The 55843-nt window shown below is 63.1% G+C and carries 58 protein-coding genes and 1 tRNA gene (1 of these 59 cut by a window edge); 32 read left to right on the forward strand and 27 right to left on the reverse strand.

All coding sequences use genetic code 11. The features are described 5' to 3' along the window. A partial coding sequence (secA, locus tag Q0025_RS06370) for a preprotein translocase subunit SecA (RefSeq protein ID WP_297297159.1) occupies window positions 1-2545 on the reverse strand: 2545 nt, incomplete at its 3' end. Window positions 2546-2929: 384 nt separating this feature from the next. Between secA and Q0025_RS06375 the strand changes: the two genes are divergently transcribed. Both Q0025_RS06375 and argJ read left to right on the forward strand, forming a co-directional pair. Next, entirely contained in the window at window positions 2930-3787 is an 858-nt protein-coding gene (locus Q0025_RS06375; RefSeq protein WP_297297161.1) for a peptidylprolyl isomerase, read from the forward strand. 80 nt (window positions 3788-3867) lie between these two features. Then, on the forward strand, window positions 3868-5112 hold the full coding sequence (gene argJ / locus Q0025_RS06380) for a bifunctional glutamate N-acetyltransferase/amino-acid acetyltransferase ArgJ (RefSeq protein WP_297297162.1): 1245 nt from the start codon (window positions 3868-3870) through the stop codon (window positions 5110-5112). On the opposite strand, the gene Q0025_RS06385 is transcribed toward argJ, so the two are convergent. Beyond that, on the reverse strand, window positions 5113-5985 hold the full coding sequence (locus tag Q0025_RS06385) for a GNAT family N-acyltransferase (protein WP_297297164.1): 873 nt from the start codon (window positions 5983-5985) through the stop codon (window positions 5113-5115). 90 nt (window positions 5986-6075) lie between these two features. On the opposite strand from Q0025_RS06385, the gene Q0025_RS06390 reads away from it, so the two are divergent. Then, complete coding sequence (locus tag Q0025_RS06390) at window positions 6076-6948, forward strand: 1-acyl-sn-glycerol-3-phosphate acyltransferase (RefSeq protein ID WP_297297166.1); 873 nt, start codon at window positions 6076-6078, stop codon at window positions 6946-6948. On the opposite strand, the gene Q0025_RS06395 is transcribed toward Q0025_RS06390, so the two are convergent. After that, window positions 6876-8927, reverse strand: a complete 2052-nt coding sequence (locus Q0025_RS06395; protein ID WP_297297168.1) for a M3 family metallopeptidase — start codon at window positions 8925-8927, stop codon at window positions 6876-6878. The two genes, Q0025_RS06390 and Q0025_RS06395, sit on opposite strands and share 73 nt — an antisense overlap. A gap of 46 nt (window positions 8928-8973) precedes the next feature. Beyond that, window positions 8974-9903, reverse strand: coding sequence for a penicillin-insensitive murein endopeptidase (gene mepA / locus Q0025_RS06400; protein WP_297297170.1), 930 nt, complete (start codon window positions 9901-9903; stop codon window positions 8974-8976). A 232-nt stretch (window positions 9904-10135) separates the two neighbouring features. Here mepA and Q0025_RS06405 point away from each other — a divergent pair, with 232 nt between their 5' ends. Then, a complete protein-coding gene (locus Q0025_RS06405; RefSeq protein WP_297297172.1) occupies window positions 10136-10714 on the forward strand; it encodes a L,D-transpeptidase in 579 nt (192 codons plus the stop codon). Here Q0025_RS06405 and Q0025_RS06410 read toward each other — a convergent pair. The 7 genes from Q0025_RS06410 to Q0025_RS06440 form a co-directional block, all read right to left on the reverse strand. Next, window positions 10690-11118: a hypothetical protein gene (locus Q0025_RS06410; RefSeq protein ID WP_297297174.1), complete on the reverse strand. Its 429-nt coding sequence runs from the start codon at window positions 11116-11118 to the stop codon at window positions 10690-10692. The genes Q0025_RS06405 and Q0025_RS06410 overlap by 25 nt on opposite strands. Then, the gene (locus Q0025_RS06415; RefSeq protein WP_297297176.1) at window positions 11106-11564 is read right to left on the reverse strand and encodes a pyridoxamine 5'-phosphate oxidase family protein; all 459 of its coding nucleotides are present in this window, start codon (window positions 11562-11564) and stop codon (window positions 11106-11108) included. Before Q0025_RS06415 ends, Q0025_RS06410 begins: the two co-directional genes overlap by 13 nt. A gap of 103 nt (window positions 11565-11667) precedes the next feature. After that, on the reverse strand, window positions 11668-12069 hold the full coding sequence (mutT, locus tag Q0025_RS06420; protein ID WP_297297178.1) for an 8-oxo-dGTP diphosphatase MutT: 402 nt from the start codon (window positions 12067-12069) through the stop codon (window positions 11668-11670). Beyond that, a complete protein-coding gene (locus tag Q0025_RS06425) occupies window positions 12066-12740 on the reverse strand; it encodes an HAD family hydrolase (protein ID WP_297297180.1) in 675 nt (224 codons plus the stop codon). The genes mutT and Q0025_RS06425 overlap by 4 nt, the downstream gene beginning before the upstream one ends. Next, entirely contained in the window at window positions 12737-13471 is a 735-nt protein-coding gene (locus Q0025_RS06430; RefSeq protein WP_297297182.1) for an ABC transporter ATP-binding protein, read from the reverse strand. The genes Q0025_RS06425 and Q0025_RS06430 overlap by 4 nt, the downstream gene beginning before the upstream one ends. After that, a complete protein-coding gene (locus Q0025_RS06435; RefSeq protein ID WP_297297270.1) occupies window positions 13440-14177 on the reverse strand; it encodes an ABC transporter permease in 738 nt (245 codons plus the stop codon). Before Q0025_RS06435 ends, Q0025_RS06430 begins: the two co-directional genes overlap by 32 nt. A 4-nt stretch (window positions 14178-14181) precedes the next feature. Then, entirely contained in the window at window positions 14182-15198 is a 1017-nt protein-coding gene (locus Q0025_RS06440; RefSeq protein ID WP_297297184.1) for an ABC transporter substrate-binding protein, read from the reverse strand. 131 nt (window positions 15199-15329) lie between these two features. Here Q0025_RS06440 and Q0025_RS06445 point away from each other — a divergent pair, with 131 nt between their 5' ends. Then, window positions 15330-15731, forward strand: coding sequence for a c-type cytochrome (locus Q0025_RS06445; protein WP_297297186.1), 402 nt, complete (start codon window positions 15330-15332; stop codon window positions 15729-15731). A gap of 71 nt (window positions 15732-15802) precedes the next feature. Here the strand turns inward: Q0025_RS06445 and Q0025_RS06450 are convergent, their stop codons facing one another. From Q0025_RS06450 to hemC, 4 genes are all read right to left on the reverse strand, one after another. After that, window positions 15803-16588, reverse strand: a complete 786-nt coding sequence (locus tag Q0025_RS06450) for an ABC transporter permease (RefSeq protein WP_297297272.1) — start codon at window positions 16586-16588, stop codon at window positions 15803-15805. A gap of 65 nt (window positions 16589-16653) precedes the next feature. Then, complete coding sequence (locus Q0025_RS06455) at window positions 16654-17460, reverse strand: ABC transporter ATP-binding protein (protein ID WP_297297188.1); 807 nt, start codon at window positions 17458-17460, stop codon at window positions 16654-16656. Between the two features lie 131 nt (window positions 17461-17591). Continuing rightward, on the reverse strand, window positions 17592-18302 hold the full coding sequence (locus tag Q0025_RS06460) for a uroporphyrinogen-III synthase (protein ID WP_297297191.1): 711 nt from the start codon (window positions 18300-18302) through the stop codon (window positions 17592-17594). A 2-nt stretch (window positions 18303-18304) separates the two neighbouring features. After that, on the reverse strand, window positions 18305-19246 hold the full coding sequence (gene hemC, locus Q0025_RS06465) for a hydroxymethylbilane synthase (RefSeq protein ID WP_297297274.1): 942 nt from the start codon (window positions 19244-19246) through the stop codon (window positions 18305-18307). Between the two features lie 179 nt (window positions 19247-19425). On the opposite strand from hemC, the gene tsaD reads away from it, so the two are divergent. The 3 genes from tsaD to Q0025_RS06480 are packed head-to-tail and all read left to right on the forward strand — an operon-like array spanning window position 19426 to window position 21918. Continuing rightward, window positions 19426-20484, forward strand: coding sequence for a tRNA (adenosine(37)-N6)-threonylcarbamoyltransferase complex transferase subunit TsaD (gene tsaD, locus Q0025_RS06470; RefSeq protein WP_297297193.1), 1059 nt, complete (start codon window positions 19426-19428; stop codon window positions 20482-20484). Further along, complete coding sequence (locus tag Q0025_RS06475; protein ID WP_297297194.1) at window positions 20485-21504, forward strand: NAD(P)H-dependent glycerol-3-phosphate dehydrogenase; 1020 nt, start codon at window positions 20485-20487, stop codon at window positions 21502-21504. 3 nt (window positions 21505-21507) lie between these two features. Beyond that, window positions 21508-21918, forward strand: a complete 411-nt coding sequence (locus tag Q0025_RS06480; protein WP_297297196.1) for an EVE domain-containing protein — start codon at window positions 21508-21510, stop codon at window positions 21916-21918. Window positions 21919-22157: 239 nt separating this feature from the next. Here Q0025_RS06480 and Q0025_RS06485 read toward each other — a convergent pair whose 3' ends face one another. From Q0025_RS06485 to Q0025_RS06495, 3 genes are all read right to left on the reverse strand, one after another. After that, window positions 22158-23582: a PQQ-dependent sugar dehydrogenase gene (locus Q0025_RS06485; RefSeq protein WP_297297198.1), complete on the reverse strand. Its 1425-nt coding sequence runs from the start codon at window positions 23580-23582 to the stop codon at window positions 22158-22160. A 367-nt stretch (window positions 23583-23949) separates the two neighbouring features. Further along, window positions 23950-25167: a hypothetical protein gene (locus Q0025_RS06490; protein WP_297297200.1), complete on the reverse strand. Its 1218-nt coding sequence runs from the start codon at window positions 25165-25167 to the stop codon at window positions 23950-23952. Beyond that, window positions 25164-26129, reverse strand: a complete 966-nt coding sequence (locus Q0025_RS06495) for a glycosyltransferase (RefSeq protein ID WP_297297202.1) — start codon at window positions 26127-26129, stop codon at window positions 25164-25166. The genes Q0025_RS06490 and Q0025_RS06495 overlap by 4 nt, the downstream gene beginning before the upstream one ends. A gap of 297 nt (window positions 26130-26426) precedes the next feature. Between Q0025_RS06495 and Q0025_RS06500 the strand changes: the two genes are divergently transcribed. The 16 genes from Q0025_RS06500 to trmB all read left to right on the forward strand — a co-directional run bounded on the left by Q0025_RS06500 (window position 26427) and on the right by trmB (window position 40264). After that, the gene (locus Q0025_RS06500; protein WP_297297204.1) at window positions 26427-26606 is read left to right on the forward strand and encodes a hypothetical protein; all 180 of its coding nucleotides are present in this window, start codon (window positions 26427-26429) and stop codon (window positions 26604-26606) included. A gap of 80 nt (window positions 26607-26686) precedes the next feature. Next, window positions 26687-27478: an inositol monophosphatase family protein gene (locus tag Q0025_RS06505; protein WP_297297206.1), complete on the forward strand. Its 792-nt coding sequence runs from the start codon at window positions 26687-26689 to the stop codon at window positions 27476-27478. A 61-nt stretch (window positions 27479-27539) separates the two neighbouring features. Then, the gene (locus Q0025_RS06510; protein WP_297297208.1) at window positions 27540-28520 is read left to right on the forward strand and encodes a flagellar motor protein MotA; all 981 of its coding nucleotides are present in this window, start codon (window positions 27540-27542) and stop codon (window positions 28518-28520) included. Continuing rightward, on the forward strand, window positions 28520-29548 hold the full coding sequence (locus Q0025_RS06515) for a peptidoglycan -binding protein (protein WP_297297209.1): 1029 nt from the start codon (window positions 28520-28522) through the stop codon (window positions 29546-29548). The genes Q0025_RS06510 and Q0025_RS06515 overlap by 1 nt, the downstream gene beginning before the upstream one ends. A gap of 80 nt (window positions 29549-29628) precedes the next feature. Further along, window positions 29629-29705 (forward strand) — tRNA-Ile (locus Q0025_RS06520). Between the two features lie 115 nt (window positions 29706-29820). Next, window positions 29821-30384: a NifU family protein gene (locus tag Q0025_RS06525; RefSeq protein ID WP_297297211.1), complete on the forward strand. Its 564-nt coding sequence runs from the start codon at window positions 29821-29823 to the stop codon at window positions 30382-30384. A gap of 22 nt (window positions 30385-30406) precedes the next feature. Continuing rightward, window positions 30407-31096, forward strand: a complete 690-nt coding sequence (gene tsaB, locus Q0025_RS06530; protein WP_297297213.1) for a tRNA (adenosine(37)-N6)-threonylcarbamoyltransferase complex dimerization subunit type 1 TsaB — start codon at window positions 30407-30409, stop codon at window positions 31094-31096. Then, entirely contained in the window at window positions 31096-31629 is a 534-nt protein-coding gene (rimI, locus tag Q0025_RS06535; RefSeq protein WP_297297215.1) for a ribosomal protein S18-alanine N-acetyltransferase, read from the forward strand. Before tsaB ends, rimI begins: the two co-directional genes overlap by 1 nt. A gap of 72 nt (window positions 31630-31701) precedes the next feature. Next, complete coding sequence (gene miaB / locus Q0025_RS06540) at window positions 31702-33117, forward strand: tRNA (N6-isopentenyl adenosine(37)-C2)-methylthiotransferase MiaB (RefSeq protein WP_297297217.1); 1416 nt, start codon at window positions 31702-31704, stop codon at window positions 33115-33117. A gap of 17 nt (window positions 33118-33134) precedes the next feature. Then, window positions 33135-34172 (forward strand): PhoH family protein, encoded by a 1038-nt coding sequence (locus Q0025_RS06545; protein WP_297297219.1) that lies wholly within the window; start codon window positions 33135-33137, stop codon window positions 34170-34172. After that, the gene (gene ybeY, locus Q0025_RS06550; RefSeq protein ID WP_297297220.1) at window positions 34169-34660 is read left to right on the forward strand and encodes an rRNA maturation RNase YbeY; all 492 of its coding nucleotides are present in this window, start codon (window positions 34169-34171) and stop codon (window positions 34658-34660) included. The genes Q0025_RS06545 and ybeY overlap by 4 nt, the downstream gene beginning before the upstream one ends. Beyond that, entirely contained in the window at window positions 34657-35679 is a 1023-nt protein-coding gene (locus tag Q0025_RS06555; RefSeq protein ID WP_297297222.1) for a hemolysin family protein, read from the forward strand. Before ybeY ends, Q0025_RS06555 begins: the two co-directional genes overlap by 4 nt. A gap of 136 nt (window positions 35680-35815) precedes the next feature. Then, window positions 35816-37447, forward strand: a complete 1632-nt coding sequence (lnt, locus tag Q0025_RS06560; RefSeq protein WP_297297224.1) for an apolipoprotein N-acyltransferase — start codon at window positions 35816-35818, stop codon at window positions 37445-37447. Between the two features lie 253 nt (window positions 37448-37700). Further along, window positions 37701-38165, forward strand: coding sequence for a helix-turn-helix transcriptional regulator (locus tag Q0025_RS06565; RefSeq protein ID WP_297297226.1), 465 nt, complete (start codon window positions 37701-37703; stop codon window positions 38163-38165). Window positions 38166-38321: 156 nt separating this feature from the next. Beyond that, window positions 38322-39518: a methionine adenosyltransferase gene (gene metK, locus Q0025_RS06570; protein WP_297297228.1), complete on the forward strand. Its 1197-nt coding sequence runs from the start codon at window positions 38322-38324 to the stop codon at window positions 39516-39518. A gap of 56 nt (window positions 39519-39574) precedes the next feature. Next, entirely contained in the window at window positions 39575-40264 is a 690-nt protein-coding gene (gene trmB / locus Q0025_RS06575) for a tRNA (guanosine(46)-N7)-methyltransferase TrmB (protein ID WP_297297230.1), read from the forward strand. A 15-nt stretch (window positions 40265-40279) separates the two neighbouring features. Here trmB and Q0025_RS06580 read toward each other — a convergent pair whose 3' ends face one another. Together Q0025_RS06580 and phaZ are read right to left on the reverse strand one after the other, a co-directional pair. Next, the gene (locus Q0025_RS06580) at window positions 40280-41053 is read right to left on the reverse strand and encodes a SprT family zinc-dependent metalloprotease (protein WP_297297232.1); all 774 of its coding nucleotides are present in this window, start codon (window positions 41051-41053) and stop codon (window positions 40280-40282) included. Window positions 41054-41186: 133 nt separating this feature from the next. Next, window positions 41187-42446, reverse strand: a complete 1260-nt coding sequence (gene phaZ, locus Q0025_RS06585) for a polyhydroxyalkanoate depolymerase (protein ID WP_297297234.1) — start codon at window positions 42444-42446, stop codon at window positions 41187-41189. Window positions 42447-42782: 336 nt separating this feature from the next. Between phaZ and Q0025_RS06590 the strand changes: the two genes are divergently transcribed. Together Q0025_RS06590 and Q0025_RS06595 are read left to right on the forward strand one after the other, a co-directional pair. Next, complete coding sequence (locus tag Q0025_RS06590) at window positions 42783-44168, forward strand: ActS/PrrB/RegB family redox-sensitive histidine kinase (RefSeq protein ID WP_297297236.1); 1386 nt, start codon at window positions 42783-42785, stop codon at window positions 44166-44168. A 162-nt stretch (window positions 44169-44330) separates the two neighbouring features. Further along, the gene (locus Q0025_RS06595) at window positions 44331-44930 is read left to right on the forward strand and encodes an ActR/PrrA/RegA family redox response regulator transcription factor (protein ID WP_297297238.1); all 600 of its coding nucleotides are present in this window, start codon (window positions 44331-44333) and stop codon (window positions 44928-44930) included. Here Q0025_RS06595 and Q0025_RS06600 read toward each other — a convergent pair whose 3' ends face one another. Both Q0025_RS06600 and Q0025_RS06605 read right to left on the reverse strand, forming a co-directional pair. Then, window positions 44931-45392: an MmcB family DNA repair protein gene (locus tag Q0025_RS06600; protein ID WP_297297240.1), complete on the reverse strand. Its 462-nt coding sequence runs from the start codon at window positions 45390-45392 to the stop codon at window positions 44931-44933. A 22-nt stretch (window positions 45393-45414) separates the two neighbouring features. Continuing rightward, window positions 45415-45678 (reverse strand): accessory factor UbiK family protein, encoded by a 264-nt coding sequence (locus tag Q0025_RS06605; protein WP_297297242.1) that lies wholly within the window; start codon window positions 45676-45678, stop codon window positions 45415-45417. Window positions 45679-45825: 147 nt separating this feature from the next. On the opposite strand from Q0025_RS06605, the gene lgt reads away from it, so the two are divergent. From lgt to Q0025_RS06620, 3 genes are read left to right on the forward strand one after another with little or no spacing between them, the layout of a single operon-like run. Beyond that, window positions 45826-46638 (forward strand): prolipoprotein diacylglyceryl transferase, encoded by an 813-nt coding sequence (lgt, locus tag Q0025_RS06610; protein ID WP_297297243.1) that lies wholly within the window; start codon window positions 45826-45828, stop codon window positions 46636-46638. Next, window positions 46635-47735, forward strand: coding sequence for an SAM-dependent methyltransferase (locus Q0025_RS06615; RefSeq protein ID WP_297297245.1), 1101 nt, complete (start codon window positions 46635-46637; stop codon window positions 47733-47735). The genes lgt and Q0025_RS06615 overlap by 4 nt, the downstream gene beginning before the upstream one ends. Then, complete coding sequence (locus Q0025_RS06620) at window positions 47732-48505, forward strand: polyphenol oxidase family protein (RefSeq protein WP_297297247.1); 774 nt, start codon at window positions 47732-47734, stop codon at window positions 48503-48505. Before Q0025_RS06615 ends, Q0025_RS06620 begins: the two co-directional genes overlap by 4 nt. Before the next feature lie 146 nt (window positions 48506-48651). On the opposite strand, the gene Q0025_RS06625 is transcribed toward Q0025_RS06620, so the two are convergent. Beyond that, window positions 48652-49149, reverse strand: coding sequence for a hypothetical protein (locus Q0025_RS06625; RefSeq protein WP_297297248.1), 498 nt, complete (start codon window positions 49147-49149; stop codon window positions 48652-48654). Here Q0025_RS06625 and Q0025_RS06630 point away from each other — a divergent pair. After that, window positions 49129-50199 carry a Spy/CpxP family protein refolding chaperone gene (locus Q0025_RS06630; protein ID WP_297297250.1) on the forward strand — a complete coding sequence of 357 codons (1071 nt, stop codon included), beginning with the start codon at window positions 49129-49131 and terminating at the stop codon, window positions 50197-50199. The two genes, Q0025_RS06625 and Q0025_RS06630, sit on opposite strands and share 21 nt — an antisense overlap. Here the strand turns inward: Q0025_RS06630 and Q0025_RS06635 are convergent. The 4 genes from Q0025_RS06635 to Q0025_RS06650 form a co-directional block, all read right to left on the reverse strand. After that, window positions 50196-50474, reverse strand: a complete 279-nt coding sequence (locus Q0025_RS06635) for a hypothetical protein (RefSeq protein WP_297297253.1) — start codon at window positions 50472-50474, stop codon at window positions 50196-50198. The genes Q0025_RS06630 and Q0025_RS06635 overlap by 4 nt on opposite strands. A gap of 92 nt (window positions 50475-50566) precedes the next feature. After that, the gene (locus Q0025_RS06640; protein WP_297297254.1) at window positions 50567-51907 is read right to left on the reverse strand and encodes an NRAMP family divalent metal transporter; all 1341 of its coding nucleotides are present in this window, start codon (window positions 51905-51907) and stop codon (window positions 50567-50569) included. Between the two features lie 19 nt (window positions 51908-51926). Next, complete coding sequence (locus Q0025_RS06645) at window positions 51927-52748, reverse strand: carbon-nitrogen hydrolase family protein (protein ID WP_297297256.1); 822 nt, start codon at window positions 52746-52748, stop codon at window positions 51927-51929. 62 nt (window positions 52749-52810) lie between these two features. Next, window positions 52811-54136: a methyl-accepting chemotaxis protein gene (locus tag Q0025_RS06650; RefSeq protein WP_297297258.1), complete on the reverse strand. Its 1326-nt coding sequence runs from the start codon at window positions 54134-54136 to the stop codon at window positions 52811-52813. Window positions 54137-54267: 131 nt separating this feature from the next. Between Q0025_RS06650 and gshB the strand changes: the two genes are divergently transcribed. Both gshB and Q0025_RS06660 read left to right on the forward strand, forming a co-directional pair. Beyond that, the gene (gene gshB / locus Q0025_RS06655; protein ID WP_297297260.1) at window positions 54268-55233 is read left to right on the forward strand and encodes a glutathione synthase; all 966 of its coding nucleotides are present in this window, start codon (window positions 54268-54270) and stop codon (window positions 55231-55233) included. Beyond that, window positions 55230-55843, forward strand: partial view of a [protein-PII] uridylyltransferase gene (locus Q0025_RS06660; protein WP_297297262.1) — the beginning only. 2218 nt of this gene lie beyond the right edge of the window; only the first 614 of its 2832 coding nucleotides appear in the window; it begins with the start codon at window positions 55230-55232; its stop codon lies off the right edge, out of view. Before gshB ends, Q0025_RS06660 begins: the two co-directional genes overlap by 4 nt.

Below are 55843 nucleotides of genomic sequence, written 5' to 3' on the forward strand. Positions count from 1 at the left end.
CGACGTGGTTCAATTGCGCTGTCGTCGTCTCGCGCAATTGGGTGATCAGCTCGCCGAAAAGCTCGAACGCCTCGGACTTATATTCGTTGAGCGGGTCGCGCTGCGCCATGCCGCGCCAGCCGATGACCTGACGCAAGTGATCGAGCGTGACGAGATGGTCGCGCCAGAGATGATCGAGCGATTGCAGCAGAATCTGCTTCTCGACATAGCGCATGAGGCCGGCGCCGTTCTTTTCAACGCGTGCGGCATAGGCTTCGTCGGCGGCCTGCTCCAGGCGCTCGCGCAGAATCTCGTCGGTGATGCCCTCTTCCTTCGCCCAATCGGCCAGCGGCGGCGTGATGTTGAGTTCACGCTCGACGCTCTTTGCCATTTCCTCGATGTCCCAGGTCTCGGGATAGGCATCCGGCGGCGCGAATTTGGCGACGATGTCCTCGACGACGCCGTGGCGCATGTCGGCGATCATGTCTTCGAGCGTCTCCTGCCCCATCATTTCGCGGCGCTGCTCGAAGACCACCTTGCGCTGGTCGTTCATGACGTTGTCGTATTTCAGGATGTTCTTGCGGATGTCGAAATTGCGGCCTTCGACCTTCTGCTGCGCCTTTTCCAGCGCCTTGTTGATCCAAGGATGGACGATCGCCTCGTCTTCCTTGAGGCCGAGCCGCACCAGCATCGAATCCATCCGGTCGGAGCCGAAGATGCGCATCAGATCGTCGGTCAGCGCCAGGAAGAATTTCGACCGGCCCGGATCGCCTTGGCGGCCGGAGCGGCCGCGGAGCTGGTTGTCGATGCGGCGGCTCTCGTGCCGCTCGGTGCCGATGATGTAGAGGCCGCCGGCTTCGAGCGCCTTTTCCTTGAAGCTCGCGACTTCGGCGCGGATCTCGGCTTCCTTGGCTTCGCGCTCCGGCCCTTCCGGCAGGCCGGCGCATTCCTGCGCGACGCGCATCTCGACATTGCCGCCGAGCTGAATGTCGGTGCCGCGGCCGGCCATGTTGGTCGCAACGGTGATCGCGCCGGGCACGCCGGCCTCGGCGACGATATAAGCTTCCTGCTCGTGGAAGCGGGCGTTCAGCACCGCGAAAAGCTTCGACGGCTTACCGGCGCGGGCCGCGGCATAAAGCGGCTGCAGAGCGCCCGGCGCGGTGAAGTCGATCTGCTTATAGCCCTTCTTCTTCAGATAGTCGGCGAGCTGCTCCGACTTTTCAATCGATGTCGTGCCGACGAGCATCGGCTGCATTTTCTGACTGGCGGCGTCGATCTCGGCGACGATGGCGCGCAGCTTCTCATCGGCCGAGCGATAGACTTCGTCGTCCTCGTCGAAACGGCGCACCGCTTTGTTGGTCGGAATTTCGACGACGTCGAGATTGTAGATTTCGGCGAATTCGTCGGCCTCGGTCGCCGCGGTGCCGGTCATGCCGGCGAGCTTCTTATAAAGCCGGAAATAATTCTGGAACGTGATCGAAGCGAGCGTCGCATTCTCCGGCTGGACCTGCACCCGCTCTTTGGCCTCGAGCGCCTGATGCAGACCTTCCGAATAGCGCCGGCCCGGCATCATGCGGCCGGTGAACTCGTCGATGATCACCACTTCGCCGTTGCGGACGATATAGTCCTTGTCGCGCTGAAAGAGCTTGTGCGCGCGCAGAGCCTGGTTGACGTGGTGGACGATCGTCACATTGCCGGCATCATAGAGCGAACCGTCCTCCTCGCTCAGCGCGCCGCTCTCGTGCAGCAACTGCTCCATATGCTCGTTGCCCGCCTCGGTGAGGCTGACGGTGCGCTGCTTCTCGTCGAGGTCGTAATCTTCCGCGGTCAGGCGCGGCAGCAGCTTGTCGATCGAATTATAGAGATCCGACTTGTCGTCAGAAGGGCCGGAAATGATGAGCGGCGTGCGCGCCTCGTCGACCAGAATGGAATCGACCTCGTCGACGATCGCGAAGGCATGGCCGCGCTGAACCATTTGGTTCAGCTCATATTTCATATTGTCGCGCAGATAGTCGAAGCCGAATTCGTTGTTGGTGCCGTAGGTGATGTCGGCGGCATAGGATTCGCGGCGCTCGTTATCGTCCTTGCCGTGGACGATCGTGCCGACGGTGAGGCCGAGGAATTTATAGACGCGGCCCATCCACTCCGCGTCGCGGGTGGCGAGGTAATCATTGACGGTGACGACATGGACGCCGGTGCCCGGCAGCGCATTGAGATAGGCGGCAAGCGTCGCGACAAGGGTTTTGCCTTCGCCGGTGCGCATTTCAGCGATCGAGCCTTCGTGCAGAACCATGCCGCCGATGAGCTGGACGTCGAAATGGCGCTGGCCGAGCACGCGGCGCGCCGCCTCGCGAACGGTGGCGAAGGCCGGAACCAGCAGGTCGTCGAGTTTTTTGCCGGCGGCGAGTTCGGCGCGGAATTTTTCCGTCTGCGCCTGCAATTCCTGATCGGTTAGCTTTTGAATCTCCGGCTCAAGCGCATTGATCGCAGCGACCTTGGGTCGATAGGCCTTCAATCGCCGGTCGTTCGCCGAGCCGAAGATTTTCTTAGCAACCGAGCTGAACATCAAAGACCCTTTCGCGGTCCACCCGTCTTTTCCAGACCGCTGAAAGCGGATGCAGGGCGCCACCGCGGCGCAGTCTCGTGCAACCGAGCCGACGCCGGCCTGCGGGCCTCATCTGCGTCTGTCTCAACGCGGTGAAATCGAACACGCGGCGCAGCTTGACCCCGAATGCAGTGCAGCAACCCGCCCTGCCGGGAGTGCCCGAGAGATAAGAGGGGGGTCCCGGCTTGTCAATCGAACCGCCCTCTGCGGGCGGCTTTTCGCGGTTCAGGTTTCGCGCTTTTTTTATGTTTCGCTCTTGGCGGACAGGCGCGACCCATTTAAGCCGGAATTGCCCCGCTCTATCCCCGCCCCGGGCCTTGACCATCGCATATCGAGGAGTTCCGCATGATTTCCGCCAAACGATTGCACGCGGGCGCCCTCGGCGTCGGCCTGATCCTGGCGACCTTTGCCCCGATGGCACCGGCCGCCGCCGCGGTGCTGGCGACAGTCAATGGTGTCAACATCACCGACGATGATCTGCGGATCGCCGCCCAAGACCTCGGCGACAGCATTCCGCGCCAGCTCGATGCCAAGGGCCGGCAGCAATATCTCCTCGATTATCTCATCGACGGGACGCTGGTGGCGCAGAAGGCGCTGCAGGACAAGCTCGACCAAGGACCGGACTTCGCCAAGGAACTCGCCTATTACCGCTCGAAGGTCCTGATGGAGGCTTTGCTGACCAAAGTCGCGCGTGAGGCAGTCACGCCCGAAAACCTGCAAAAGACCTATGAGGAAGCGGCCAAGGCGCAGAAGCCGGAAGAGGAAATCCATGCCCGCCATATTCTCGTCGCGACCGAAGCCGAGGCCGAGGCGGTCGAGAAACGGCTGAAGGCGGGCGAGGATTTCGCCAAGGTCGCCAAGGAATTGTCGAAGGACACCGGCTCCGATGGCGGCGACCTCGGCTGGTTCACCAAAGAGAAGGTCGTGCCGGAATTCGCCAACGCGGCTTTCAAACTCAAGGTCGGCGACATTTCGGCGCCGGTGAAGAGCGAATTCGGCTGGCACATCATCCAGGTGCTCGCCGTCCGCCAGACCCAGTTCCCGCCTTTCGACCAGGTGAAGAACCAGGTGACGGCTTATGTGATCCAGAAGGCGCAGACGGAACTCGTCGAAAGCTTGCGCAAGGACGCCAAGATCGTGCGCACCGAGCCGGCCCCCGTCCCGCCCGCCTCCGTGCCAGCCCCGGCGCCGAACAAGAAATAGACGGCGCGACCGGCGGGGAAATTCATCGACCTGTTACAGAGGATCGGCTATGGACGGGCACGTCCAACGCCGGTCCGCGTATGTCCGATCCAGCCAAAATCTCGCCGCTCGCCCCGAAGACCTTCCCCGACGTTCCGCCGGTCGACGGCGTGCGCTTCGCAACCGGCGCCGTCGGCATCCGTTACAAGGGCCGCACCGATGTGATGCTGGCGCTCTTCGACAAGGGCACGCAAGTCGCGGGCGTCTTCACCAAATCGAAATGCGCCTCCGCCCCGGTCGATTGGTGCCGGGCGCGGCTCGGCCGCGGCAAGGCGCGGGCCCTCGTCGTCAATTCCGGCAACGCCAATGCCTTCACCGGCAAGACCGGCGCCGAGGCCGTCAAGCGCACCGCCGATCTCGCCGCGGCGGCCATAGGCATACGGCCGGCCGACATTTTCATCGCTTCAACCGGCGTCATCGGCGAACCGCTCGATGCGGCGAAATTCGACGGCGTCTTCGAGACGCTCGCCGGCGAGGCTTCGCCTACGGGCCTCCTCGGCGCCGCCAAAGCGATCATGACGACGGATACATTTCCGAAGGTCGCGATGGTCAAAGCGCAGATCGACGGGATCGAGGTGACGATCGCCGGCATGGCGAAAGGCGCCGGCATGATCGCGCCGGACATGGCGACCATGCTCTCCTTCATCTTCACCGACGCGCCGATCGCTGCGCCGGTGTTACAGAAGCTGCTCGACAAGGGCGTCGAGCCGTCGTTCAACGCCATTACCGTCGACGGCGACACATCGACTTCGGACACGCTGCTTCTCTTTGCCACCGGCGCTGCGGCCGAGCGGGGCGCGCCGCAAATCGACGCCTATGACCGGCGCCTCAAAGATTTCCGCCACGCTCTCGATGCCCTGTTGCGCGATCTCGCCTTCCAGGTCGTGCGCGACGGCGAAGGCGCGCGCAAATTCGTCTCGATCACGGTCGAAGGCGCGACGAGCCGTAAATCGGCGAAGACCATCGCCAAGGCGATCGCCAATTCGCCGCTGGTGAAGACGGCTGTCGCCGGCGAGGATGCCAATTGGGGCCGCGTGGTCATGGCGGTCGGCAAGGCGGGCGAGCCGGCCGAGCGCGATCGGCTGGCGATCTGGTTCGGCGACATCCGCGTCGCTCACAAGGGTCTGCGCGACCCCGCCTACGATGAGAAGAAAGTCGCGGCGCTGATGCGCCTGCCGGAGATCGCCATCCGCGTCGATCTCGGCCTCGGCAAGGGTGCGGCGACGGTCTATACCTGCGATTTGACGAAGGAATACGTCGCCATCAACGGCGACTACCGGTCGTAATTACGCCGCAGCGCTCTCGCTCGCATCGCCGCCATAATAGGCGATATAGCGCTGTTCGATTTCGGCGATGGGCATGACCGTGAACACGTCGATCGTGCCGAATTGCGGATCGATCACCGCGCCTTCGCCGAATTTCGCGCCGACCCGCAGATAAGCCTTGATGAGCGGCGGCAGTGCAGCCAAGCCTTTGCGCTTGTCGATGCTGCCCTTGTCGAGCGCATCCATCGCCACGCCGCGGCCTTGGCGCGGCCGCACCTGCCATTCGGCCTCGGCCGAGGCATGATGATGCAGAAAGCTCAAGGGCAGCGCCAAAGCGAGCGGATTGGTGCCCGGCAGGCTGGCGCAGCCGAACAGCACGTCGATGTGGTAGTGCTGGGCATAGGTCCAGAGCCCGCGCCAGAGCAGCTCGATCACCCGCTTCGAGCGATATTTGGCGTGGACGCAGGAGCGGCCAAGCTCGAGAAATCTTTTGCCGGCATGGCGCGCAAGCAGCGGCGCGATATCGAATTCGCTTTCGCTGTAGAAGCCGCCGTGGTCCGCCGCGACCTCGCCGCGGAGCAGCCGGTAGGTCCCGACGATCTTCGGCTTGACCCGGCCGAAGGCATTGCGCGCGGCGAGATCGACAATCAGCAGATGATCGCAGAATTTGTCGAAGGGGCAGATATCGCGCCGCACCAGCGCCGAATGGCCAGAGGCGGTGGCGCCGCCTTCCTCATAGAAGACTTTATAGCGCAGCCGCTGCGCCTTGCGGATTTCCTTGCCGCGGGCAATGCGGATCTCGAAATCGCCGAAGCGGCCGAGCACGCGCGGCAGGTCGCCGCGGGCCGCGCGCTTGGCGCGCAGCAGGCGCCGGCCGGGAGAAAACGGGATCACGGCGCCAAAGGGCTCTATCGGCCACATGTTTTTTCGAATCGTCTGCTCAGATAAGGTTTGCTGAGGCTAATGAGCCCGAACGAAACTTTGATGACGCGAGCCGGCCGCACCATGGCCCTGTCCTACCCGATTTCGCGCCTGATTTCACGCGGCTTTTTATGGAGCGGCGTGGGCCTGCGGGCAGCGGCGCTGTTTTTGACGATTATTCTTTCGTTCTTGATTTTCGCGCCGATTCAAGCGGCGCTGTTGCAATGGGCGCCGCGTCACGGCCAAGCGCTGCCGCGGCTTTTCTACAGGATCGTCCTCGCTTTGGTGAAAGTGCGCGTGACGGTCGGCGGCCGGCCCTCCGGCGAGATCGCCGCCTTGGTCATCACCAACCACGTCTCCTGGACCGATATTCCAGCCCTTGGCGCGCTGTTTCCGGCCTCGTTCGTCGCCAAGAGCGAGGTCGGCCGCTGGCCGATCATCCGCACGTTCGCGCGCCTGGTGAATACGATCTTTGTCGATCGCGGCGACCGCAAGACGATTCCGACGACAAACGCCGCCATGCTGACCCATATCGCGGCGGGTGGCCATGTCGTGCTCTTTCCCGAAGCGACGACCCATGCCGACGGGCCGCAACCTTTCCATTCCGCCCATTTTGCGATCGTTGAAGACTTGCAAAAAACTGGCGGAACCCATGCCATCCAGCCGATCGCCATTCGCTATACGGCCGCGCATGCGCCGTGGATCGGCGATGATGCGCTACTACCGCATGTCGTCACGCTGATGAAAAACGCGCCGGTGACCTGCGAATTGATCTTCTGCGAGCCCTTGCCGCTCGACCAGCCACAGCCGCGCCGCGCAGTCGCACAGGTATGTTTTGAACGGATCGCTGCGGCCTATCGCGATCAAGCCTCGACCAGTCCGCGCTTCTTGAGCAGTGACTCGGGCGACGCGGACCGGCCGCGGAACGCGCGATAGGCGGCATCAGGATCGGCGCGATTGCCGGCGGCATAAACGTGCTGTTTCAGCCGCGCGGCGACATCGGGCGCAAAGACATCGCCCGTTTCGGCAAAGGCTGCAAAACCGTCGGCATCGAGCACCTCCGACCACAGATACGAGTAATAGCCGGCCGAATAGCCGTCGCCGGCAAAGACATGGGTGAAATGCGGCAACCGGTGGCGCATCGCGATCGCCTCGGGCATGCCGATTTCGGCGAGCTTCGCCCGCTCGAAAGCCACAATATCGAGATCGTCGCCCGCCTCGGTGCTGTGCAAGGCGAGATCGACGAGCGCCGAGGCGGTATATTCGACAGTGAGAAAACCCTGATTGAATTGCCGCGCGGCGATGATTTTTTCGATCAAAGCCTCAGGCATCGGCTCACCCGTCTGGTAATGGCGCGCAAAACGGCGCAGCACGTCGCTCTGCTCGAACCAATGTTCGTAGAGCTGCGACGGGAACTCGACGAAATCCGATGCGACATTCGTCCCCGCAAGCGACGGGAAGGTAACATCCGACAAAAGCCCATGCAGCGCGTGACCGAATTCGTGGAAGAGCGTGCGCGCATCGTCGAAGCTCAAGAGACAGGCTTCGCCCGGCGGCGGCTTCACGAAATTCAACACATTGACGATGATCGGCAGAACCTCGCCATCGAGCTTCTGCTGGTCGCGATAGGCACCCATCCAGGCGCCGCCGTGCTTCGAGGAGCGGGCGAAATAATCGCCAATGAACAGGCCGATCGCCCCGCCCGCCTCATTGCGCACGGTCCAGGCGCGCGCATCCGGATGATAGAGCGCAATGTCGCTGCGTGCCTCGAAGGTGAGGCCGAAAAGTTTTTGCGCCGTGTAGAAGACGGCGTCGATCATCGCATCGAGCGGCAGATAGGGCTTAAACGCCGCTTCATCGAGATCGAACTCCGCCTTGCGCCGCTTCTCGGCATAATAGCGCCAGTCCCAGGGCTGTAGCGTGAAATTACCGCCCTCGGCGGCAACCAGAGCCTGCAAAGCCGCCTCCTCGCGCAGCGCCCTGGCGCGACCGCGCGTCCATACTTCATCGAGGAGATGCCGCGCCGCCGCCGGGGTTTTCGCCATCATGTCGGCCAGGCGATATTCGGCGAAATTTTCAAAGCCGAGAAGCCGGGCTTTCTCCTGACGCAGCGTCACCATTTCTGCGGCGATGGCGCGATTGTCATTCGTGCCTTCGTTTTCGCCGCGCGCCACCCAGGCGCGAAAAATCTTCTCGCGCAGATCGCGCCGCGGCGACATTTGCAAAAATGGTTCGATCGACGAACGCGCCAGCGTGATCGCATATTTGCCCTCGTGGCCTCGCTCTTTCGCCGTGGCCGCCGCCGCGGCGCGCTGCCAATCCGGCAGGCCCGCAAGGTCATCCTCATCGAGAATCAAAGCAAAGGCGTTCTCGGCGGCGAGTACGTTCTGCGAGAATTGCGTGCCAAGCGCGGCAAGCCTTTCGCCGATCGCGGCGAGCCGCGCCCTGACCTTCGCCAGCTGACCGGCCCCGGCGCGGCGAAAGCCAATATAATGACGCTCGAGCGCGCGCTTCTCCTCATCGCCAAGACCGAGCCGTTCGCGCTGATGCCAGAGCGCGTTGATGCGGGCAAAGAGGGCGTCGTTGAGATGGATTTCGGCCTCGTGCGCGGCGAAAAGCGGCGCAACGTCGCGCTCGATCGCCTCGATCGCATCGCTCGTGTCGGCGCCGGCGAGGTTGAAGAACAGCGCCGACAGGCGGGTGAGCAAACGGCCCGAGCGTTCGAGAGCAACGATCGTGTTCTCGAAGGTCGGCGGCGCCGGATTTTCGGCGATATCGGCAATCTCGGTTTTATGCGCAGCGAAAGCCGCAGCAAAAGCGGGCGGAAAATCCGCCGGCTCGATCGCAGAAAAAGGCGGCGCGGCGAACGGCCCGGTCCAGTTTTCGAGCAGGGGATTTGGCGTATCGCGCGTCATCGGCGTCCTCCATCCCCCGCAATATGGGTGAAGGGGCGGCGCGGCGCTACCTTTGCGTCAGAATCGTCCGACAGGCGGCCGGCAGATCGGCCAGCGTCAGGGCGGGGCGCGGCCGCGCCGGGCCGAGCTGCGGGCGCGGGTGCAGCACGGCATCGGAGAACCAATAGGCGAGCGAGGCTTGATCGCAGCCGTCGCCGGGCGCGACTGGGTCTTGCGCCTCGCAGGAGGGTTCACCCGGCGGACAGACGAGCCGGACATGGAAGTGATAATCGTGCCCGAAGAACGGGCGCACCTTATGCAGCCAGGCGCGATCCGGACCGGCCGTGCGGCAGAGCGCCTTCTTGATCGCGGCATTGACGAAAATCCGCTGAACCTCCGGATCTTCCGCCGCCGCCTTGATGACGGCGGCATGATCCGGCGTCCAATAGCGCGGGTCGACATCGAGCCGGTCGGCCCGCACGACATTGGTCGACATCATGTCCTCGCGCTGCTCGCGCGAGAGCAAATGAGGCGGCATCGGCTTCAACCAAATATCGACATCGAGGCCGATCTGGTGCGACGCATGGCCGGTCAGCATCGGACCGCCGCGCGGCTGCGACATGTCGCCGACGAGAATGCCCGGCCAGGAACTGACGCGCGGCACCTTGCGGGCGAAGCGCTCAAGGAAGGCGACGAGCTGCGGCGTGCCCCAATTGCGGTTGCGCGAGAGACGCATGACCTGCCAGTCGGGGCCGTCGACGGGCAGAGCGATGCCGCCGGCGAGGCAGCCGCGCGAATAGAAGCCGATGCTGCGCGCCGCCGCCTCGGTCGGGCTCAGCACACGGCCAAAAAGCTGCTTGGCCGGCGTCGAAGCCTTGGGATGTTCGATCGGCGGCAGCTTTTTTGGATAAAGCGTTCCCAAATCCTGGGCGCTGGCGGCCCAGGTCATCGCCGCAAGACCGAAAAGTCCAAAAGCCAAAGCTGATAATTTGCGCATCTGCAGCGACCCTCTGCGCCAATCCTCAGTGCGGTCCGGCGGCGCCATCGCAAGTCTGCTTAAGCATAATGCTTTACCCTTACCGCAACCCTTACCGCATGGGGACGCGCGCTTCCATTTCCCGATCCCGGATTTCACATAAACCTTACTTGAACGGGGCGGTTTACGCGGCGCGCCCGGTATGAGACGAATAGCCTGTCTGCGGCGCGTCTCGGCCGCATCGAGGTGCGTGATGCGTAAGTTCGCTGCTGGTATCGTGTTGCTGAGCGGCCTCCTTTCGGTTTCGCCGGCGGCGGCAAAAGTGTCGATCGACATCGACCTGAGTGCGCAGACGATGCATGTCGTCTCCTCGACGGGCACATATGATTGGCCGATTTCTTCGGCCCGTGACGGTTACGTGACGCCGGACGGCACGTTCGCGCCGCAAAGCCTGCAGTCGATCCATTATTCGAAGAAATATTATCATTCGCCGATGCCGCATTCGATCTTCTTCGCCGGCGGCTATGCCATCCACGGGACCTATGAGACGCGCTGGCTCGGCCGTCCCGCCTCGCATGGCTGCGTGCGGATCTCCCCGGAAAACGCCGCGCTTTTGTTCGAAATGGTGAAGCAAGAAGGCGGCATCATCCATATCACCGGCCGGCCGCCGGCGACGCATTATGCCGTGCGCCATCGCCGCCATCCCTATTATGCCACGGCGCCGCGCGGCTGGGGCCCGCAGCCCATGGGGTATGGCTACAGTCCCTGGGGCTATGCGCCGCAAGGTCCGCAATGGGGCTATCCGGCCTATGGCGGTGACGCTGACCAATAGGTCGCTTGAGACTTGCCGGACCTGAAAGCGGGAAAGAGCCCGAAAACGATCTGGCCCGCCAGCCCGGCAGCGCCCGCAACAGTCGCATAAGCGCGCAGATATTCGGCCAGCGATCGGTTGAAGGCGAGCCGGGCCAGCGCCCATTCGGCCATCATCAAGAGGGCAAACGCGATCGCGCCCATGGCGAGCCCGGCGCCGCGCCCGCGGACGCCGAACGTCCGGATCGATATCCCGCAGGCGAGCCAGGACACGAGCAAGATCAACGGCAATTCAAGAAGAACCGCACGCAGCTCACCCCATCGCGGCGCGATCCAGAGCACGCGAATAGTCCCGAACACGAACCCGGCCGCGAAGACGAGCGCGACATAAAGGATCGCCGCGCCGCCGATGTTCAGACGTCGCACGTGACGAGATCGGTGTGGGCGAAGCCGAGGGTATAGTCGAGCACCGAAATGACGCTCGGCGTCACCCGGAAAATCGCAACGTCGGCCGGCGACGGCAAGGGGAGGGTCACGCCGTCCTGTGCCGGATAGCGCGCGAAGAGCAAGCCGAGCGCCTTCGCGCCCTCGGCCTCATCGACAACGCGATGGGCATGCGCCGCCATCGACAATCCCTTGATCTGCATGACCTGGTCGATGTCGTCATCGATGGCCAGGGACACGCGATCGTCGCGAGCGAGATTGGCGGCTTTCTGACTGTCCTTGCCGCAGAGGAAATATAGCGTGAGCCCCGCGTTGGCATAGCCGACCGTCGTCGTCTGCGGCCAGCCATCGGGCCTGATTGTAGCGATCCTCATCGTCCGATGCTTGTCGAGCAGCGCGACGATCTTTTGCTTTACCGCTTCGTCCATCGGATGCCTCCAGCGCGATGACGCTGAAAGCTAGCCGCGGCACATCTCAACGCCTTGATTTTTCTCAACGCATTGACGGCGCCTGACCGCCGTCAAGATTGGCCTAGGTCAAGAGGTCGATGAGCGCCGGAATCAGCGGCGCATCGGCCGGCGGCATCGGATAATCGCGCAGGTTTTGCGGCCGCACCCATTTGAGGGCCTGGTTCTCGCGCGACGTAACCTGGCCGCGCCAGCGCCGGCAGATATAGAGCGGCATCAGCAAGTGAAAGGCGGGGTAGGCGTAGCTCGCAAAGCTCAGCGGCGCGAGGCAGGCTTCCTCGACCGTGATGCCGAGCTCCTCTTGGAGTTCGCGGATCAGCGCGGGTTCCGGCCGCTCGCCGTCATGCAATTTTCCGCCGGGAAATTCCCAAAGGCCGGCCAGCTCTTTGCCCTCCGGGCGCTGCGCGATCAGGACGCGATTGTCGGGGTCGATCAGCGCCGCGGCAACGACGAGAAGAAGTTTCATGACACGGCCTGTCCGGCGCTGAGCTTTGCGACGGCATCCGGCAAGTCCGCCATTTTGGTCAAAACGACCGCCGCACCGGCGGCATGCAGCGCCTTGCTCAAGTCTGCATCGGCGTGACTTGCGCCGGCAAAGCCGATGACGCCCATGCCGGCGCGCCGTGCGGCGGTGACGCCGGCAGGCGAATCCTCGATGACGATTGTCTCGCCGGGCGCTGCCCGCATCGATCGTGCGGCAAGGAGAAACAGATCCGGGGCCGGCTTGCCGTGCGCCACCTGTTCGGCGCTGAAGACATGCGTGCCGAAGAGGGGCGCGAGGCCGGTGACCTCAAGCGACAAAGCGATACGCTCCGGCGACGAAGAAGAGGCGACGCAGATCGGCCATGGCAGATGCGCGATGGCCTCTTTCACACCTTCGACCGCGCGCAGCTCGTGGCGCAATCGATCGAACAACAAAGCCTTCATCCGTACGCCCGTGTCCGCAGGGATGGGACGGCCGATATCTGCTTCGATCTCGGCGAGTACTTCCGGGGTGCGGCGGCCCATGAAGCGGCCGCGGCTTTCAGAGAGCGACATCGGCCGGCCAAGGCCGGCCAGCATTTGGGCGAGAACATCGAAGGCAATGATTTCGGAATCGACGAGCACGCCGTCACAATCGAAGATCAGCAAGCTCAAACCGAAGTCTCCGCCAGGATCGCGCCGATCTGCGCTTTCGTCTTCGCCGCGTAATCGGCCGTCATCGCCCGGCGCGGCAAGGTCACATCGATATTGCCGACGATCTCGGCCGGGCGTCGGCCGAGCAGGAGGATGTGATCGGCGAGCCGGATCGCTTCGTCGATATCGTGCGTAACAAGCAGGGTCGTGACCAGCCTGCGCTCGACCAGCATTGCAACCTCGCTTGCGAGCCGCCGGGCGAGGGCCTCATCGAGCGAGACGAACGGTTCATCGAGCACCAGCAGATTGGGCGCGATCGCCAGCGCCCGCGCCAGCGCGACGCGGCGCGCCTGGCCGAGCGACAGTTCGCCGGGAAAATTGTGCAGATGATCGCCGATGCCGAGATCGTCGGCGAGTTTCGTCAAATCCTCTACCGCCGCCAACGGTGCGGCGAGTTTCAGATTGTCGAGCACCGAACGCCAAGGCAGCAATCGCGGCTCTTGGAAGACGACGCCGATTTTCGTCTCCGGCGGCAGCCTCACCCAGCCTTCGAAGTCGCGATCAAGACCGATGATGATGCGCAAGAGCGTCGTCTTGCCGTAACCCGACGGGCCGACCAGCGCATGGATCTTGCCGGCTTCCAAAGTCAGCGAGAAATCGCGCAGCACTTCGCGCTGGCCGCCATTGGCGGCGTGAAAAGCCTTGCGCCTGACGAAGACTTCAAGCTGCTTTGGGTCGCCAACGGGAGACATGTCGCTCGAAAGGTTGCACGAGGAAGGTTTCGATCGCCAGCATGATGCCGACGAAGGGCAGCGCATAGGCAAGCAGCAGCGCCACGTCGAAGAGCTGGAAGGCGCTGCCGATCTCGAAGCCGACGCCGTTGGAACGGCCCATCAGTTCGACGACGAGCACGATTTTCCAGACGAGCGAGAGACCGGCCCGCGTCGCCGCCGCGATATAGGGCGCAAGCTGCGGCAGCATCACATGTTTGACGCGCGTCTGCCAGGGCATAGCGAAGACCGTTGCCATTTCCTCGAGGCCCGGATCGAGCGCGCGGGCGCCTTCGCGGATGGTCACGACCGTATTGGGGAATTTGTTCAGCGCCACCGCCAGCACCGCGGCGACATCGGTCAGGCCGAGCCAGACATAGGCAAGCACGATGATGACGAGCGCCGGCAGATTGAGGAGGATGACAAGCCAGGGGTCGCCGAGCCGGTTGAAGGTCGCGCTACGGCCCATCCAAATGCCGAAGATCGTCCCAAGCAGCATCGCCAAGGTGAACGCGACGGCGACCCTGGCCAAGGTCGTGGCGAGATTGAAATAGAGGGCATGCGAATGCGCCTCGCGGCCGATGACGGCGAGCACCGCCAGCGGCGGCGGCAAAAGCCGGCTTGCGGCGACCATCGAGGCCGCCTGCCAAAGCGCGATCAACAACAGAAGCGACAGCAGCCTCAGCAGCACGTCATTGACCCGCCGCGTCTTTGTAGAACGTCCCGCTGTCGAGCTCCGAGGCGGGGCCGACGAGCTTGGCGCCGCCGATCTTGGCAAGCACCAGATAGAGCGTGCGCGCATCCGCCTCTTCGGCGGCGATCGGCCGCCGTGCCGTGCCGGCGAGATAGCGCTTGCGGTAGATTTCGAGCGCCGCCGGATCGGTGACGCCGATCTTCTCGCCGATCTTTTTCCAATCCTGCGGCGAATGCGCCAGAATGTCTTGCGCCTCGGCCGTCATCGCAAAGAAGCGCCGCAACAGATCGGCATGACTTGCGGCATAAGCCTCGTCGAAAACATAGCCGACCATGGCGACGCGGCCCGTCGCGCCGAGCGCCCTTTCGACATCTTCGATGCCGATCAGCCGCGTAAATCCCTTGGTTTCGAGCGCCGCGCAGAAATTCCAGAAGTTCAGCGTCGCGTCATCCTTGCCTTCGAGGCTTTGCTGCGCCAGCAGCGGCGGCGCGCCATAGAGGATGGTCGCGTCGGAATCGAGATCGAGGCCGGAATTTTTGGCGTAGGCCTGCAGCAGCAGCCAGCTCTTGTCGAGCGGGCCGCCGGCAACGCCGAGCTTCTTGCCCTTGAGATCGGCAAGCGTCTTGATCGGGGAGCCGGGCGGCACCATCACCGCCCCGAGCGTGCTCGAATAGGGATAGAATTTGAGCTTGCCGCCGAGGCTGCGTTCGCGCGACACCCAAAGCCAGTCGGACAGGATCACGTCGGCCGAACCGCCCATGATCGCGACCTTGCCGGCTTCGGTCGTCGCAAGCTCGGTGACATCGAGATTGATGCCGGCCTTCTTGTCGAGCCCGTGATCTTGGATGACACCGAGTTCCCAGGAAAAAGTCCCGGTCTTTTGCGCCGCGATGCGCAGCGTGTCGGCGGCTTCAGCACGGCCGGCGCAGGCGAGCAGCAATACGAGGCAAAAGGCCGCAATTTTGCGGCCCGAATTTTGAGGCGTGGCGGCCTTGACTAAGGAAACGTCGCTCATCCTGCGGTCACTCATCGTTCACAATTGCGTTGCGGATTGTCATCTCGCTGCAGATCAGGCTACACATGGGCTGGAAGCGCTCTAAATTGACGCGCGCTGGCGAGTGGCGCCTGGAGAAGGGGAAGGAAGCGATGAAGCAAATGCGTATCGTCTTTGCTGCGGCGGGGGTTCTGGCCATGGCCGGATTGGCGCATCCAGCCTATGCCGCGGGCGACGCGGCGGCCGGTGAGCAGATTTTCGAACATACCTGCCATCTCTGCCACCAGATCGGCCCCGGTGCGAAGAATTTCGTCGGTCCCGAACTGAACGGCCTGAACGGCCGCAAGGCCGGCACGGCCGCCGGCTATGATTATTCCGACGCGATGAAGAAGTCGGGCATCACCTGGAACGAAGACACGTTCAAGAAGTACATCACCAATCCGCAGGCCGATATTCCGGGCGTCAAGATGATCTTCGCCGGCTTGGACAAGCACAGCCAGCGCGACAATATCTGGGCCTATCTTTCGCAGTTCAAGGCGGACGGCTCGAAATAGAGCCGCGCCACGCTGCATGAGCCGATTAACGCTCCGGTTCGCGCCGGAGCGTTTTTGTTTCACGGCCACGCTCATTCGGCGGCTCCGCCGCGGCGGATCAACATGCCGCGCGCTGGATCATAAGCCAGAATCGCCGCCGCCAGGAAAACGACGAGGCAACCCGAGACGACCGCAAGCGACAGCCAATCGACCTGCAGATAAAGCGCAAAGCGGATGAGTTCGACCGCATAAGTGAACGGATTGAGCTGACAGACCGTGGCGAGCCAGGGCGCGCCTTCCTGCACCTTCCAGATTGGATAGAGCGCGCTCGAGGCGAAGAACATCGGGAAGATGACGAAGTTCATCACCCCGGCGAAATTTTCCAATTGCCGGACCATCGACGACAGCGCCATGCCGAGCGCCCCGAGCATCAGGCCGGCGAGCATCAATGCCGGCAATACGGCGACGTAGCCCCAAAGCGAATCCGGTTCGATGCCCCAGAAATAAGCGACAAGCAGATAGGCATAGACCTGCAGGATCGACACCGCCGCGCCGGCCAGCAGTTTCGATGTCAAGAGATACCAGCGCGGCAGCGGGCTGACGAGCAGGGTCCGCATATTGCCCGTCTCGCGGTCATAGACCATCGACAGCGACGATTGCATGCCGTTGAAGAGCTGGATCATCGCGATCAGCCCGGGCGTGATGTAGACGGGGTAGAGAATGTAGGTCTGATACGGCGGGATGATCGACACGCCGAGCACCGAGCGAAAACCGGCGGCGAAGATGAACAGCCAGACAAGCGGCCGCACCAAGGCCGAGATGAACCGGCCGCGCTGATGCACGAAACGCAAGGCTTCGCGCCAGACGATGCCGCCCATGCAGATGAGATATTGCGCAAGCGTGAAGCCGCGCGCCGGCGCCGCCTGTGTCGTCGTCAGGCTCGTCACGGCGCGTCCCCCTGACTGATGTCGGCGCCGGTGATTTTCACGAAAGCGCTGCGCATATCGGGCGCGCCGCTGCGCGCCACAATTTCGCTCGCGACGCCTTTGTCGAGCACTTTGCCCTGGTGCAGGATGACGACGCAATCGCTCGGCGCGATCTCGTCGATCAGATGCGTCGTCCACAGAACCCCGAGGCCTTCCGTGGCGACAAGATCGCGCACCTGGGCGATGATGTCGGCGCGGGCCTTGATATCGAGCCCAACCGTCGGCTCGTCGAGCAGCAGCAAATGCGGATGATGCAGAAAGGCGCGGGCGATTTCGACGCGGCGGATGTAGCCGCCGGAAAGATTGCGCACTTTCTCCCTGGCACGATCGGCAAGGCCGGCGCGGGCGAGTACATCGACCATCCGACGCTTGGCCTCGAACGGCCCGATGCCATGCAGGGCCGCGTGATAGATGAGATTCTGCGTGACTGTCAGCTCAAGATCGAGCGTGCGCGCCTGGAAGACGACGCCGAGACGACGCAAGGCTTCGCCGCTTTGTTTGGCGACGTCATAGCCGAAAATTTTGATCGTGCCGCTGCGGTTCACATAGAGCCGCGTGATCAGCGAAAACAGCGTGCTCTTGCCGGCGCCGTTCAGGCCGAGCAGGACCGTGAACGTACCGGGCGCAACCGTGAAGGACACATTGTCGAGCGCCCTGCGCTTGCCGTAGAAATGCGTAACGCCCGCGACCTCGAGCGCGGCCTCGGCCGCGGCTGGCGGCGCATCCGGCGTCTTCGCTACTGTTTCTTCCCGCTGAACCAACATTCTCGCCATCTGGATAACGCGGGGCGACCGGGAAAGTTTGGCAAGCCCGCGCAGCCTTTATCATGCGACGCGCCGAAACATCTATCACCGATGTGTCATCCGACATACCGGCACGCTTGTAAGATATTTGTTCAGGCCGGCAGCAAAGCCAGCATCGAATCTTCGTCAGGCTGCGCCGCCACCGCAACGGAAGCCAGATCGCTCGCGCGCAAGGGCGCCGCGGCATCTTCGGAAATGGCGATGTGGTGCAGCGATGCCGGGTCGAAACCTTCCGCATCCAACAATTCTAAAAGGATCGCCGCGCTTCGCCGCGAATAATGCAAGACGGCGCCGATCGTGCCGTCATCCAAGGCGGCCAAGGCCTCGTCGCTGAAGCGCGACGCAGCCGCCGCCGCGTAAGTTTCGAGGAGGTCGAGCGCGAACCCCGCATCGATGCACATTTTCTCGAGATCCGGCTTACGGTCGCGGCCGGCGAGATAGAGCGCGCGCGTAAAGGAGCGCAATTGGGCAATGAGCTTGGGCGCCAGATCCTTGACTTCGGCGGCGACGACGGCCGGCCCGGTGAAGCCCGCCGTGCGCGCCGCCGTCAATGTCTTCTGCCCGACAAGATAGAGCGGCAGAAGCCGCCGCACCTCCGCGGTCGGAAAGTCCGCCTCGGTTTGCAGCGCCTCGAAAGCGCGGGCGCTCGTCGCCACGAGAAAGTCGACGGTTCGCGACGGCCAGACCGCGCCGGTCGGCACGACGGCGATGACCGGCGAGATGACCGCTTCGTGTCCGAGCACGGCGAGAACGGCGGCGGTTTCGACGGCCTGCTCGATCGGCCGCGTGACAAGCACCTGCATCGTCAGCCCGCCAAAAAGCCGGCCGGCGCTTGCGCCAGAAGCGCCCGCGCCGCGTTTTCGCCGAGACTGATCGCATCGATCTGCGGGGCCTGCATCTGCGTCTCGAAAAATTGCGAGCCGTCCGGCCGCAGGATAATCGCGCGCAGATGCAACGCGTCCCCTTCAAGCCAAGCATGGCCGCCGATCGGTGTCCGGCACGAGCCGTCGAGCACTTGCAGCAATGCCCGCTCGCAGGCGAGCGCAACGCCCGTCGCCTGATCGAGGATCGGCTGCAGCGCCGCGGCGATCGGCGCATCGTCGCTGCGCAGCGTAAGGGCGATCGCGCCCTGGCCGACGGCGGGAACGAAGTCCGCCGCGTCGAGCAATCGCGTCGCCTTATCGGTGAGACCGAGGCGTTTGAGCCCCGCCAGCGCCAGGATCGTCGCGTCGATCTCTCCTCGGGCGAGCTTGGCAAGCCGCGTCTCGACATTGCCGCGCAGCAGCGTGATGGCGAGATCGGGCCGCAGCCGCAGCAGCATGGCGCTCCGACGCAGCGACGCGGTGCCGACGATACTCCCCGCCGGCAGGTCGCGCGGGTCGGCCGCCTTGGCGGAGATCCAGACGTCCCGCACATCTTCACGCGGCAAAAAACCGGCGATGCTAATGCCTTGCGGCAGGAACGTCGGCAGGTCTTTGGCGGAATGAACGGCAAAGTCGATCTGACCGCGCATGAGGGCGCTATCGAGTTCCTTGGTGAACAGGCCCTTGCCGCCGGCCTCCGCCAGCGCGCGATCCTGGATCGCGTCCCCGGTCGTGCGGATCGGAACAATCTCGATCTCCAACGCGCCGTTGGCCACCGCGAGCCTGCGTTTCACCTCTTCGGCCTGCGCCAGGGCGAGGGGGCTGCCGCGCGTGCCGAGTTTTAACCGCGCCGGTAAGGCGCTTGCCGCATGAGAATCTGGAATTGGCGATTTCCTTGTGTTTTTAGATAATTGTGACAGGCCGTCTGGGTTGGCCGGATGTTTTGCACCAAAACCCGGCCCGACGCCAAGCCAAAGGGCTTTAGCGAAGCGCAGATCGATACTATGCCTTTGCGGCGGGGCAGCGGCATCGGCACCTTTTCCCCAAGCCGTTGAGATCACTCATGCGTTTTCTCGGAATCGAAACCACTTGCGACGAGACGGCGGCGGCCGTCGTCGCGCTCAAGCCGGACGGCGGCGGCGAAATCCTCTCGAACGAGGTGTTCAGCCAGATCGCCGAGCACCAGGCCTATGGCGGCGTCGTGCCGGAAATCGCCGCCCGCGCCCATGTCGAAGTGCTCGACCGGCTGATCCTGCGCGCCCTCGACGATGCCAAGCTTGAACTCGCCGATCTCGACGGCATCGCCGCAGCCGCCGGCCCCGGCCTCATCGGCGGCGTCATGATCGGGCTAACCACCGGCAAGGCCTTGGCGCTCGCCGCCCGAAAACCCTTCGTCGCGATCAACCATCTCGAAGCCCATGCCCTCACCGCGCGTCTCGCCGGCGGCCTCGATTTTCCCTATCTGCTGCTGCTCGTCTCCGGCGGCCATACCCAGCTCGTCGCCGTGCGCGGCGTCGGCGATTACCTGCGCCTCGGCGCGACGGTCGACGATGCGGTCGGCGAAGCCTTCGACAAGGTCGCCAAAATGCTCGGCCTTCCCTACCCCGGCGGTCCACAGGTCGAACGCGAAGCCTTGAAAGGCGATCCGACCCGTTTCGACCTGCCGCGTCCGATGCTCGGCCGGCCAAAGCCCGACTTTTCCTTCTCCGGCCTCAAGACCGCAGTACGGCTCGAAGCCGAGAAAATCGCCCCGCTCAATGCCGCGGCGGTCGCCGACCTCTGCGCCTCGTTTCAGGCCGCCGTCGTCGATACATTGGTCGATCGGCTGCGCGCCGGCATCCGCGTCTTCGGCGAAAGGCTTGGTCCTTGCCAGGCGATGGTCGTGGCGGGCGGCGTCGCCGCCAATTCGTCGATCCGCCGGGCCCTGATGCGCTTTTGCGGCGAAAGCGGCCTGCGGCTTGTCGTGCCGCCGATCGGGCTTTGCACCGACAATGGCGCGATGATCGCCTGGGCGGGCATCGAGCGGCTGCGGCTCGGCCTCAGCGATGATATGACCTTCGCCGCGCGGCCGCGCTGGCCGCTCGACAGCGATGCCGAAGTCCTGCATCACGGCAAGGCCTGAATGCCCGATCATCAACATATCGCCGTGCTCGGCGCCGGCGCCTGGGGCACGGTGCTCGCCAACCTTGCCGCGCGCCATGCGGCGACGGTGCATCTGTGGACGCGCGAGCCCGCCCATGCCGCGGAAATGGCGGCGACCGGCGTCAACGCGCGCCGCCTGCCGGGCGTGCCGCTCGCCCCCAACCTCACGCCGACCGCGAGGCTCGACGATGTCGCGATGGCGAGCGTGATCTTGCTCGCCGTGCCGGCGCAAGCCGTGCGGCAGACTTTGACGGCGCTTGCGGGAATCGCCGCGCCCAATGTCCCGCTCATCCTCTGCGCCAAGGGCATTGAACGCGCATCGGGGCTTTTTCTCAGCGACGTGATCGGCGAAATCCTGCCGGCCAATCCGCCAGCCGTGCTCTCCGGGCCGAGCTTCGCCGCGGATGTCGCCAAAGGACTGCCGACGGCCGTCACCCTCGCCGCAGAGAGCGAAGATGAGGCGGCGGACCTCGCACGAACGCTCGCAGCGCCATGGTTCCGGCTCTATCATTCGCGCGACATCCGCGGCCTCGAGATCGGCGGCGCGGCGAAGAACGTGCTTGCGATCGCGAGCGGCATCGCCGCCGGCCGCGGCCTTGGCGCAAGCGCCGGCGCGGCGCTGATCGCCCGCGGCTTCGCCGAACTCTCGCGCTTCGGCCGCGCCTTCGGCGCCGACGTGACGACGCTGGCCGGCCTCTCCGGCCTCGGCGATTTGGTCTTGACCTGCACCTCGGGGCAGTCGCGCAACTTTTCGCTTGGCCTGGCGCTGGGCCGTGGCAATGATCTCGCGTCGGCCCGCGCCGACGGACAATTGACCGAAGGCGTCTTTACGAGCGGCGTGCTGGTCGATCTCGCGCATCAGAAAAACATCGACATGCCGATCTGCGAAGCCGTCGATGCGGTGCTTGCCGAACGCATCGGCATCGATGCGGCGATCGAAGCGCTGCTGGCACGGCCGGCGAAATCCGAATTGGCGCAGGCGCTGACAGAGGAAAAGTAATCCATGGCGCATTGGCTTCTGAAGAGCGAGCCGTCGAGCTGGTCCTGGCAGCAGCAGGTCGAGGCCGGCGCCAAGGGCACGTTCTGGAACGGCGTGCGCAACCACAGCGCCAAGCTTCATCTCATGGCGATGAAGGTCGGCGAGACGGCCTTCTTCTATCATTCGAACGAGGGCAAAGAGATCGTCGGCATCGTGACGATCATCAAGCCCTATTATCCCGATCCGACCGACGAAAGCGGCAAATTCGGCATGGTCGACGTGCGCGCCGACACGCCGCTGAAACATCCGGTGACGCTCGAAGCGATCAAGGCCGAGCCGCGGCTCAAGGACATGGTGCTCGTCAACAATTCACGGCTCTCCGTACAGCCTGTGACGGAGGCCGAATGGAACTTGATCTGCAAGATGGGCGGTTGAGACAGGCCGCGTGATTTTTAAAGGGCCGCTATTCAAGAAGTCGTTTTGCAAACCGCTCACCTGGATTTCACTGCATGGCCTTTATAGCGGGCTACGATTGAACGAGATTACGGATGATGGGGCATACGCCAAAGATCATACGCGCGCGCAAACTTATTCGTACCGAAACTCACGCGCCGGATCGAAATAGAAACTTGATCGCCGAATGACGACAACTAAATCAGAGACCTTGCACTGGGCTAATTGAAAGTAGAGAAATATGAGTCGAGCTGTCGGATTTCTTCCGGCGTTAGAGCTTTTGCAATGCCTCGCATGACCGGATCGGCAGTTTCCGAGGTAGCCAATCGTTTCAGGTTCGACGTGATCTCCCCAAGTTTGAGATCGTAGATATCTGGGATACCGGCATGCGAGACATGTGGGAGGTGGCAGGTTTCGCATGTCCTCGCTTCGTCCAAGATGACAGAGCCGCGGTCAATTTGCGGGTCTTCTCTACGCACATCTGGCCAATCGAGCTGAATTACATAGAACAGATCAGGGTCGGCCTTGGCGTAAAGCGTCCCATCGCTATCCTGTTTCAGATATCGGATTCTGCTTTTCAGATTGATGATAGGTTCGCTATACATGCCGCGCCCGTCATCGAGCAGCACGCGATAGATGCCGTTCCCTCGTAGAGATGCGATAAGAACTGAGCCGCCCCAGTCCTTGAACATGCTGTTGGTGTGCACTACTGTAAGATCGGTAACGCCGATATCAGGAACATAAGCGAATAGTGGTTTTTTACCGAAATCATGATGGCCCCATTGTTCCTCGCCTCTTGCGGGTCTGAAGTCGGCATTCCCAACGTGTAGATAGCTAATGCCGTAGGATGAGATAGGCCATCCGAAATTGTCCCCTTGTTCGACTTCATTTAATTCGTCGCCGCCCTTTGGACCTTGATCAGTGTCGAATAACTTTTTTGTTTCAGGATCGAAATAGAGTCCCTCTGAATTCCTAAGGCCTATTGCGTAATTTGATACGCTGTGCCCGTCGAATTTTAGAATTTTTCCATAAGGCGACTGTGCGTCTTGCGCCGCGATGTTGAAGCCGAAATCGCCAACGCTAAAATATATATTCCCAATCTCATCCAGCGATATCGATCCGCCGGCCTGCGTCCCGATAAGAGATTCGATGTTTGGGCAGTCGAACAAGCTCTTGAACCATCCTTGAGAACCGGGAATTTTCTCGGGCGATGAGAAAATTTCTGTTGGTGCGCCGAGCGAAAACGGCGCCACGGTCAACGGATATTCGAAGACTTTGACGACCAAGCAATGACCATCTTCGATGCTCTGGGTATCAATAAAAAGTCGGCCGCGCGCGGCGTCGAATTTCATCCCTTTTACGCCGAATAAGAGCCTGTTCGGTAAGCGCGTGGTCACGGCAGCAGGGGATTCGGCTCCGGCGCAAAATACATCCTTTGCGTTCGGCAACGGCTTATGCTCGATGATATGAAAGCCATCGCTTCGAAGCTCTGCTATCGTCGCGATCCCGCACCTGCTCACGAAAAGAAATTTGTTTTTCGCCAATATTTCGAACGGCCCCGAGACGCCGGAGTCGTCTAAAAATGGCAATTCAAATTTGGTGGCGACAAGATTGTAATAGAGTGTCTCTGAGCGGAGTTTTTCCATAGGAGGTGTTGCCTCAGCGCATAACCCGGACGATGAATTCAAAGGTGAGACAATTGCCAGACAGAATACAAAAAGCGACCGCCGCCAGACCACGTCTATAATCGATGTTATCATAACGCTTCTTCCCGACTTCCCAGGGAGCGGTTGCCGCGACTTTTTGGGCAGAGAGAGGAAACATTACGCTTAAGCTTATGCTAGTCTAGTGAGTCCCGCGTCGAACTAAGTATCGGTCGCGCGTCAGGGCGTTCTCCAACAGCCCAAACGGTACATATCGAAGATGTATAACTAAGTAAGAAATCAATCACTTACAGCAAAATCATCAAACCGCCCATCTTGAAGATGGGCGGACTATAGCTTTTCGGTCGCTCTACGCGCCGATGCGTAGCGTTGACCGCAGGATCTTCATGATTTCCATGCAGGAGAAATCATAATCTTCATCGCCGACAGATTTCATCTTCCCGGCAGGAACGAAGTCCGCGAAGGGACCGCCTTGCGGAACTTCCCGTTCCTGCTTCATCGCAATCCGGCATAGCCATGCGGGGCCGTAAACGATGCTCGGGACTTTCAACAGCCAACCGGGAATGACATTGCCGGATCCTATGGGGCCAATGATCAGATCGCAGGACGCATAGAGCGGCAGTTTTTCCTGCAAGCGAAGACCGATCAGGGAGCGAATGCGCGTCGATGCCAATCCGGCGGTCAGCGCGCAAAAGAAACGCCGCTCATCGGTGATGACCGGCTGCATAGCATCTGCGTCTACGGCGGTTTTGGCGTGACCGTCGATAAATATTTCGCAGTTTGGGTACGCCTGAAGCAGTGTTTTGAGAACAATGCGCAATCCGGCGCGCTGCGAGAGCCAGCGCCGCGACGTCAGCCGGATCTGCAGACAAAACCGCGGGCGCGGCGGGGTGCCAAAGGCATCAAGCTGAAGGAGCGAGAGCAATTGTTGGCGCGCCGAATCAGGAATGACCAATCCTGCGAACCGAAGCATCGGCCCGTCCCAAACAAGGTATTTGCCGAGCTTGCCGGAAGACGAGCCGAGCTTGCCAGCTTTGATTGCAAACGCCGACATGATGTTCAGGTAGTCGCAGCCATGAGAGAACCACATCGCGTTTTCGGGCAAAAGCCCAAGATCGCGCGCGCAGACGAGTCCGACGCATTCCTGCCAGATATGATGGCCGAGGTTTTGGATCATGCCGAACATGACGAGCGGAGGCGCGCTGCGCTTGCCGCCGACCAATCGCAACAGTCGCTTGATACAGAAGATGAATGCGATATGTTTGCGATGCGGACGCGCATCATAAGGATAGTCGTATAGCGACCCGTGAGGAAACGCGTCGAATAATGCGAACTCGCCGCAATAGATCGCATAAATCGTTACAAAAACCCGAACCTTTCCATTTTGATAAACGAGATAAAGGTAGGGCACGTCCCCGTCTTCGACAGATAAGGAAAAGCATATGTGATTTTTCGCATGCTGCGTTTGTCGGACAAAACTCTCCTGCATGTCGTCGATTCTGAAATGCGACCGCCGCGGAAAGACGGCGCGCATCCGGTCGAAATATTCAATAATCGCGCGGCTCATCGCGCGATCGCGGGCGCGAACCTGAACCGCGTCGAAAGACGCGATATGAAGGACGACGGCGGCTCAAACTTTGCGAGCTGGTCGTAATAGCGGCTGATCAAAGGCCAGCCGAGCTTCGGCGCCAGCGAAAGCAGCAGGGACTTCGTCGCGTCGGGATCGCCGATCGACCTCACGCCATCGCATTCGATCGACAGAGAGTGAAAAGCCTCGCGCTCGTCCTCGCTGAGCGTCGGCCATAGATCCAGGGCGCAGGCAATCCGCTCGCGCACGATCCTCGTCTCCAAGGCGATCTGCGACAGTTCGCGCGGCCCATGGCTCGAATGATGGTGGCGATAGGCAATGAGCGGCTCCGGCAGATTGGCCACCATCCCGGCTTGCGCGGCCTGCCAGTTGAACCACCAGTCCGAGCACGTCTTCAAGCTGTCGTCAAACCTGAGCTTGAGCGCGCGCACCGCCGCGCCATTCAAAATCACGCTGGCGACCGAGAAACACCACCAAAAGCACAGCTGGGACATGATGGCGTCGTGATCGGCGGGATAGGTCTTGCGGCCCGAGTAATGATCGATGTCGAGCGCGCCGCTTTTCTCATGCAGCCAGAAATGCGTGTCCGAACCCGACATGACGAGCGCCGGGTTGGCGGCCATGAAGGCGACCTGTTTGGCCAGGCGGTGGCGCACGCTGACATCGTCGGCATGCGCCATCACCAGATAATCATGGCTCAGAGTGTCGAGCGCCTCGTTGATCCGGCGCGACGGACTTGTTCCCGGCGTTGAAATGATGCTGATGCGCGTGTCGCGTCTTTGCAGCGCCTTGGCGATGTCCAAAGTGGCATCGTCCGATCCGCCGTCGAGGATCAGCAGATCGAATGCCGTCAAGGACTGATCCAGAATGCTTTCGATAGCCTCCGCCAAATAGCGCTGGGCATTGAGCGTCGGCATCAAAACGGCGCACTGACTCCCCATGGTCGATCCCGCCCCAAATCAATCATTTGCATCTCAATGAAAAATAACCTTGAGCTTATCAGGACGCGCGGAGGTTGCAAGGGTCTTTGCGTTCCCGCCGGACGGGCGCGCCGCGCGACTGTCCAAAATTTCTTCAAAGTCATGGCGTTAAGCTGGATCGACCGCATCTTCGGCGGAGCCGGGGTTTGTGAACGGAACGCCGCTCCCGCTCATGACACGCACCGCCATCGCAGCCGCCGATGACGATCGCCGCCACCGGCTTGACCAAATGAATCTGGTTGGCCTGACGCCGGCGCAATGAAACCTTTGAACAAAGGACGCAGCGCGACAATACACACCGTGACAATGACGGCGCTGCCGGCCTTCAGGCCGATGCCGATGGAAAGCCAAAGCGACCTGGAAGCGACCATAGCAGAAGCCGGCTCGGACGCGATCCATTCGGCCGAAGCGATCGAGGAGGCGCCGCACAGCGCTTGACGTGCCTGCTCCAAGCGGGCACAGACCCCGATCAATTGCCCCGGCAATTCTTGCTCCGCCGCTCGAGACCAGCTTCCTCTATGATCCGCTCCGCCTTGATGAATGTGATGACCGCCGCGGCGCTGAAGGCCGGGCGCGGCCTGAAGCGCGATTTCGGCGAGGTGGAGAATCTGCAGGTGTCGGTCAAGGGCCCCGGCGATTTCGTCTCCGCCGCCGACAGGAAATCCGAAAAGACGCTGTTCGAGGAACTCGCCAAGGCGCGGCCGGGCTATGGCTTCGTGATGGAAGAATCCGGCATCGTCGAGGGCACGGACAAGAGCCACACCTGGTACATCGACCCGCTCGACGGCACGACCAATTTTCTGCACGGCCTGCCGATCTTCGCCATTTCGATCGGCCTCGCCCGCGAAGGCCAGATCGTCGCCGGCCTCGTCTATAATCCTGCCACTGACGACATGTATGTCGCGGAAAAGGGCCAGGGCGCCTATCTCAACAACCGCCGGCTCCGCGTCGCCGCGCGACGCGACTTCGCCGATGCACTCGTCGGCTGCGGCATTCCGCATCTCGGCAAGAAGGATCACGACCGCTTCCAGAGGGAATTCGCCACCGTCATGGCGCGCGCCTCCAATCTGCGCCGCCTTGGCGCCGTGGCGCTCGACCTTTGCTTCGTCGCGCAGGGCGCCTATGACGGCTTCTGGGAGCGCCACCTGAAATCCTGGGACATGGCGGCGGGCATTTTGATCATCCGCGAGGCGGGCGGCTTCGTCACCGATGCCGACGGCGGCACCGATATTTTCGGAACCGGCTCGATTTGCGCCGGAAATGAGGCCATCCATTCGCAATTATTGGCGCTCATTCGCCCTGCCCGCTAAAACCGATCTGTGCTAGACAAACGCCAAGATTTGGCGGGGAAGCGAAGGCGGAGCGCGTCCGATGGCGGTCGAAATTGATCCATACAAATTGTCGTCGCCGCGAATCTATCTCGTCCGCATGGTCGTGTTCCTGATCCTCGTCGGTTTCGCTGCGCTGATCCTGAACAAACAGATCAAGACCGCCTTTCTCGCCAACCCCGGCCTCAACAGCCTGATCTTCTTCGTGCTCTTTGTCGGCATCGTGCTGGCCCTGCGGCAGGTGATCCGGCTCTTCCGCGAAGTGCGCTGGGTCAACGCCCTATCGCGCGGCTATGAGAACGAAGTCGCACAGCCCATTCTCCTGGCGCCGATCGCGACATTGCTCGGCGGCCGGCCGGTGAGCCAGGCGGCGGTCCCGACCCTGACGTTGCGGGCGATTCTCGACTCGATCGGCACAAGGCTCGACGAGGCACGCGACACGTCGCGCTATCTGACCGGCCTGCTCATTTTTCTCGGCCTGCTCGGCACCTTCTGGGGGTTGCTCACCACCGTCGGCTCGATCGGCGGCATCCTCAACTCGATGCAGACCGGCGGCGATGCCGCGGTGATGTTCGACGATCTGAAGAACAATCTGGCGCGGCCGCTCGCCGGCATGAGCATTTCCTTCACCTCGTCGCTTTTCGGCCTCGCGGGCTCGCTGGTGCTCGGCTTTCTCGACCTGCAGGCGGGCCAGGCGCAAAACCGTTTCTATAACGAGCTCGAAGACAATCTGACCGCCAAGACGACCCCGGCCGATCTCCCGGTCGAACACTTGCCCATTTCCGAGACCGTGCCGCACGATCTGCGTGCCGCGCTGGAAAAGATCGCCGCCGCGGCAGACCAGACACACGCCCGCGCCACCTCGATCGCCATGGCCAATCTTGCCGACGGCGTCCAGAGCCTCGTCCAGCACATGCGCACCGAGCAGCAGATGATCCGCGATTGGGTCGAGGCCCAGGCGGCGCAGAACAATGAAGTGAAGGACGTATTGAAGCAGATCGCCAGCGAAACGGAGCGCGGCTGATGCCGGCGGTTCGTTCGCGGCGCGCGCAACGCCCGATCGATTATTGGCCGGGCTTCGTCGATGCGCTGACGACGATGCTGCTCGTCATCACCTTTCTGCTCTCGGTGTTCATGCTGGCGCAATTCTTTCTCGCCCGCGAAGTCACCGGCAAGGACACGGTGCTGACCAAGCTCAATAAGCAGATCGCCGAACTGACCGCGCAACTCGCCCTGGCGCAGACGAACCGGGCCGACGCGCAAAATCAGCTGGCCGCGCTGAGTGCGACCCTGGCGAGCGAACAAAAAAAGAATGCTGCACTCCAAGGCGAGATGGCCGCGGCCGGCGCCGGTGCCGGCAGCGCCGACCAGCGGGTCGTAGCCGCCGAACAGGCGCTGCAAGCGGAAAAGCAGGTCTCCGCCCAGGCGCTGGCGCAGGTCGAAATCCTCAATCAGCAGATCGGCGCACTGCGCAAGCAATTGGCGGCCATCGAGGATGCGCTGGCCGCGTCCGAAGCGCGCGACAAGCAATCGCAGGCCAAGATCGCGGACCTCGGCTCGCGACTCAATATCGCCCTGGCGCAGAAGGTGCAGGAGCTGGCGCGCTATCGCTCGGACTTCTTCGGCCGGCTGCGGCAGATTCTCGGCGACCGCCCCGATATCCGCACCGTCGGCGACCGTTTCGTTTTCCAATCCGAAGTTCTGTTCGATACCGGGAAGGCGGTGCTCAATCCCGCCGGCGAAAGCGAGCTCGACAAGCTCGCCTCGGCCGTCATCGAGCTCAACAAGGAAATCCCGCCCGAAATTCCCTGGGTCCTGCGCGTCGACGGCCATACCGACAAGCGGCCGATCCAGTCGCCAGAGTTTCATTCGAACTGGGATCTCTCTGCCGCGCGCGCCATCGCCGTCGTGCAATATCTGATCAGCAAGGGCGTGCCCGCCGACCGGCTCGTCGCCGCAGGATTCGGCGAATTCCAGCCGATCGATCCAGGCGACAACGAAGCCGCCTATGCCAAGAACCGCCGCATCGAATTGAAGCTGACCGAGAAGTGAGTTCGGCCGGCGTGCGGCGCCGGCGGCTTGCACGCGCCGCCAAGTTCGGTGTAATGCCCGCAACCTCGGCAGACATTGCCGGGCCGGTAGCTCAATTGGTTAGAGCCGGCCGCTCATAACGGTCTGGTTGCAGGTTCAAGTCCTGCCCGGCCCACCAATACTGGTGATTCGGTCGGTGCATCGTCCAATTCACGGCTTGCTCAGGCAAAATTCCTCGCCCATATAGAAAACACGTCCAACTCCGGCCTTGAACCGGATATTGGGAGCAGGCCATGTTCATCGAAACCGAACTGACGCCGAATCCGGCGACATTGAAATTCCTGCCCGGCCGGCAAGTGATGCCGGACGGCACGCTCGACATTCCCGATGCCTCGGGCGCCGCGCAATCGCCGCTCGCCGAAGCTTTGTTCGAAATTCCGGGCGTCGCCGGCGTCTATTTCGGCAGCGATTTCATCACCGTGACGAAGAATGCCAGCGACTGGCCGGCGCTGAAGCCGGCAATCCTCGGCGTCATCATGGAACATTTCACATCCGGCGCGCCGCTGCTCGCCGCGGGTGTCACCGGCGACCCGGACGACGAGCCGGATGAATTCTTTGCCGCCGAAGATGCCGAGACGGTCGAGACGATCAAGGAATTGATCGAGACGCGCGTGCGGCCGTCGGTTGCCGGCGACGGCGGCGATATCAAGTTTCGCGGTTTCCGCGACGGCACCGTCTATCTGGCGATGAAGGGCTCATGCTCGGGCTGCCCGTCGTCCACAGCGACGCTGCGGCACGGGATCGAAAATCTGCTGCGCCACTACGTGCCGGGGGTGCAGACGGTGCAATCCATCTGAGCGGGAGATCAAACGCAGCCGGATGACCCGAATCCTTGCGATCGACACGGCGCTCGACGCCGTTTCCGCCTGCGTTTACGACGATAGCGCCGACGATCTTTTCGTATCCGAGACGATCGTCATGCAGCGCGGCCAGGCCGAAGCGCTGATGCCGCTGCTTGACCGCGTGGTCTCGGAGGCCGGCGGCTTCGATACGCTCGATCGCATCGCCGTCACGGTCGGCCCCGGCTCCTTCACCGGCTTGCGTGTCGGCATTGCCGCCGCCCGGGCGATCGGCATCGCCTGCCGCGTTCCCGTCGTCGGCGTCTCGACGCTCGCCGCCTTGGCGGCGCCGCTGATTCTGGCGGGAGAGCCCGGCCTTGTCGTGCCGGCGATCGACGCCAAACATGGCAGCATTTATTTCGCCGTCTTTGGTCCCGACGGGCGGGCGCTGGTGGCGCCGCGCGTCGCCACGGTGCGCGAGGCGGTGCGGCTGCTCGGCACCGGGCCGATTCGTATGGCAGGCTCCGGTGCGCCGATGCTGGCGATCGAGGCCTGGTCGGCCCGCCTGACGGCGGAGGTCGTCGGCGAGACGGGCGCCCCGGACATCGGCTATGTCGCGCGGCTCGGCCTGCTCGCCGATCCGCATGGCGCACCGCCGCGGCCGCTCTATCTCAAGCCGCCGGACGCCAAGCCCCAAGACCAGAGCCAGATTCCGCTCGCGCCTGCCTGATGCGCAACTGGTTTCGCAAGGAATTCGGCAAGAGAGCCGGCAAGGGAGTCGGCACGTCCGCGACGCCGTCGATCCGCCGCCTCGGCCCGCAAGGCGGCAAGGCCTGCGCCAGCATCCATGCGCAGAGCTTTCCTCATCCGTGGAGCACGGAGGAGTTCGAGAGCCTGCTCGCCGCCCGCGACGTCATCGCCCATGCGGCCATGCGGCCCGCCAGCCTCAGGCACTGGGCGGCCGGCCCCGCCGGCTTCGTCCTCTCGCGGCAAGCGGCCGATGAGGCGGAAATCTTGACCCTTGCGGTCGCGCCCGGAGCGCGCAGGCGGGGAATTGGCGCGGCGCTTTTGGCCAATCACCTGCCGGCGCTGGCGGCCGCCGGGGTCCGATGCCTATTTTTGGAGGTGGAAGCGGATAATAAAGCCGCGATCAAGCTTTACCAAAGCTTCGGCTTCCGTCAGGTCGGCGAGCGCAAGGCCTATTATCGCGCCGCCGACGGCGGCCGCGCCACCGCCCTGGTTTTACGCCGCGATCTTGCTTAGCAGCGTGGCGGCCAAGGCAAATTCGGGTTAAAAGGAGCAACGGGCGCCGCCCATTGGCCGCCTACGAGGACCATGACCGAAACAATCGATTTGCCCGTCGAGACGGCCGCCGAGCCGCAAAATGCCGCGCCGCGCCGCAAGCTGTTCATCAAGTCATATGGCTGTCAGATGAATGCTTACGATGCGCAGAAAATGACCGATTTGCTGGCGCCTGCGGGCTTCGACGAAACCCAAACCTTGGACGACGCGGACCTCGTCATTCTCAACACCTGTCACATCCGCGAGCGCGCGGCGGAGAAGATTTTCTCGGAGCTCGGCAAGGTGCGCGAAGTCAAGGATGCGCGCCGCGCCGGCGGTCTCGCCACCCAGGTTGTCGTTGCCGGCTGCGTCGCCCAGGCCGGAGGCGGCGAAATCGTGCGCCGCCAAAAGGCCGTCGATCTCGTCGTCGGCCCGCAGAATTATCATCGCCTGCCCGAGCTCCTGCGCCGCGCCGAAGCCATGCCGGTGATCGACACCGAGTTTCCGGTCGAGGACAAGTTCGATTTTCTCGTCACGCCGCCGCGCCGCGTCACGCAAGCGCGCGGCGTTGCCGCCTTCGTCACCGTGCAGGAAGGCTGCGACAAATTCTGCACCTTCTGCGTCGTGCCCTATACGCGCGGCGCGGAAGTCTCGCGCCCGGTCGAAAAGATCGTCGCCGAGGTCGCGGATTTGGCCGCGGCGGGCGTCCGCGAGATCACGCTCCTCGGCCAGAACGTCAATGCCTATCACGGCGAAGGTCCGGATGGGCGGGTCTGGTCGCTCGCCAAGCTCTGCGCGCGGCTCGCCGAAGTTCCAGGGATCGCCCGGCTGCGCTATACGACGAGCCATCCCAACGACATGGATGGCGATCTCATCGCCGCGCATCGCGATCTGCCGGCGCTGATGCCCTATCTGCATTTGCCGGTGCAGTCGGGTGCCGACGCGATCCTGAGCCGGATGAATCGCAAGCACGACCGCGCCGCTTATCGCGACATCGTGCGGCGGCTTCGCGATGCCTGCCCCGATATCGCGCTTTCTTCCGATTTCATCGTCGGCTTTCCCGGCGAGAGCGATGCGGATTTCGCGGCGACGCTCGATCTTGTCCAGGAGGTCACCTTCGCCAGCGCCTTTTCGTTCAAATACTCGCCGCGGCCGGGCACGCCCGGCGCCGAAATGGATGAACAAGTGCCCGAGGCGGTGAAGGTCGCGCGGCTCGCCGCGTTGCAAGAGCTGCTCGACGCGCAGCGCCTCGCCTTCAACCGAAGCCTCGTTGGCAGAACTCTTGCTGTTCTCTTCGAGAAAAAAGGGCGCCATGTCGGACAAATCGCCGGGCGGTCTCCCTATCTACAACCTGTCCAGGTCGAGGCGCCGGAGGCGCTCATCGGCCGGATTCTGCCCGTCGAGATCACCGGCTTGGCGTCGAATTCGCTATTTGGGCGCCTGATGCCCGAGGAGACACAGAGGCTTTGAGACCATCTGACCGTTCGATGTCGCTGCGCGGCGATTCCACGCCGGTTCCTTTGGCGCCCGAGGCTCCGGCACAAGTGACCCTGGCCTTCGACGACAACAAGCACGCTTCGCTGCTCTTCGGTCTCTACGATCAGAACCTTGCCAAGGTCGAACGCAAGCTCGGCGTCGTCGCCAATGCGCTCGGCAATCAGGTCACGATCAAAGGCCCGGCGGATGCCTGCGAACAGGCGCGCGAAGTGCTCGAAATGCTGTACGGCCGCGTCAAGCTCGGTCAAGAGGTGGGACCCGGCGATGTCGACGGCGCGATCGAGGAACGCGCCCTGCAAGGCTCGCTGTTCCCCAATGCCGATATTCCGCGCACCCATTTCGAGCAGATCAGCACGCGCCGGCGCGGCGTGGTGCGGGCCCGCAATGCGGCGCAGGATCTTTATATCCGCTGCCTGAAGCGTCAGGAGCTTTGCTTCGCCGAAGGCCCGGCCGGAACCGGCAAGACCTGGCTTGCCGTCGGCTATGCCGTCTCGCTGCTCGAACAGGGCATCGTCGAACGGCTGATCCTCTCGCGCCCCGCGGTCGAGGCGGGCGAACGGCTTGGCTTCCTGCCCGGCGACATGCGCGAAAAGGTCGATCCTTATCTGCGGCCGATCTTCGACGCGCTCAATGATTTCATGGATCCGCGCATGGTCGAGCGCGGCATGCAGACGGGCATGATCGAGGTGGCGCCGCTCGCCTTCATGCGCGGCCGCACCCTGACCAATGCCTGCGTGCTGCTCGACGAGGCGCAGAATACGACCTCGGTGCAGATGAAAATGTTCCTGACCCGGCTCGGCGAAGGCTCGCGCATGATCGTCACCGGCGACCCGTCGCAGGTCGATCTGCCCGTGGGACAGATCTCCGGCCTTGCCGAAGCGATCGGCCTGCTCGCTAGCATCGAAAGCGTTGGCCATATCCGCTTCGCCGACAGCGATGTCGTGCGTCATGATCTCGTCCGCCGCATCGTCTCGGCCTATGAAGCGCGGACACGCGCGCCGGCGCTTGAGGGAAAGCCGCGGCGATGAGCGAAGCACCCTTGATCGATTTCGTCGTCGAAGGGGCGCTTTGGGAAAATGCCCCCGACGTTCCCGGCTGGACGGCCGCGTCGATCGGCGAAGCAATTCTCAAGTCGGGCGTCAAACTCAAGCCCGGCGTCGAGATCAGCATTCTGCTGACCGATGACGAAGCGATTCGAAAACTCAATCGGCAATGGCGCGGCAAAGATCAGGCGACGAATGTCCTCTCATTTCCCGCACCGGGCGAAGTCGAGACGCGGCAAGCGCTCGGCGACATTGCGATCGCCTATGAGACCTGCGCGCGCGAAGCCGGGGCCGAATTGAAGACCTTTCAAGCGCATGTGACGCATCTCGTCGTCCATGGCTTTTTGCATCTCATCGGTTTTGATCACGAGACGGAGGCGGAAGCGCTCGAGATGGAAGCGCTGGAGCGCGACATTCTCGCCGCGCTCGGCATTTCCGACCCCTATGCCGTCCGCGTTGCGAGCGTCGAATGAGCATCAACGGCGACCCGGACTCTAGTCACGAAAAATCCGGCAAGCAGGGATTGCTCGGCCGGTTGCGTGCCTTGCTCGGCCTCGGCGGCGGCTCGTTGCGCGAGGATGTGCAGGAGGCGATCGAGGAGATCACCGAAGCCTCGGGCTTCTCGCCGCTCGAACGCGAGATGCTCAACAACGTGCTCTCGCTGCACGAGATCCGCGTCGTCGACATCATGATCCCCCGCGCCGACATTATCGGCGTCGCTTACGATGCGAGCCTCGCCGAAGTGCTCGACGCCTTCCGCACCGCCGGCCATTCGCGCCTTCCCGTCTATGCCGAAAATCTCGACGATCCGCGCGGCATGGTCCATATCCGCGACCTCGTCGATCTGATCGCCAATCTGACCGACGGCTTCAAGCTCAATGCGCCGCGGCCGGGGCAGCGCGGCTTCGGCGACATCACATTGGCGGAATCCGGCATTCTGCGGCCGGTGCTGTTTGCCCCGCCCTCCATGCCGGCGCTCGATCTGCTCGTCAAAATGCAGACGACGCGCACGCATATGGCGCTCGTCATCGACGAATATGGCGGCACCGACGGATTGGCCTCGATCGAGGATGTCGTCGAGATGATCGTCGGCGATATCGAGGACGAGCATGACGACGACGAGACGCCGAAGATAGAGAGCGGCCCGGACGGCACCTTCGTCGTCGATGCACGCGCGAGCCTCGGCGATGTTTCGCAAGTGCTCGGCCATGATCTCTCCGAGCTTGTCGATGCCGAAGACGTCGATACGCTCGGCGGCCTCGTGACAAACCTGGCCGGACATGTTCCGCTGCGCGGTGAAACGCTGACCACGGAAGGTTTCCAATTCGAGGTTCTTGACGCCGATCCGCGCCGGGTGAAGCGAATCAAGATTCGCCCGGCCGCCGCCGAAGAGCCTCTGGCGCCCGGCGGCGAGCCGCCGGCGCAGGAGGCGCATCCGCCGCAATCCGGACCTGGCGAGCCTCAAAAAGCCGGTCGAGCATCGGACCGATAGTGCGAAGCGGTTTTCGGACGAATCCGATGCAGATAAAACGGGGCGGGGCTGCCGATTCGGCAGGAGCGTCAGCCTGCCCGCTCCGGCACCCAATGGATTTTTTCGCTCTTTTCCCTCCTCCCGATCCGCCCGAGACATGTATTCAGTCGCCGAATTCGTGATCCTCGCCGGCGGCTGGCGACGCCGGCTGATCGCCTTCGCCGGCGGCGCCTGCGGCGCGCTCGCCTTGGCGCCGGTCGATTTCCTTTTCGCTATGATCGTGCCGATGACGCTCGCCGTCTGGCTCATCGATGGCGCGGCGGAGGCAAAGCAAAGTCCCGGCGCTCCTATGCGCTCGGCGGCGCTCCGCAACGCCTTCAGCGCCGGCTGGTGGTGGGGCTTTGGCTATTTTGTCGCCGGCTTCTGGTGGCTCGGTGCAGCCTTTCTGGTCGAGCCGCAGGATTTCGTCTGGGCGATGCCGCTCGGCATCTTCGGCCTGCCGGCTTTTCTCGCGCTGTTCCCCGCCTTCGGTTTCGCGCTGGCGCGGCTTGGCTGGTCGGGCGGACCGGCGCGCGTGCTGATGCTCGCCGCCGGCCTCGGCTTCAGCGAATGGCTGCGCGAACATGTGTTCACAGGCTTCCCTTGGAACGATTACGGGATGGCGCTTGGCGATCATCTCGTCCTCGCGCAATTCGCGGCAATCGGCGGCCTGCCGGCGCTCAATGTTCTGACCGTCGCGATTTTCGCTGCGCCGGCTTTGTTGGCCGATGCCCGGATGAAGAAAGGCCAGCGACGGATACCGGCCGGCGTGATGGTCGCTGCGGCCGTACTGCTGAGCCTTGCCGGTTTTGGCGCTTTGCGACTGGCGGCGCCGCCGCCCGGAAACGTGCCCGGCGTCAAAGTCCGGCTGATGCAGCCCAATGTCACCGAGGATGATAATTTCAGCCCCGCGCACAAGGATGAAATCGTCGCGCGCTATCTTGCCCTGTCCGATCGCGCGACAAGCCCCGCGAATACCGGATTGGCCGATGTCACGCTGCTCGTCTGGCCGGAATCGGCCTTCCCGTTCATTCTGACCGAAGATCCGCCCTCGCTCGCCGCCATCGGCGGTGCCCTACCGCCCAGCACGACGCTGGTGACCGGCGCCGCGCGCGTCGGCATCGTCAGTCAAGGCGGCCGCGATTATCCGGCCTATTTCAATTCCATGCTCGCCATCGCCCGCGGCGGTATCATTCTCGACACTTACGACAAAGTGCATCTCGTGCCGTTCGGCGAATACCTGCCATTCGAATCCACGCTCCGGCATCTCGGCTTGCATCATTTCGTCCATATCCCCGGCGGCTTCGCGCCGGGCGCGGCGCATCGGCTGATGAATCTGCCGGGATTGCCGCCCGTCATGGCGCTCATCTGCTATGAAGCGATCTTTCCGGAAGAAGCGTTGCCGCCGGGCCTGCCGCCCGGCACCGAGCCGGGGCTCATCATCAACGTCACCAACGATGCCTGGTTCGGCAACACCGCCGGGCCTTATCAGCATCTGGCGCAGGCGCGGCTTTTGAGCATTGAGCAAGGCCTGCCGATGTTGCGCGATGCCAATACCGGCATCTCGGCGATCATCGATCCTTATGGCCGCGTGCAACGCTTTCTGGGTTTGCAACAGGAAGGTGTCGTCGATGGCGCATTGCCCGAAAAGATTGCGATGCCCCCTTTCGCGAGAGCGCCATTTCTCGCCGGTATTTTAGCTTGGGTTGTAGCGTTTTGCGCCGCGCTCGCGCTGCGAGGGATCGTTTGACAATGGCTAACAACACGGTTTTATATGGCAAAATCTGCTGTGGGGGCAAAAACGAAACGCTGCATTGTCGGGCCTCGAAATAAGCTTGAGGCGCAGCGTTGCGTTTCATTCGCGTCACGGACTATCGCGCGAGAAACAGATAATTCGATCCGTCTTTCGTCGTGGTCACCCACTCGAATTGTGTAGATTGCCGCGTGCTGGGAGTCGGATGCGTTCGATTCCCCACTGGGCAGCGGCTAGGAGAATGTGATTCGTGAAGAAGGCTCCGAATCCGATTGACCGTCATGTCGGCAGCCGCGTCCGTATGCGTCGAGTCCTTCTCGGAATGAGTCAGGAAAAGCTTGGTGAAGCCCTAGGCCTGACATTTCAGCAAATCCAAAAATATGAGAAAGGCACCAATCGGATCGGGGCCAGCCGTTTGCAGCAGATCTCCCGCACGCTCAACGTTCCGCCGGCTTTCTTTTTCGAGGGCGCGCCGATGCAGGACGAGCCCGCCTTGGCCAACGGCTCGGACGCACTCGGCGTCGCTGAGCAGCCGAGTTCAACCTTCATTCTCGACTTCATCGCCACGGCAGAAGGGCTGCATCTCAACAAAGCCTTCGCCCGCATCCAGGATCCGAAGGTGCGCAAGCGCATCATCGACCTGATCGCCAGCCTTGGCAGCGACGAGCCCGCGGCTGGGGCGGCGGCCGGAAACGGCCAGGCTGAGAAGCCCTGAACTAAATTCGTTATAACGAACGTTAAGCCGTGAATGGCTTGACGAAAAGAACGGATTGGCCGAAAGTCGATCAAATCGCTTGGCCTCGTGTCTCTTCCCGCCGCAGCCGAGCCGATTTCCACCTCTTTCCAGCATGTGGCGACGTTGGAGTGTTTCGTGCCCCGGCAAAACTATCTGTTTACGAGCGAATCCGTCTCTGAAGGCCATCCTGACAAGGTCTGCGATCGTATCTCCGACGAAATCGTCGATTTGTTCTTCCGCGAATCCGCCAAGGCCGGCATCGATCCCTACCAGGTGCGTGTCGCTTGCGAGACCTTGGCGACAACAAACCACGTCGTTATCGCCGGCGAAACGCGCGGCCCCGAACTCTCGCCCGAAATCATTGAACAAACCGCGCGCAAGGCGATCAAAGCCATCGGTTACGAGCAGGATGGCTTCCACTGGCAGCATTGCAAATTCGAAGTGCTGCTGCATGGCCAATCCGTCGATATCGCACAGGGCGTCGATGCAGCCGGCAACAAGGACGAAGGCGCCGGCGACCAGGGCATCATGTTCGGCTTCGCCTGCCGCGAAACGCCGGAGCTGATGCCGGCGCCGCTCTATTATTCGCACAAGATCCTACAGACGCTGGCCGCCGCCCGCCACGCCGGCGAAGGCGATGCGGCCAAGCTCGGCCCCGACGCCAAGAGCCAGGTGACGATCCGTTATGTCGACGGCAAACCGGTTGCGGCAACGCAGATCGTGCTCTCGACGCAGCACCTCGACCCGAACCTCACCTCGGACGATGTCCGCGCCATCGTCGAGCCCTATATCCGCAAGACGCTGCCGGCGCATTGGATCACCGACAAGACCATCTGGCACGTCAATCCGACCGGCAAATTCGTCATCGGCGGACCGGACGGCGACACCGGCCTCACCGGCCGCAAGATCATCGTCGATACGTACGGCGGCGCGGCCCCGCATGGCGGCGGCGCCTTCTCCGGCAAAGATCCGACCAAGGTCGATCGCTCGGCTGCCTATGCGGCGCGCTATCTCGCCAAGAACATCGTCGCCGCCGACCTCGCCGACCGCGTGACGATCCAGCTCGCCTATGCCATCGGCTATTCCGAGCCGCTGTCGATCTATGTCGACACGCATGGCACCGGCCGCGTGCCGGAAGAGAAGCTCGAATTGGCGCTGCCGCAGATCATGCGCCTGTCGCCGCGCGGCATCCGCGACCATCTGCAACTCAACCGTCCGATCTATGCCCGCACCGCGGCCTATGGCCATTTCGGCCGGCCGCCCGAAGCCGACGGCGGCTTTTCCTGGGAGAAGACCGATCTCGTCGATAAACTGCGGGCAAGCTTCAACTGACGCAGCGGAACGAGCGTGCGCAGCGGTTTGCGGATACATCCGGTACGGCCGAAACGATGATCGACGAACACGCCCCTGCGGCGCGCCTTTATGGGCGCCGCAAGGGCAAGAAGCTGAGCGCGCATCAGCAGAGCTTGCTCGAGACTTTGCTGCCGCGGCTGGCGCTCGATCCGGCGCGGCCGATCGCCGATGCGGCGGGCTTGTTCCCGCATGCCTCCGAACAGGTCTGGCTCGAAATTGGCTTCGGCGGCGGCGAGCATCTCGCGGCGGAAGCCGCGGCACATTCCGATCAGGGCTTTATCGGCTGCGAATTCTTCGAGAACGGCGTCGTCAAGGCACTGTCGCTGATCGCCGAACAGGACCTCGATAACATCCGCCTCTATCAGGGCGATGCCCGTCTCATCATCGATGCGCTGCCGGCACGAAGCCTTGCCGGCGCTTATTTGCTCTATCCCGATCCCTGGCCGAAACGGCGCCAGCGCAAGCGCCGCTTTCTTTCCGGCGACATGCTGAAGCGGCTCGCGCGCATCGTGCGTGCAGGCGGAGAAATCCGCTTCGCGACCGATATCGACGACAATGCCGCATGGACGCTCGCCCGCGCGCTCGATTCGTCCGACTTCGAATGGCAGGCCAAGACGGCACGCGACTGGCGCGAACCCTGGGCCGGCTGGGCCTCGACGCGGTACGAAGCCAAGGCGCTCGCCGCCGGGCGCAAGCCCGTCTACCTTACCTTCGTGCGCAAATGATCTGGCCGGAAACGATCAGGCCTTGTACGGCCCGAAACGCAAGAGACCGGCGCCGTTGACCTTCAGCCAACTTTCGGCGCGATCGACATGCACTGAGAGCTTGCCGACGATTTTCCAGAAGGCCGGCGAGTGGTTCATATGGACGAGATGCGCCACCTCGTGCGCGGCCAGATAGTCGAGCACATAGCTTGGCGCCATGATCAGCCGCCAAGAGAAGTTCAGCGCTCCGGTCGAAGAGCACGAGCCCCAGCGGCTCGTCGTATCGCGCAGGGTGATCTTGCGTGGGCTGACGCCGAGCTTGGTGGCATGGCGCGTCACCGCCATCTCGATGTCGCGCTTTGCCTCGCGCATCAAAAAATCCTGCACCCGCCGCGCGACATGCGCGCGCTCGCCGGTCACGCAGAGCATCGGCAAGCTTTTGTCGCTCTCCGGATTGAGCGCAGGCTCGACCCAAGCCATGCCGCGCTGGCGCGGCCGCTCGACGATGCGATGATTGATGCCGCGGATCGGCACGACCTCGCCGCCGCCGAACGGCATCGGCGCCGGCAGGCGTTGCAGCCGCACGCCGATCCAAGCGGCATGTCGCTCGACGAAATTGCGCGCCCCGATGAGCGAGCCGCGCGGCGGCATGGTCAGCACCACATCGCGCGTCGCCGCGCGAACGCGCAAGGTGAAGCGTCGCGCCGTGCTGATGCGTTTCAGGGCGACGCGAAACGTCTCGCCGCCGTGCGAGACGTCGAGAAAGGTAATGTCCGATGTTCTGGGTGCGTTCTTGCGGGGGCCAGGCATGCGGGAATTTTAGCCGCAGCTAGCCTGAGTCGCCACTAAATCGGCGGCTCAAATTGGCGGCATTTTACCTGCAGCCGGAGGCTGTATCTGTCCGTTTTTGCATCGCAACACAGAGGGAGCCGGGCCGTCCTGGTCAGACGGGCGCGACCGCGGCGTGGAACTCGCGGATGCGCGGCGCGACGGACTGGCGGAAGCGCGAGCCGTTGAAGACGCCGTAATGGCCGACATTGTCCTGCTGATAGTGGAGCTTCAGCTTCGAGGGGATGTTGATGCAGAGATCCTGCGCCGCCTTCGTCTGGCCGAGGCCGGAAATATCGTCCTTCTCGCCCTCGACCGTCATCAGCGCGGTGCGGTTGATCGCGGCGAGGTCGATATATTGGTTGTCGTGCGTCATCTTTCCTTCCGGCAGAAGATGGCGCACGAAAACGGTCTCGATCGTCTGCAGATAGAATTCCGCCGTCAGATCCATGACCGCGAGATACTCATCGTAGAATTCGCGGTGCTTTTCGGCGGAATCGCCGTCGCCTTCCATCAGATGGTTGAACATCTCGACATGGGCGTTGAAATGCCGGTCGAAGTTCATGGCCATGAAACCGGTGAGCTGCAAGAAGCCCGGATAGACCGCCCGCCGCGCCCCTGGATAGGGATAGGGCACGGGATGGATGCAATGGTCCTTGAACCATTGACTGCCGCGCGCTTCGGCGAGCTTGTTGACGGCCGTCGGGCTGCGGCGCGTGTCGATCGGACCGCCCATCAAAACCATCGAAGCCGGCACGTCCGGATCATGCAGCTTTTCGAGATGCGCCACGGCGGCGAGCACCGGCACCGCCGGCTGGCAGACCGCGATCGTATGCAGCGGCAACCCGTCCTTGCGTGCGCTGAGCGCGCGGAAAATATCGATCATGTAATCGATGTTGTCGTCGAGATCGAAGCCGCCGCGGGCGATCGGCACCATGCGGGCATCGGCCCAATCGGTGATGTAGACATCGTAAAAAGGGAGGAAGGCCTCCACAGTCCCGCGCAGCAGCGTCGCAAAATGCCCCGACATCGGCGCAACGATCAGAAGCTTCGCTTGCGGCTTGTGCGGCCGCAGCCATTGCCGCTCGAAATGCAGCAATCGGCAGAATGAACGTTCCCAAACAACCTTTTCGAGAACCGGCACCGGCTGGCCGTCGACTATCGTCTCATCGAGGCCGAAAACCGGCTTGCCGTAGCGCCGAGTCAGCCGTTCGAAAATCTCCGCCGAGGCCGCGACATTGCGGCCGACCGGCGTATGCGCCAAGGGATTGAGCGGACTCTTGAACCAGACGCGCGCCACGTCGGACACGGCACGGGCCGGCGCCACGGCCAGATAGGCAAGCTCATGCCATTGATAGGAGAAAGGATCGTTCATTCGCCTGGCCATCCCAGCTGTTCCCTCTATAGGCGCCAACTCGTTCGATCGAGTTTAAGTTTCGCGCCCCGGAGACTTTGCTGCGCTGCAACAAAGCTATTATGGTTATTGTTTAACCGGAACGCAACCCGACCTTCGCGGGAGGAATCCGGCACACATCGATTCGCCTGACGTGCCTTAAAGATAAGGTGCCGACCAGCTCTGCACAATCAATTGTGGCTCGTGCTGGGGGATAGCCACTGGATAATGCATTCTTGGGCCCGCCGCCGCATCAGCGAATTCCATTGCATTCGCCCCTCGATTGACCCACAGCCAGGTGCGGACAAGGATGCAACAATGACTGAGAATCTTTACCTTGACCTCGGCCGGCGGTCGCGGCGGCTGCGCGTCGACACGCTGGTCAAGCTGCGCTGGCTCGCCGTTTGCGGCCAGTTGGTCGCCGTGCTTCTGGTGCGCTTCGGGCTCGGCTTTCCAATCCCGTTCGGCATTTGCTTGCTCTTCATCGCCGGCTCGGCCTGGCTCAACGTCGTCCTCACCTTGCGCTATAACCGCAGCGATCGGCTCAACGATACGCCGGCCGCCGCCATTCTTGCCTACGACATCGTCCAGCTCGCGGCGCTGCTCTATCTCACCGGCGGCATCGAGAACCCCTTCGCGGTTCTCTTTCTTGCGCCGGTGATGATCGCCGCGGTCTCGTTTTCGGCACGCACCGCGATCGGCCTTTTCATCCTGATGGTCGTCGCCGCAACCGTCATCACCTTCTTCCATCATCCGCTGCCCTGGACGCAGAATTCGCCGTTCCAGCTTCCCTCGCTCTATAGCCTTGGCATCTGGGCGGCGGTCACGGTGAGCGCCGCCTTCACCGTGATCTATGCGTCGCGTATCGCCGAGGAAACACGCAAGCTTGCCGACGCCTTTGCGGCGACCGAGCTTGTCATTGCGCGCGAGCAGCTTTTGAGCCAGCTCGATGGCCTTGCCGCCGCCGCCGCGCACGAACTCGGCACGCCGCTCGCGACCATCAGCATCGCGGCGAAAGAATTGCGCAAGCAACTTCCCTCCGGCAGTTACGATGACGATGTCGGCCTCATCATCCAGGAGGTCGGCCGCTGCCGCAGCATATTGAGCAAGCTCGCCTCCTTGGGCGAGGACGAGCCGGGCAGCATCTTGCAGGAGATGAGCCTCGACCTGCTGATCGAGGAGACCGCATCGCCCTATCGCGGCTTCGAGATCGCCATCAATGTGATCAAGGACGGCGTGGCGCCGGAGCCGGTGATCAAACGCAATCCCGGGCTTCTCTACGGCCTCGGCAATCTCATCGAAAACGCCACCGATTTCGCCAAGTCGGAGGTCCGCATCATCGCCCGCTGGAACAAGAGCATTCTGGAAATCACGATCGAGGATGACGGACCGGGCTTTTCGCCGGATGTCATCGGCCGCATTGGCGAACCCTATGTGACGACGCGCGCCGGCCGGCATACCAAGCACGAGGAGGATTCGGGGCTCGGCCTTGGCCTCTTCATCGCCAAGACTCTGCTCGAACGCTCGGGCGCGACCGTGATCATCAGCAATCGGCTGCCGCCGCAATCGGGCGCCCGGATCACCTTGCGCTGGCCGCGGGCGCGCATTGATTCCCACGCCGGGCCGGCGCAAAGCCTTGCCGCCCGGCTCGCGTTGGAGCCGCGCGGCGACGGGCGCCGCATCGCCCAATGGCCCGCCCATTGAAGCGATCGATTTACCATTCGAAGCTGTCTATTTGCCATTTCGCCGCGGGACCGGCAAAAAGGCCGCAGCACCGGGCCGTCGACGGCTTTCGGACCCATCCACTCCGATTTCCCATTCTAGGGCGCGGGAAATCGCTCTAATATAGCCAGAGGCTTCCAGGCCATGACCAAATCAGACCCCTTCGAACCGATATCGGGGGCTAGGGTGGAAACGATCGCGACCTTAGGGGATTTACCCGAGGATAAGACGCTGCTTATCGTCGACGACGATCGCGCCTTCCTGACGCGGCTTGCGCGCGCCATGGAAGGACGCGGCTTTATCGTCACGGCAGCGCAATCGGTCGCCGAGGGGCTCGCCGTCATCGGCCACGCGCCGCCCGCCTTTGCCGTGATCGACATGCGCCTCGCCGACGGGAACGGGCTCGATGTCATTTCCGAATTGAAGGCCAGGCGCCCCGAGGCGCGCGCCATCATCCTGACGGGCTATGGCAATATCGTCACCGCGGTGACGGCGGTGAAGCTCGGCGCCTTCGATTATCTGGCTAAGCCCGCGGACGCCGACGATATCTATGCCGCGCTGATGGCGACGCATCACGACAAGGCGGAAGTGCCCGAAAATCCGATGTCGGCCGACCGGGTCCGCTGGGAGCACATCCAGCGCATCTACGAACTCTGCGGCCGCAATGTTTCGGAGACGGCGCGGCGGCTCAACATGCATCGGCGCACTTTGCAGCGCATCCTCGCCAAGCGCGCGCCGCGCTGATCAGACCGGCCCGAAGCTCAAGATCTCCGGATCGGTCAGCCCGTGCAGGCGATGCGCGGCGGCATGCGCAAAGCGCATCAGCATGGCGCGCCGCGTCGCCGGCGCGAGCCGGTGCTCCGGCGCCTCGCGCAGGACCGCGGCGCCAAACGCATCGGCGACGATCAGCCCGGCGTCGTCGGGCATGATCTCGGGCGCGAGATTATCGGAAATGGCGAAATAGAGCCGGTCGCAATGGGCGCGATAATCCGGCCATTTCTGATCGGCGCGGAAATCGGCGAGCGATGATTTGATCTCGACGATGACGATCGTCCCGTCCGCCGCCAGAGCCACGACGTCGGCGCGCCGCCCGCTCGCCAGCGGCAATTCAGTCAGGGTCGAAAAACGCAGATTGCGCAGCAACCGCCGCGTGCCGCGGGCAATCGCCAGCGCCATATCCGACTGGCGGCCGTCGACGACCGCCACGGGGCTCGCGGGCGGCACGCGACTAGGTGGCGGAGGTCACGCCGAGCTTGGCTTCGAGCGCCTCGATCCGCTTCCTCAAACGATCGTTCTCGTCGCGCGCGGCAATCGCCATCTCGCGCATCGCCTCGAATTCCTCGCGGGTGACGACATCCATCGCCGACAGGAAGCGCTCGACCTGCGCTTTGATGGCGCCTTCCGCCTCGCGGCGCACGCCGTGCGCCATTTCGCTCGCATCGTTCATGAGACGCGAAAAATCGTTAAACATATTGCTGCGGGTCTCGGGCATGGCACGCTCCAGATTCATTTCGTTCAAGCGTCATTTCGTTCCCTTTATGTTGCGCGTTTTCGGGTTTGCCGCAAGCGCAAACGGGGCGCCTTGACCTCGTGATCGCCGCGTCGCATCACCGCCGTAGATTTCAGCCAGATTCGGGCGATGCTGCTTCTCATTCCCTACCCCGTCATCAATCCGGTCCTCGTAAACATCGGCCCGCTGCCGATCCGCTGGTATGCGCTCGCCTATATCGCCGGGATCATTTTCGGCTGGGCCTATGTCCGCCACCTGGTCGGCCGCGACAAGCTCTGGGGCAGCGTTGCCCATCCGACGCCGGCCAGCATCGACGATCTCGTCGTCTATGTCGCTTTCGGCATCATCCTCGGCGGCCGAGCCGGCTATGTGCTGTTTTACAACCTACCGGTCTATCTCGCGCATCCGCTCGAAATCTTCGCCGTCTGGAAAGGCGGCATGTCGTTTCACGGCGGCCTGCTCGGCGCGATGCTCGGCATCGCCCTCTTCGCCCGCCGCGCCGGCGTGCCGGTGCTCTCGGTCATGGACGTGACGGCCGCGTCGGTGCCGATCGGCCTCGCTCTGGGGCGGCTCGCCAATTTCATCAAACCCGAATTGTGGGGCCGCCCGACCGACGTGCCGTGGGCGATGATCTTTCCAGGTTCCGACGGGCAGCCGCGCCATCCGAGCCAGCTTTATGAAGCCGGCCTCGAAGGGGTGGTTCTGTTTCTTCTCCTGATGCTCGCGGTGCGGCTCGGCGCGCTCAAACGTCCCGGCCTCGTCACCGGCCTTTTCGCGCTCGGCTATGGGATCGCGCGGATCATCTGCGAATTTTTCCGCGAGCCAGACCCGCAGCTCGGCTTTCTCTTCGGCGGCGCGACCATGGGCATGTTGCTGTCGGTGCCGCTGATCCTCGCCGGACTCGTGCTCCTCTATTATGCGACGCGCGGCAGGCAAGCGTGAACGCGCTGGCGCACGAGATCGCGGCGATGATCGCGCAAGACGGGCCGATCAGCCTCGAGCGTTTCATGACGCTAGCGCTCCAGCATCCGCGCTATGGCTATTATCGGGTCCGCCGGCCGATCGGCGCCGCCGGCGATTTCGTCACCGCGCCGGAAATCCATCAAATGTTCGGCGAATTGATCGGCCTCTGGTCGGTCGAGGTCTGGCAGCAGATGGGCGAACCGTCGTCCTTGCGGCTTGTCGAGCTGGGCCCCGGACGCGGAACGCTGCTGGCGGATTCCCTGCGCGCCGCACGGCTGCGCCCGGCCTTCCTGCAAGCCGCCGACATCCATCTTGTCGAAGCGAGCGAAGCGCTGATCGAGGTCCAGCGCGCGACGCTCAAGGGCCTGCCCGTGACCTGGCATTCGTCGATCGATACCCTGCCGGATGGGCCGGCGATCATCCTTGCCAATGAATTTTTCGATGCGCTGCCGATCCGCCAATATGTGCAGACGGAAACGGGGCTCTGCGAGCGCGTCGTCGGGCTCAATGCCGAAGGCGATTTGTGCTTCGGTCTCTCGCCGGCCGGAGCATCGGGGCCGGCTGTGGCATCGACGGGCGCGATCTTCGAAGTCGGCGCCGCCGCGCAGGCGATCCTGCGCCGTCTCGCCACGCATCTCGTAAGCCAAGCGGGCGCGTTGCTGATGATCGACTATGGTTACGCCCAGTCCGGTGCCGGCGACACGCTGCAGGCGGTGCAGAACCACGAGCCGGACGATCCGTTGCGCGCGCCGGGCGAAGCCGATTTGACTGCACATGTCGATTTCGCGGCGCTCGCGCGCGCCGCGACGGCCGAGGGCGCCGCGGTTTATGGCCCGACGAGCCAAGGCAAATTTCTCGCCCGGCTCGGCATTTTTGAGCGCGCGGCGGCGCTGAAACGCAAGGCAACATCTCAGCAAGCGGCCGCGATCGATGCCGCGCTCGCGCGTCTCGCTTTGCCCGGCCCGCAGAGCGGCGCCAAGGCTAGCATGACGGAATTGTTCAAAGTTATGGCGATCGTCTCGCCCGATCTTGCCGCTCCGCCCGGCTTCGACGCCAGTCCAGGAAATGAGTCATGAAAGCCGAAGCTGTCTCTCTCGACATCCTGAAAGCGCCCGGCCTGGCGCATGGCTTCTTCACCCGCCGTGGCGGCGTCTCGACCGGCGTCTATGATTCGCTGAACGGCGGCGTCGGCTCGAACGACGATCCGGCGCGCGTCGCTGAGAACCGCCGCCGGATGGCCGAGGCGCTCGGCATCGCCGGCGATCATCTGCTTGTTCCGTTCCAGATCCATTCGGCGACGGCGCTGCCCGTCAGCGCCCCCTTCGCCGCGGACGAGCGGCCGCGCTGCGACGGGCTCGTCACCGCGACGCGCGGGTTGGGGCTTGGCGTCACGGGCGCCGATTGCGGCATCGTGCTCTTCGCCGACCGCGAACGGCAGATCATCGGCGCCGCCCACGCCGGATGGAAGGGCGCGCTCACCGGCGTGCTCGAAGCGACGATCGTCGCCATGGAGCGGATCGGCGCCGAGCGCACCGCGATCACCGCCGCGCTCGGCCCGACGATCGGGCCGAATTCCTATGAGGTCGGGCCGGAATTCTTCGCCCGCTTCCTCGATGCCGCGCAGGATTATGCGCAATTCTTCAGGCCATCGGCCCGGGCGGCGCATTTCCTCTTCGATCTCCCACGCTTCATCGGCTTTCGCCTCCGACAGGCGGGTATCGGCGCTTTCGCCGATTGCGGCATCGACACCTATACCGACGAGGCGCGCTGCTTTTCCTACCGCCGTACGACGCATCGCGGCGAACCGGATTACGGGCGTCTCATTGCTGCAATCGCGTTGGTCTAAGAGCGTCGGACGTTCAAAATCGCTCGACGCTTTAAATCCTTCTCACCGCATCGGATTCGTCCGAAAACCGCTTCGGACTGTTCGCTCCGATGCTCAAAGCACGCGGATTTGAGCAGGCTGACGCAACGGTCAGGCCGGGTCACGCGTTAACCGATGCAAATTTTTTGCGGGGAATGGAGGCTCACATGCCGCGCCGGACCGCCAGATTGCTTTGCCTGACCACGGCTTTTTGTTTCACCGCGATGCTGATGACGGATGCTTTTGCCTTCGGCCACGGCGGCGGGGGAGGCGGTCATTTTGGCGGCGGAGGCGGCCACTTTGGCGGCGGCCACTTTGGCGGCGGCGGCTTTGGCGGTGGCCATTTCGGCGGCGGTCACTTTGGCGGCGGCCATTTCGGCGGTGGCCATTTTGGCGGCGGCCATTTCGGCGGTGCGCGCTTCGGCGGCGGGCATTTTGGTGGCGGCCATTTCGGAGGGCGCCATTTCGGCGGGGGCCATTTCGGTCACTTCGCCGGCGGGCATGGCTTCGCTGGACATGGGTTCGGCGGACATGGCCTTGGTGGACATGGCTTCGGTGGACGTGGTTTTGCGGGGGCGCATTTCGGCCATGGCTTCGGTGGCCGGATGGCGGGCGGCTTCGGCCACGGCGCTTTCGGACAAGGCGCTTTCGGGCATGGCTTTGCCGCCGGCGGCTGGCGCAATGGCTATGGCGGGGGGTGGGGCGGCGGTTGGGGTTGGGGAGGTGGCTGGGGCGGCGGGCTCTTCTGGCCGTATTATTATGACGACGCGCTCCTCTATGCGCTGTGGCCCGGCGCTTATTACGACCCATTCTTCGACTATGGGCCGGACGATCTCTTCGCCGGTCTCTTCTGGCCCGGTTACGATTACGACGCCTATGCCGGCGACTTCTACGACGGCGGCCTCTACGGTGGCGCGCCGGTGCGCGGACATCGCCGCCGTCATCATCGCCAGCCGGTCGAGCCGCAAGCCAATGCAGCCCAGTCGTGCACCGCCGCTGCGCCCGGCGTGACCGACCTGCCGCTCGAGCGGATCGGCAAAGCGATCCAGCCGAGCGCCGATCAAACCAATCTGTTGAACGATCTCAAGACCGCGACCGGCAAAGCCGGCGACATTCTGCGTGCGGCCTGTCCGAGCGAGCCGCCGCTGACGCCCGTGAGCCGCATCACCGCGATCGAAAAACGGCTCGACGCGACCGACCAGGCTCTCGGCATGATCCGCGCACCGCTGACCAAGCTTTACGATTCGCTCGGCGACGAACAGAAACAGAAATTCGACGCCATCACCTTGGGACGCCATCGCCGCGCGCCGAAAAAGGCGGCGCCCGCCGACTTCGTCGCGCAATGCAAGGAGCGCGCGCAGCAATTCACCGATCTGCCGGTGCAACAGATTTCCGATACGCTGAAGCCGACCGGCGATCAAAAGGCCGCCTTCGATTCGCTCAAGATGGTGAGCGACAAGGCCGCCGCGAATGTCGAGGATTCGTGTCCGCAGCAGCCGCCGCAGACCGTTGCTGCGCGCTTCGATGCGATCGAGGCGCGGCTCAAGGCGATGAAGGGAGCAATTGAGTCCATTGCACCGAAATTGAAGGATTTCTACGCGACGCTCAGCGACGACCAAAAGGCGCAATTCAATCTGATGACGGTGCCAAGACCGCAGGCGCCCAGTCGCGGCTAGTCGGTCAATATGGTTGCATAGGCGGCGAGCGCCGCGTGCAGGGCGCCGCTTTCGGCACGCGCCGCGTGATCGCCCGATTGAACGAGGCAGAGCGTGGCCATCTGGGCGCTGGAGCCCGTGCGCACCGGTGCCGGCAGGACCGCCGGCGCTTGCAAGGCAACGACGGCATCGGACAATTCCTTTGACTGCTGCACAAAACCGCGCTTCGGCGCGGCCTGTGCGAGCGTGCCGCGATAAAACTGCGGCGTGACCAGTCCGACCCCGGATGAAGCCATCGAACGTTTCCCCAAAACTATGGCAACGTCATAGCTCCCGCGGCTTCAGCTTTCTTTTTTGATTTAGCTAAAATTCGAGCGATCGCGGGAAATCAGCCTCCATGCACGGTCGTGTAGATGAGGGCCGCCCCGGCGATCGCCATCACCCCAAAAGCGAGCCAGACGAAGAAGCGCGAGAGCGGGCCGCCGCGATACGCCCCGAGAATATCGGCGCGCCCGTTGATCCGGGCGATGACATAGAGCAGCGGCACTGCGGAAATCCCATTAAAGACAGCTGTATAGACCAGCGCCTTGATCGGATCGATGCCGACGAAATTCAGCGCCAGACCCACGAAGGTGGCGACCAGAATGACGCCATAGAAGCCGCGCGCCTCGCCGAACTTGCGCGACAGGCCCTCGTTCCAGTCGAGCGCCTCGGCCATGGCATAAGCGGCGGAGCCGGCCAAGATCGGAATCGCCAGCAAGCCGAGGCCGACGACGCCGAAGGCGAAAATATCGCGCGCCAATTGACCGGCGTTCGGAAACGAATGCACCAACGGCTCAAGCGCCGCGGCGGCGTCTGCCGCGGTATTGATGTTCTTCACGCCATGCGCATAAAGCACCGTGCCGGTGGTGACGATGATGAACCATTGCACAATCTGCGAAGAGAACATGCCGACCGTGGTGTCGATGCGCATGTTGCGGACGAAGTGCGGCGGCAATTGCGGCGGCCCGCTTTTGCCCTCGCGCGCAGCAATCGCCTCTTCTTCCTCGACCTCCTCCGACGCCTGCCAGAAAAACATATAGGGCGAGATCGACGTGCCGAAGACGCCGGTGATGATGAAGAGAAAGGCGAAGGAAAATTCGATATGCGGCACGATCGTCGCGCGCAAGATCGCCGCCCAGTCGTTGGAGACGAGAAGCGCCGTCGCCGGATAGGCGAGCAGCGTCAAGGCAAGCCATTTGAGAATATTGGCATAGGCCGGATAGCTCACCCAGATTTCGAGCGAGATGACGATGGCGACAGTGAGGACCGCAAAGAGCCAGAACGGCGCCGGATAAACAAGCCGCGCCGCGGCGGCGACCGCGCCGATGTCGGCGCCGATATTGATGATATTCGCCGCGAGCACCAGCAGCACGACGCCGAGCAAAACATTGCGGCTGTAATGCTCTTTGATGACGCCGGCGAGACCCTTGCCGGTGACGGCGCCGATCCGGCCGCAGCATTCCTGAACCGCAAGCAGCAGCGGCACCTGATAGGCCGCCGTCCAAAGCTGACCGAAACCAAATTGCGCGCCGGTTTGAGAATAGGTCGCGATGCCGGAGGGATCGTCATCCGCTGCGCCGGTGATGAAGCCCGGTCCGATGATCGAGAGGAGTGAACGAAGAGTGGGGCGCGGTTTTTTTTGCGCTTGCACCGCGCCCGGTTCGCGATGATACCAAAGACGGCGCATGCACTCCCCCTTCTGACGTCTATCGCAGTTTGACCTTGTGCCGGGCGACGGGAATCTGGACCCGCATTGTGTCGATCGCGTTCCGCGCGATCCGCGTCGAGACGATGCCGACCCCGTCCGAGGCCCGGGCGATCACATGCCCCCAGGGATCGGCGACAAGCGAATGGCCATAGCTCGCCCGTGTCGCATCGCCCGCCTTGTGCAAGCCGGTCTGTGCGGGCGCGCAGAAATAGGTTTCCGTCTCGATCGCGCGGGCGCGGCAGAGAACCTCCCAATGATCCTTGCCGGTCAGCAGCGTGAAGGCTGCGGGCAGCGCGATGACGTCGGCACCTTTTTCGGCCAGAGCCTGGAAGAGATCGGGGAAACGCAAATCGTAGCAGATGGCGCAGCCGAAGGTGAAATCTTCGGCCCGATAAGTCACGACCTGGTCGCCGGGTTTGAACGATGCGCTTTCGCAGTAATGCGTGCCGTCCGGCGCGGTGATGTCGAACATGTGGATCTTGCGGTAACGCGCGAGCTCACGGCCGGTGCGATCGAAGACCAAAGTGGTATTATAAAGACGGTCCTCACCCGGAATTTTTTCCAGGATCGAGCCGGCGTGGATGAAAATGCCGTGGCGTCGCGCCAGTGCCTGCATGGCGGTATAGGCCGGGCCCTCGCCGAGGATTTCGGCGGCTTCCTGCTTGTCGGCTTGCAGGCCGCCGAGGAAATCGAAACATTCGGGCAGGCCGATCCAATCGGACCGTTCCTGCGCCACCGCCTGATTGATCAGTTCGACGGCGGCGGCGATATTCGCGGCCTTGTCCTGGCGCGAATTCATCTGGATCAGGCTGATCTTCATATGCCTAGTTCGCGGGGATCGCGAACCGAGTCAAATGAAAATCGATCGCAGGGCGAGTCCCCTCACGCCGCCTCGCCCAACGTCTCGGCAAAGGCGCGCACGTCGGTCAGCACGCGCGCGGCAAGCATATCGAGTTCGCGGGCAAGGCCGACCAGGGATTCGGCGTGCTGGCTGGTGAGGGAGGCCGCCTTGGCGACATTCTCGACAAAGCTCGACGTCGCCGATGTGCCGGACGCGGCCGAGCGTACGTTGCGGGCGATTTCCTGAGTCGAGGCGCCCTGCTCTTGCACGGCAGAGGCGATGATCGCCGAAATCTGCTCAATTTCGCCGATCTTGGTCTGGATCGTGTCGATCGCCGTCACCGAACTGTCGGTTGCCGCCTGCATGTCGGCGTTCTGGGCGGAAATGTCCTGCGTCGCGCGGGCGGTCTGGGTGGCGAGTGTCTTGACCTCCTGGGCGACGACGGCGAAGCCGCGGCCGGCCTCGCCGGCGCGGGCGGCCTCGATCGTCGCGTTGAGCGCCAGAAGATTGGTCTGCGCCGCAATGCGCGAAATGAGGCTGACGATATCGCCGACGCGCCGCGCCGCCTCGGTGAGGCGCGCCATGCCGCTCGACGTCTCGATGCTCTCCGACACGGCGCGCTTGACGACCGTCGTCGATTGCACGACCTGACGGCTGATCTCCTCGATCGAAGCCAGCAGCTCTTCCGATGCGATGGCAACCGATGACACGTCGCCCGCCGCATTCGAGGACGCGATCTTGGCTTGCGAAGAGCCTTCGGCGGCATTGCGGGCGCCGGCGATCATATCCTGCGACGCCGCCGACATGCGTTTGGTCATTTCCGTCAATTGGCCGACGCGGCTCGAAAGATCGGCGGAGAATGTCTCGACCTTGTCGCGGATCGCCGCTTCGCGCAGAAGCCGCTTCTCGCGATCGTCGCGCGCCTGGATTTCGGCCATGAGCTCGTTGTTTTTCTTGACGCCGTCGCGCAGCACCCGCAACGCCCGGGAGATTGCGCCAATCTCGTCATTGCGCTCTGCGCCGTTAAGGTCGATATCCGCATTGCCGGCCGCAAGCGCCGACATTTGCCGCGCCAGAATATCGACCGGCTTGGCAATGGTAAAATAGGCAATGGGCGTCGAGACGATCAAAACCAGCACGCAGCCGAGCGCCGAGCCAAAAAGCAGGTCGCGGCTCAATTGCCCGGCCGCGCGATCGAGCGCGATGGCCTCGAGATGGGCGGTTCGCGGGTCGGCGCTGACGATGGCATGGGCGAGGTCGCGCACCTGGAGGGAGGCCAGATAGGCCACCACACTCAGCGCGACGAGAAGACCAATATAAAGAAGCTGCCTCAGAATTAAGCTTCGGCCGATGGAAAGATTGCCCATGAATTTGCCTCTGCCGCACGTAAACTGGACAATATGTCCGATGCGCTTCATGGGAAGTTAACGACGCGGCCCCGCAACCTGAGATTTTTGCGGCGGCGGCCGAGAAGCCGGATGCGGCGGAAGGAGCGATTATGTCCCTCGTTGTCGCGGTCCAAATGGATCCGATCGACAAAATCAATTTCGCCGGCGATTCGACGTTCGCCTTGATGCTGGAGGCGGAAAAGCGCGGCCACCGGCTCTACCACTACACCCCCGATAAGCTGACCTGGGGGGCGCATGGCATCACCGCCGAAGCCGCCGAAATCGCCGTGCGCGACCGGCCGGGCGACTATTTCACGCTGCAGAAACCGGCGCGCCTCGAGCTCGCCCAGGCCGATGTCGTGCTGCTGCGGCAGGATCCGCCGTTCGACCTTGGCTATATCACCTCGACGCATCTGCTCGAGCAATTGCCGCCGAGCGTCCTCGTCGTCAACGATCCGGCCGCCGTGCGCAATGCGCCGGAAAAGCTGTTTGTGATGGACTTTCCGCAATTTATGCCGGCAACGCTGATCAGCCGCGACAAAGCCGCGATCGCCGCCTTCCTGGAGGAGCAGGGTGAGATCGTGGTCAAACCGCTGCACGGGCACGGCGGCGCGGCCGTCTTCAAGCTCGGTCGCAAGGACCCGAACTTCGGCTCGCTCTACGATCTGTTTGCCACGACTTTCAAAGAGCCCTGGGTCGCCCAGGCGTTTCTGCCGCAGATCGCCAAGGGCGATAAGCGCATCATCTTGGTCGATGGCGCAGCCGCCGGCGCGGTCAACCGCGTGCCGGCGGAAAACGATATCCGCGCCAATATGGTGCGTGGCGGCGCCGCGGCCGCGACGGAATTGACGGCCCGCGAAAAAGAGATTTGCGCCGCGATCGGGCCGGAGCTGAAACGCCGCGGCCTGCTTTTTGTTGGCATCGACGTCATCGATGGCTATCTGACGGAAATCAACGTCACCTCGCCAACCGGCATAAGGGCGATCCGCAACACCGGTGGCCCCGACGTCGCCGCTCTCATCTGGGATGCGATCGAGGCCAAGCTTGCAGCCCGGTGCCAGGACTTGAACGCATGAGCCTTAGCGAACTCGCCACGCCTCGCGACCGGCCGCGCCGCCGCAGCGCCGCATTGGATCCGGCCCAGCTTTTCGACCGGGCGGCGATCGCTGCGGCCATCGCCGCCGCGCACGACACCGGCCTCGGCCTCGACGATCTGCGCCAAACCGCACTCGATCTTTTCCGCGCCGGGCTCGAGGCGGGACGCGGCCGCGCCCGTACAACCTTGGATGCGGTGCGCGGCGGCCTCGCCTGCGCCGGCAATCTGTCGAAGCTCGAAGACGAACTGATTCGCGCGCTGCACGATTTCACCGTCACTTACCTCTTCCCGCCGCCCACAGCCGCGGCGCGGCGGCTCGTCATCGCCGCGGTCGGCGGCTATGGCCGCGCGACGCTCGCGCCCGGCTCCGACATCGACCTCCTGTTTCTGCTGCCGTCGGACGACGACACCTGGGGCAAAAGGGTCACCGAATCGGTGCTCTATCTGCTCTGGGACCTGAAGCAGAAAGTCGGTCACTCGACGCGTTCGGTCGAGGAATGTCTGTCCCAATCGCGGCGCGACATGACGATCCGCACCGCCTTGCTCGAAGCGCGCTTCATTCTCGGCGATGAAAAACTCTTTGCCGATAT

It is taken from the genome of uncultured Methylovirgula sp., from assembly GCF_947646745.1.
In the GTDB taxonomy this organism is placed as follows: Bacteria; Pseudomonadota; Alphaproteobacteria; order Rhizobiales; family Beijerinckiaceae; genus Methylovirgula.

What these genes read in the sequence shown, in the direction of transcription:
- Q0025_RS06375 (WP_297297161.1), top strand. Translation starts at nt 2,930, where the DNA reads ATGATTTCCGCCAAACGATTGCACGCGGGCGCCCTCGGCGTCGGCCTG.
- argJ (WP_297297162.1), top strand. Translation starts at nt 3,868, where the DNA reads ATGTCCGATCCAGCCAAAATCTCGCCGCTCGCCCCGAAGACCTTCCCC.
- Q0025_RS06390 (WP_297297166.1), top strand. Translation starts at nt 6,076, where the DNA reads ATGACGCGAGCCGGCCGCACCATGGCCCTGTCCTACCCGATTTCGCGC.
- Q0025_RS06395 (WP_297297168.1), bottom strand. Translation starts at nt 8,927, where the DNA reads ATGACGCGCGATACGCCAAATCCCCTGCTCGAAAACTGGACCGGGCCG.
- mepA (WP_297297170.1), bottom strand. Translation starts at nt 9,903, where the DNA reads ATGCGCAAATTATCAGCTTTGGCTTTTGGACTTTTCGGTCTTGCGGCG.
- Q0025_RS06405 (WP_297297172.1), top strand. Translation starts at nt 10,136, where the DNA reads ATGCGTAAGTTCGCTGCTGGTATCGTGTTGCTGAGCGGCCTCCTTTCG.
- Q0025_RS06415 (WP_297297176.1), bottom strand. Translation starts at nt 11,564, where the DNA reads ATGGACGAAGCGGTAAAGCAAAAGATCGTCGCGCTGCTCGACAAGCAT.
- mutT (WP_297297178.1), bottom strand. Translation starts at nt 12,069, where the DNA reads ATGAAACTTCTTCTCGTCGTTGCCGCGGCGCTGATCGACCCCGACAAT.
- Q0025_RS06430 (WP_297297182.1), bottom strand. Translation starts at nt 13,471, where the DNA reads ATGTCTCCCGTTGGCGACCCAAAGCAGCTTGAAGTCTTCGTCAGGCGC.
- Q0025_RS06440 (WP_297297184.1), bottom strand. Translation starts at nt 15,198, where the DNA reads ATGAGCGACGTTTCCTTAGTCAAGGCCGCCACGCCTCAAAATTCGGGC.
- Q0025_RS06445 (WP_297297186.1), top strand. Translation starts at nt 15,330, where the DNA reads ATGAAGCAAATGCGTATCGTCTTTGCTGCGGCGGGGGTTCTGGCCATG.
- Q0025_RS06450 (WP_297297272.1), bottom strand. Translation starts at nt 16,588, where the DNA reads ATGGGCGGCATCGTCTGGCGCGAAGCCTTGCGTTTCGTGCATCAGCGC.
- Q0025_RS06455 (WP_297297188.1), bottom strand. Translation starts at nt 17,460, where the DNA reads ATGTTGGTTCAGCGGGAAGAAACAGTAGCGAAGACGCCGGATGCGCCG.
- Q0025_RS06460 (WP_297297191.1), bottom strand. Translation starts at nt 18,302, where the DNA reads ATGCAGGTGCTTGTCACGCGGCCGATCGAGCAGGCCGTCGAAACCGCC.
- tsaD (WP_297297193.1), top strand. Translation starts at nt 19,426, where the DNA reads ATGCGTTTTCTCGGAATCGAAACCACTTGCGACGAGACGGCGGCGGCC.
- Q0025_RS06475 (WP_297297194.1), top strand. Translation starts at nt 20,485, where the DNA reads ATGCCCGATCATCAACATATCGCCGTGCTCGGCGCCGGCGCCTGGGGC.
- Q0025_RS06480 (WP_297297196.1), top strand. Translation starts at nt 21,508, where the DNA reads ATGGCGCATTGGCTTCTGAAGAGCGAGCCGTCGAGCTGGTCCTGGCAG.
- Q0025_RS06485 (WP_297297198.1), bottom strand. Translation starts at nt 23,582, where the DNA reads ATGGAAAAACTCCGCTCAGAGACACTCTATTACAATCTTGTCGCCACC.
- Q0025_RS06490 (WP_297297200.1), bottom strand. Translation starts at nt 25,167, where the DNA reads ATGAGCCGCGCGATTATTGAATATTTCGACCGGATGCGCGCCGTCTTT.
- Q0025_RS06495 (WP_297297202.1), bottom strand. Translation starts at nt 26,129, where the DNA reads ATGGGGAGTCAGTGCGCCGTTTTGATGCCGACGCTCAATGCCCAGCGC.
- Q0025_RS06500 (WP_297297204.1), top strand. Translation starts at nt 26,427, where the DNA reads ATGAAACCTTTGAACAAAGGACGCAGCGCGACAATACACACCGTGACA.
- Q0025_RS06505 (WP_297297206.1), top strand. Translation starts at nt 26,687, where the DNA reads ATGATCCGCTCCGCCTTGATGAATGTGATGACCGCCGCGGCGCTGAAG.
- Q0025_RS06510 (WP_297297208.1), top strand. Translation starts at nt 27,540, where the DNA reads ATGGCGGTCGAAATTGATCCATACAAATTGTCGTCGCCGCGAATCTAT.
- Q0025_RS06515 (WP_297297209.1), top strand. Translation starts at nt 28,520, where the DNA reads ATGCCGGCGGTTCGTTCGCGGCGCGCGCAACGCCCGATCGATTATTGG.
- Q0025_RS06525 (WP_297297211.1), top strand. Translation starts at nt 29,821, where the DNA reads ATGTTCATCGAAACCGAACTGACGCCGAATCCGGCGACATTGAAATTC.
- tsaB (WP_297297213.1), top strand. Translation starts at nt 30,407, where the DNA reads ATGACCCGAATCCTTGCGATCGACACGGCGCTCGACGCCGTTTCCGCC.
- rimI (WP_297297215.1), top strand. Translation starts at nt 31,096, where the DNA reads ATGCGCAACTGGTTTCGCAAGGAATTCGGCAAGAGAGCCGGCAAGGGA.
- miaB (WP_297297217.1), top strand. Translation starts at nt 31,702, where the DNA reads ATGACCGAAACAATCGATTTGCCCGTCGAGACGGCCGCCGAGCCGCAA.
- Q0025_RS06545 (WP_297297219.1), top strand. Translation starts at nt 33,135, where the DNA reads ATGTCGCTGCGCGGCGATTCCACGCCGGTTCCTTTGGCGCCCGAGGCT.
- ybeY (WP_297297220.1), top strand. Translation starts at nt 34,169, where the DNA reads ATGAGCGAAGCACCCTTGATCGATTTCGTCGTCGAAGGGGCGCTTTGG.
- Q0025_RS06555 (WP_297297222.1), top strand. Translation starts at nt 34,657, where the DNA reads ATGAGCATCAACGGCGACCCGGACTCTAGTCACGAAAAATCCGGCAAG.
- lnt (WP_297297224.1), top strand. Translation starts at nt 35,816, where the DNA reads ATGTATTCAGTCGCCGAATTCGTGATCCTCGCCGGCGGCTGGCGACGC.
- trmB (WP_297297230.1), top strand. Translation starts at nt 39,575, where the DNA reads ATGATCGACGAACACGCCCCTGCGGCGCGCCTTTATGGGCGCCGCAAG.
- Q0025_RS06580 (WP_297297232.1), bottom strand. Translation starts at nt 41,053, where the DNA reads ATGCCTGGCCCCCGCAAGAACGCACCCAGAACATCGGACATTACCTTT.
- phaZ (WP_297297234.1), bottom strand. Translation starts at nt 42,446, where the DNA reads ATGAACGATCCTTTCTCCTATCAATGGCATGAGCTTGCCTATCTGGCC.
- Q0025_RS06590 (WP_297297236.1), top strand. Translation starts at nt 42,783, where the DNA reads ATGACTGAGAATCTTTACCTTGACCTCGGCCGGCGGTCGCGGCGGCTG.
- Q0025_RS06595 (WP_297297238.1), top strand. Translation starts at nt 44,331, where the DNA reads ATGACCAAATCAGACCCCTTCGAACCGATATCGGGGGCTAGGGTGGAA.
- Q0025_RS06605 (WP_297297242.1), bottom strand. Translation starts at nt 45,678, where the DNA reads ATGCCCGAGACCCGCAGCAATATGTTTAACGATTTTTCGCGTCTCATG.
- lgt (WP_297297243.1), top strand. Translation starts at nt 45,826, where the DNA reads ATGCTGCTTCTCATTCCCTACCCCGTCATCAATCCGGTCCTCGTAAAC.
- Q0025_RS06620 (WP_297297247.1), top strand. Translation starts at nt 47,732, where the DNA reads ATGAAAGCCGAAGCTGTCTCTCTCGACATCCTGAAAGCGCCCGGCCTG.
- Q0025_RS06630 (WP_297297250.1), top strand. Translation starts at nt 49,129, where the DNA reads ATGGCGGGCGGCTTCGGCCACGGCGCTTTCGGACAAGGCGCTTTCGGG.
- Q0025_RS06635 (WP_297297253.1), bottom strand. Translation starts at nt 50,474, where the DNA reads ATGGCTTCATCCGGGGTCGGACTGGTCACGCCGCAGTTTTATCGCGGC.
- Q0025_RS06640 (WP_297297254.1), bottom strand. Translation starts at nt 51,907, where the DNA reads ATGCGCCGTCTTTGGTATCATCGCGAACCGGGCGCGGTGCAAGCGCAA.
- Q0025_RS06645 (WP_297297256.1), bottom strand. Translation starts at nt 52,748, where the DNA reads ATGAAGATCAGCCTGATCCAGATGAATTCGCGCCAGGACAAGGCCGCG.
- Q0025_RS06650 (WP_297297258.1), bottom strand. Translation starts at nt 54,136, where the DNA reads ATGGGCAATCTTTCCATCGGCCGAAGCTTAATTCTGAGGCAGCTTCTT.
- gshB (WP_297297260.1), top strand. Translation starts at nt 54,268, where the DNA reads ATGTCCCTCGTTGTCGCGGTCCAAATGGATCCGATCGACAAAATCAAT.